At 49.6% G+C, this 57671-nt stretch carries 38 protein-coding genes (2 of these 38 running past the window's edge); 24 read left to right on the top strand and 14 right to left on the bottom strand.

Features of this window, described 5'->3' with window-relative positions; all coding sequences use genetic code 11:
• From aceE to L2725_RS12995, 6 genes are all read left to right on the top strand, one after another.
• A protein-coding gene (gene aceE / locus L2725_RS13020) for a pyruvate dehydrogenase (acetyl-transferring), homodimeric type (protein WP_249249361.1) crosses the window boundary here: on the top strand, window positions 1–1509 show its 3' portion. It extends 1158 nt beyond the left edge of the window; 1509 of the gene's 2667 nt are visible here — the last part of the coding sequence; its start codon lies beyond the left edge, outside the window; it ends in the stop codon at window positions 1507–1509.
• Between the two features lie 12 nt (window positions 1510–1521).
• Complete coding sequence (gene aceF / locus L2725_RS13015) at window positions 1522–3429, top strand: pyruvate dehydrogenase complex dihydrolipoyllysine-residue acetyltransferase (protein ID WP_249249360.1); 1908 nt, start codon at window positions 1522–1524, stop codon at window positions 3427–3429.
• A gap of 440 nt (window positions 3430–3869) precedes the next feature.
• The gene (gene lpdA / locus L2725_RS13010; protein ID WP_249249359.1) at window positions 3870–5300 is read left to right on the top strand and encodes a dihydrolipoyl dehydrogenase; all 1431 of its coding nucleotides are present in this window, start codon (window positions 3870–3872) and stop codon (window positions 5298–5300) included.
• A 256-nt stretch (window positions 5301–5556) separates the two neighbouring features.
• Window positions 5557–9990 (top strand): EAL domain-containing protein, encoded by a 4434-nt coding sequence (locus L2725_RS13005; RefSeq protein ID WP_249249358.1) that lies wholly within the window; start codon window positions 5557–5559, stop codon window positions 9988–9990.
• A gap of 69 nt (window positions 9991–10059) precedes the next feature.
• Window positions 10060–12288: a patatin-like phospholipase family protein gene (locus L2725_RS13000; protein ID WP_249249356.1), complete on the top strand. Its 2229-nt coding sequence runs from the start codon at window positions 10060–10062 to the stop codon at window positions 12286–12288.
• Window positions 12289–12426: 138 nt separating this feature from the next.
• Complete coding sequence (locus L2725_RS12995; protein WP_249249355.1) at window positions 12427–14469, top strand: M13 family metallopeptidase; 2043 nt, start codon at window positions 12427–12429, stop codon at window positions 14467–14469.
• Window positions 14470–14551: 82 nt separating this feature from the next.
• Here L2725_RS12995 and hxpB read toward each other — a convergent pair whose 3' ends face one another.
• A complete protein-coding gene (hxpB, locus tag L2725_RS12990) occupies window positions 14552–15208 on the bottom strand; it encodes a hexitol phosphatase HxpB (protein ID WP_249249379.1) in 657 nt (218 codons plus the stop codon).
• Window positions 15209–15782: 574 nt separating this feature from the next.
• Here hxpB and acnB point away from each other — a divergent pair.
• Window positions 15783–18380, top strand: a complete 2598-nt coding sequence (gene acnB, locus L2725_RS12985; protein WP_249249354.1) for a bifunctional aconitate hydratase 2/2-methylisocitrate dehydratase — start codon at window positions 15783–15785, stop codon at window positions 18378–18380.
• A gap of 134 nt (window positions 18381–18514) precedes the next feature.
• On the opposite strand, the gene rsd is transcribed toward acnB, so the two are convergent.
• Window positions 18515–19003 (bottom strand): sigma D regulator, encoded by a 489-nt coding sequence (gene rsd / locus L2725_RS12980; RefSeq protein ID WP_115138959.1) that lies wholly within the window; start codon window positions 19001–19003, stop codon window positions 18515–18517.
• Between the two features lie 734 nt (window positions 19004–19737).
• On the opposite strand from rsd, the gene hemE reads away from it, so the two are divergent.
• On the top strand, window positions 19738–20802 hold the full coding sequence (gene hemE / locus L2725_RS12975; RefSeq protein WP_249249353.1) for a uroporphyrinogen decarboxylase: 1065 nt from the start codon (window positions 19738–19740) through the stop codon (window positions 20800–20802).
• 37 nt (window positions 20803–20839) lie between these two features.
• On the opposite strand, the gene L2725_RS12970 is transcribed toward hemE, so the two are convergent.
• From L2725_RS12970 to L2725_RS12955, 4 genes are all read right to left on the bottom strand, one after another.
• Window positions 20840–22321, bottom strand: a complete 1482-nt coding sequence (locus tag L2725_RS12970; protein WP_249249352.1) for a sensor histidine kinase — start codon at window positions 22319–22321, stop codon at window positions 20840–20842.
• Window positions 22322–22329: 8 nt separating this feature from the next.
• Window positions 22330–23061, bottom strand: a complete 732-nt coding sequence (locus tag L2725_RS12965; protein ID WP_249249351.1) for a response regulator transcription factor — start codon at window positions 23059–23061, stop codon at window positions 22330–22332.
• Window positions 23062–23132: 71 nt separating this feature from the next.
• Window positions 23133–23867, bottom strand: coding sequence for a spondin domain-containing protein (locus L2725_RS12960; RefSeq protein WP_249249350.1), 735 nt, complete (start codon window positions 23865–23867; stop codon window positions 23133–23135).
• A gap of 11 nt (window positions 23868–23878) precedes the next feature.
• Complete coding sequence (locus L2725_RS12955) at window positions 23879–24580, bottom strand: spondin domain-containing protein (protein WP_249249349.1); 702 nt, start codon at window positions 24578–24580, stop codon at window positions 23879–23881.
• Between the two features lie 157 nt (window positions 24581–24737).
• Here L2725_RS12955 and L2725_RS12950 point away from each other — a divergent pair, with 157 nt between their 5' ends.
• Complete coding sequence (locus L2725_RS12950) at window positions 24738–25541, top strand: SDR family oxidoreductase (RefSeq protein WP_249249348.1); 804 nt, start codon at window positions 24738–24740, stop codon at window positions 25539–25541.
• Window positions 25542–25740: 199 nt separating this feature from the next.
• The gene (grcA, locus tag L2725_RS12945) at window positions 25741–26118 is read left to right on the top strand and encodes an autonomous glycyl radical cofactor GrcA (RefSeq protein WP_115138952.1); all 378 of its coding nucleotides are present in this window, start codon (window positions 25741–25743) and stop codon (window positions 26116–26118) included.
• 59 nt (window positions 26119–26177) lie between these two features.
• Here the strand turns inward: grcA and L2725_RS12940 are convergent, their stop codons facing one another.
• The 4 genes from L2725_RS12940 to purH all read right to left on the bottom strand — a co-directional run bounded on the left by L2725_RS12940 (window position 26178) and on the right by purH (window position 33017).
• The gene (locus tag L2725_RS12940; RefSeq protein ID WP_248936407.1) at window positions 26178–26402 is read right to left on the bottom strand and encodes a hypothetical protein; all 225 of its coding nucleotides are present in this window, start codon (window positions 26400–26402) and stop codon (window positions 26178–26180) included.
• A 133-nt stretch (window positions 26403–26535) separates the two neighbouring features.
• Complete coding sequence (locus L2725_RS12935) at window positions 26536–29751, bottom strand: ImpA family metalloprotease (protein WP_249249347.1); 3216 nt, start codon at window positions 29749–29751, stop codon at window positions 26536–26538.
• Between the two features lie 175 nt (window positions 29752–29926).
• Window positions 29927–31222, bottom strand: coding sequence for a phosphoribosylamine--glycine ligase (gene purD / locus L2725_RS12930; RefSeq protein ID WP_249249346.1), 1296 nt, complete (start codon window positions 31220–31222; stop codon window positions 29927–29929).
• Between the two features lie 190 nt (window positions 31223–31412).
• Entirely contained in the window at window positions 31413–33017 is a 1605-nt protein-coding gene (purH, locus tag L2725_RS12925; protein WP_249249344.1) for a bifunctional phosphoribosylaminoimidazolecarboxamide formyltransferase/IMP cyclohydrolase, read from the bottom strand.
• A 491-nt stretch (window positions 33018–33508) separates the two neighbouring features.
• Here purH and zntR point away from each other — a divergent pair, with 491 nt between their 5' ends.
• Entirely contained in the window at window positions 33509–33958 is a 450-nt protein-coding gene (gene zntR, locus L2725_RS12920) for a Zn(2+)-responsive transcriptional regulator (RefSeq protein ID WP_115138947.1), read from the top strand.
• Between the two features lie 38 nt (window positions 33959–33996).
• Window positions 33997–35319: an SO_0444 family Cu/Zn efflux transporter gene (locus L2725_RS12915; protein ID WP_249249343.1), complete on the top strand. Its 1323-nt coding sequence runs from the start codon at window positions 33997–33999 to the stop codon at window positions 35317–35319.
• A gap of 55 nt (window positions 35320–35374) precedes the next feature.
• Here the strand turns inward: L2725_RS12915 and L2725_RS12910 are convergent, their stop codons facing one another.
• Window positions 35375–35965: a carboxymuconolactone decarboxylase family protein gene (locus tag L2725_RS12910; RefSeq protein ID WP_249249342.1), complete on the bottom strand. Its 591-nt coding sequence runs from the start codon at window positions 35963–35965 to the stop codon at window positions 35375–35377.
• Between the two features lie 173 nt (window positions 35966–36138).
• On the opposite strand from L2725_RS12910, the gene L2725_RS12905 reads away from it, so the two are divergent.
• Window positions 36139–37527 carry an aminotransferase-like domain-containing protein gene (locus L2725_RS12905; RefSeq protein ID WP_249249341.1) on the top strand — a complete coding sequence of 463 codons (1389 nt, stop codon included), beginning with the start codon at window positions 36139–36141 and terminating at the stop codon, window positions 37525–37527.
• Window positions 37528–37604: 77 nt separating this feature from the next.
• Here the strand turns inward: L2725_RS12905 and L2725_RS12900 are convergent, their stop codons facing one another.
• A complete protein-coding gene (locus tag L2725_RS12900) occupies window positions 37605–38438 on the bottom strand; it encodes a cytochrome c3 family protein (protein WP_249249340.1) in 834 nt (277 codons plus the stop codon).
• Window positions 38439–38723: 285 nt separating this feature from the next.
• On the opposite strand from L2725_RS12900, the gene L2725_RS12895 reads away from it, so the two are divergent.
• From L2725_RS12895 to L2725_RS12885, 3 genes are all read left to right on the top strand, one after another.
• The gene (locus L2725_RS12895; protein ID WP_249249339.1) at window positions 38724–40643 is read left to right on the top strand and encodes a S9 family peptidase; all 1920 of its coding nucleotides are present in this window, start codon (window positions 38724–38726) and stop codon (window positions 40641–40643) included.
• Window positions 40644–40713: 70 nt separating this feature from the next.
• Window positions 40714–41277 carry an NnrU family protein gene (locus L2725_RS12890; protein WP_249249338.1) on the top strand — a complete coding sequence of 188 codons (564 nt, stop codon included), beginning with the start codon at window positions 40714–40716 and terminating at the stop codon, window positions 41275–41277.
• A gap of 98 nt (window positions 41278–41375) precedes the next feature.
• A complete protein-coding gene (locus tag L2725_RS12885) occupies window positions 41376–41849 on the top strand; it encodes a GNAT family N-acetyltransferase (RefSeq protein WP_249249337.1) in 474 nt (157 codons plus the stop codon).
• On the opposite strand, the gene L2725_RS12880 is transcribed toward L2725_RS12885, so the two are convergent.
• Entirely contained in the window at window positions 41837–42685 is an 849-nt protein-coding gene (locus L2725_RS12880) for a mechanosensitive ion channel family protein (protein WP_249249336.1), read from the bottom strand. The two genes, L2725_RS12885 and L2725_RS12880, sit on opposite strands and share 13 nt — an antisense overlap.
• Window positions 42686–42933: 248 nt before the next feature.
• Between L2725_RS12880 and L2725_RS12875 the strand changes: the two genes are divergently transcribed.
• Window positions 42934–43392, top strand: a complete 459-nt coding sequence (locus L2725_RS12875; protein WP_115137466.1) for a hypothetical protein — start codon at window positions 42934–42936, stop codon at window positions 43390–43392.
• 72 nt (window positions 43393–43464) lie between these two features.
• Here L2725_RS12875 and L2725_RS12870 read toward each other — a convergent pair whose 3' ends face one another.
• A complete protein-coding gene (locus L2725_RS12870) occupies window positions 43465–43677 on the bottom strand; it encodes an HP1242/YdcH family protein (RefSeq protein WP_249249335.1) in 213 nt (70 codons plus the stop codon).
• A 300-nt stretch (window positions 43678–43977) separates the two neighbouring features.
• Between L2725_RS12870 and udp the strand changes: the two genes are divergently transcribed.
• From udp to L2725_RS12835, 7 genes are all read left to right on the top strand, one after another.
• Complete coding sequence (gene udp, locus L2725_RS12865) at window positions 43978–44736, top strand: uridine phosphorylase (protein WP_249249334.1); 759 nt, start codon at window positions 43978–43980, stop codon at window positions 44734–44736.
• A 163-nt stretch (window positions 44737–44899) separates the two neighbouring features.
• Window positions 44900–45358, top strand: coding sequence for an NfeD family protein (locus L2725_RS12860; protein ID WP_249249333.1), 459 nt, complete (start codon window positions 44900–44902; stop codon window positions 45356–45358).
• A 51-nt stretch (window positions 45359–45409) separates the two neighbouring features.
• Window positions 45410–46348, top strand: coding sequence for an SPFH domain-containing protein (locus L2725_RS12855; protein WP_249249332.1), 939 nt, complete (start codon window positions 45410–45412; stop codon window positions 46346–46348).
• Entirely contained in the window at window positions 46345–47277 is a 933-nt protein-coding gene (locus L2725_RS12850) for an SPFH domain-containing protein (RefSeq protein ID WP_249249331.1), read from the top strand. Before L2725_RS12855 ends, L2725_RS12850 begins: the two co-directional genes overlap by 4 nt.
• A 160-nt stretch (window positions 47278–47437) precedes the next feature.
• Window positions 47438–48064, top strand: coding sequence for a hypothetical protein (locus L2725_RS12845; protein ID WP_249249330.1), 627 nt, complete (start codon window positions 47438–47440; stop codon window positions 48062–48064).
• Between the two features lie 1718 nt (window positions 48065–49782).
• The gene (locus tag L2725_RS12840; protein ID WP_249249329.1) at window positions 49783–51159 is read left to right on the top strand and encodes a hypothetical protein; all 1377 of its coding nucleotides are present in this window, start codon (window positions 49783–49785) and stop codon (window positions 51157–51159) included.
• Window positions 51156–57671 carry the 5' portion of an RHS repeat-associated core domain-containing protein gene (locus L2725_RS12835; protein ID WP_249249328.1) on the top strand. 4269 nt of this gene lie beyond the right edge of the window, so only the first 6516 of its 10785 coding nucleotides appear in the window; the start codon lies at window positions 51156–51158; its stop codon lies beyond the right edge, outside the window. Before L2725_RS12840 ends, L2725_RS12835 begins: the two co-directional genes overlap by 4 nt.

The raw sequence follows: 57671 nt of genomic DNA, 5'->3' as shown, positions 1-57671 counted from the left end.
CTGGCCAAAACCGTTAAAGGTTATGGCATGGGTGAGGCTGCTGAAGGCAAGAACATTGCTCACCAGGTGAAGAAGATGGACATGAGCCATGTTGAACACCTGCGCAATCGTCTTGGCCTGCAGGATCTGGTATCTGATGAAGCTATCAAGTCACTGCCATACCTGAAGCTGGAAGAGGGCAGTGCCGAGTACAACTACCTGCACGCCCGTCGTCAGGCGCTGCACGGCTATACCCCTAAGCGTCTGCCTAAGTTTACTGAAGATTTGGCGATGCCTGAACTGGATGCATTCCAGCCGCTGCTGGAAGAACAGAAGCGCGAGATCTCTACCACCATGGCCTTTGTACGTGCACTGAACGTGTTGCTGAAAGACAAAGGCGTGGGCAAGAACATTGTGCCTATCATTGCGGACGAAGCCCGTACCTTTGGTATGGAAGGTCTGTTCCGTCAGATTGGTATCTACTGTCCACATGGTCAGAACTATACTCCTGAAGATCGCGATATCGTTTCTTACTATAAAGAAGCGACTTCAGGTCAGGTCCTGCAAGAAGGGATCAACGAACTGGGTGCCATGTCTTCATGGGTTGCTGCAGCGACTTCATACAGCACCAACGATCTGCCGATGATCCCCTTCTACATCTACTACTCCATGTTCGGCTTCCAGCGTGTTGGCGATATGGCGTGGATGGCCGGTGACCAGCAAGCCCGCGGCTTCCTGCTGGGGGCGACTGCGGGTCGTACCACTCTGAACGGTGAAGGTCTGCAACACGAAGATGGCCACAGCCACATTCTGGCGGGCACCGTACCTAACTGTATCTCTTACGACCCAACATACGCTTACGAAGTTGCTGTGATTCTGCAGGACGGTATGCGTCGTATGTACGGTGCAGATCAGGAGAACGTGTTCTACTACCTGACGTTGATGAACGAAAACTATGCTCAGCCAGCCATGCCTGCCGGTGCTGAAGAGGGTATCCGTAAGGGTATCTACAAGCTGGAAAGCCTGAGTGGCGACAAGGGCAAGGTTCAGCTGATGGGTTCAGGTACCATTTTGAACGAAGTGCGTAAAGCGGCGCAGATCCTGAGTGACGACTACGGCATCAGCTCTGATGTATACAGCGTGACTTCATTCAACGAACTGGCCCGTGACGGTCAGGCGTGTGACCGTCACAACATGCTGCACCCAATGAGTGAAGAGCAAGTGCCATACATCGCCAAGGTGATGGGCAACGAGCCAGCCATTGTGGCAACCGATTACATTAAGAACTACGCAGAGCAAGTACGTGCGTTCGTTCCTGCGCAGTCTTTCCGCGTGCTGGGTACCGATGGTTTCGGTCGCAGTGACAGCCGTGAGAACCTGCGTCGTCACTTCGAAGTTAACGCCAGCTACGTAGTAGTAGCAGCGCTGACCGAACTGGCCAAGCGTGGTGATATCGACAAGAGTGTAGTGGCCGAAGCCATCGCCAAGTTTGATATCGACACTCAGAAAATGAACCCACTGTACGCGTAAGAGGCATATTTCATGGCTATCGAAATTTTTGTACCGGATATCGGCGGTGATGAGGTTGAAGTCACAGAGATCCTCGTCAGTGTCGGTGACAAGGTTGAAGAAGAGCAGTCCCTGATCACTGTTGAGGGTGACAAAGCCTCTATGGACGTACCTGCCGCTCAGGCTGGTATCGTCAAAGAGCTCAAAATCAATGTGGGCGACAAGGTTGCTACTGGCTCTCTGATCATGGTGTTCGAAACCGAAGGTGCTGCAGCTCCGGCCGAAGCACCAACAGCGTCCGCCGAGACGTCGGACCGTCCTGTGGCTGCCGCCGAACTGAAGGAAGTAAATGTTCCTGATATCGGTGGTGACGAAGTGGAAGTGACTGAAGTGCTGGTTGCCGTTGGTGACAGCATCTCTGAAGAACAGCCTCTGATCACTGTGGAAGGCGATAAGGCTTCCATGGAAGTTCCAGCTCCTTTCTCCGGCGTGTTGAAAGAGATCAAGGTGAACCTGGGTGACAAAGTCTCCACTGGCTCACTGATTATGGTATTTGAAGTGGCAGGCACTGCTGTTGCTGGTTCCGCTCCGGCAGCTGCATCAGTGGCTCCTACTGCAGCACCAGCAGCTTCTCAGATGCAGGAAGTTCACGTACCTGATATTGGCGGTGACGAAGTTGAGGTGACAGATGTGATGGTTGCCGTTGGCGACAGCATCGAAGCTGAACAATCACTGATCACTGTGGAAGGCGATAAGGCCTCCATGGAAGTGCCTGCGCCATTTGCCGGCACTGTTAAAGAGATCAAAGTGGCTGCTGGTGACAAGGTCTCTACCGGTTCGCTGATCATGACTTTCGTTGTGGCAGGAAGTGAAACTGCTTCTGCAGTGCCTGCTGCGGCTCCGGTTGCTGCCAGTGCACCTGCTGCGGCGGCTTCTGCTCCTGCCCCTCAGGCAGCAGCGCCTCAGACCGCAAGCGCTGCCAAGGCTGAAGATGGCTTTGTAGCCAACAATGAGTATGCTCACGCATCACCTGTTATCCGCCGCCTGGCCCGTGAATTCGGTGTTAATCTGGCCAAGGTAAAAGGTTCTGGTCGTAAAGGCCGCGTGGTGAAAGAAGACGTTCAGACCTACATTAAAGAAGCGCTGAACCGTCTTGAGTCAGGTGCTGCATCAGCTTCTGGCAACGACGGTGCTGGTCTGGGTCTGCTGCCATGGCCAAAAGTAGACTTCAGCAAGTTTGGTGAAACTGAAGTTCAGCCGCTGTCACGCATCAAGAAGATCAGTGGTGCCAACCTGCATCGTAACTGGGTGATGATCCCTCATGTCACTCAGTTTGATGAAGCGGATATCACTGAACTGGAAGCATTCCGCAAGTCTGAAAACGCGGCTGAAGCCAAGAAAGACACCGGCATGAAGATCACCCCTCTGGTGTTCATCATGAAAGCTGTTGCCAAAGGTCTGGAAGCCTTCCCTAATTTCAATGCTTCTCTGTCTGAAGATGGTGAAAGCCTGGTACTGAAGAAGTATGTGAACATTGGTATTGCAGTTGATACGCCAAATGGTCTGGTGGTTCCTGTGGTTCGCGATGTGAACAAGAAAGGCATCCACGAGCTGTCACTGGAGCTGATGGAAATCTCCAAAAAAGCCCGTGCCGGTAAGCTGACTGCTGCTGATATGCAGGGTGGTTGTTTCACTATCTCTAGCCTGGGTGGACTGGGTGGTACTTCCTTTACGCCAATTGTGAATGCGCCGGAAGTTGCTATCCTTGGTGTATCCAAGTCAGACATGAAGCCTAAGTGGAATGGCAAAGAGTTTGAACCTCGTCTGATGTTGCCTCTGTCTCTGTCCTATGATCACCGTGTGATCGATGGTGCAGAAGGTGCCAAGTTTGTCACCTACTTGAGTGGCGTACTGTCAGACATTCGCAAGCTCATTCTGTAACCGGGAAGGTGTGAATAGGCCCTGTGCGTGCTCTGCGTTAGCTTACAGACTCATAAACAAGGTGTCACTTGAAGTGAATGGTAGCCCTTCTCAAAAGTGACAACGCAGGATATGAGTCTGTAAGAAACGCCCAGAGGGGCTTTCGGAGCAACAGCATTTCAGCGTTATTCAACTTTGGCAGGCGGAAAGCATGCCTACAATTGAATGCCTTGAACTGCAATCGCTCCATAAGCCAGAGTGCCGCGAGGACCTGTTCATACCTTCCACTGGCTGCCTGAGAGGGCAGCCTTTTGTTTACAGTGATTGGTGCCTAAGTATCTGAACAGCGATTGTGATCGGCATCAAACACGGGTTAAAATGCGGGCACCTTACAAGCAGGCAAATCAGGCAGTTGGTTAAGGTTCCCAGCCCAACGGAATGAACAAAGATTAGAGGAAATCATGAGTAACGAAATCAAAACTCAGGTAGTGGTATTAGGTGCCGGTCCTGCTGGCTATTCTGCAGCATTCCGCGCAGCGGATCTCGGTCTGGAGACTGTGATCGTTGAGCGTTACAACACCCTGGGTGGTGTGTGTTTGAATGTGGGGTGTATCCCATCAAAGGCCATGCTGCACGTTGCCAAAGTGATTGAAGAAGCCCAAGTCATGGCCGAACACGGTGTGACTTTTGGCGAACCTCAGATCGATCTGGACAAGCTGCGTGCCTACAAAGAAAAAGTCGTTGGTCAACTGACTGGTGGTTTGGGCGGCATGGCCAAGATGCGTAAAGTGAAAGTGGTTAACGGTCTGGGTAAATTCTCCAGCGCCAACAGCATTGATGTGACTGCTGAAGATGGCACTGTGACCAAGGTTAACTTCGACAACGCCATCATTGCTGCGGGCTCACGTCCGATTCAACTGCCATTTATTCCCCACGAAGATCCGCGTATCTGGGACTCCACCGATGCGCTGGAGCTGAAAGAAGTGCCTGGCAAACTGCTGGTGATGGGCGGCGGTATTATCGGTCTGGAAATGGGTACCGTATACCATGCGCTGGGTACACAAATTGACGTGGTTGAAATGCTGGACCAGGTTATCCCTGCCGCTGACAAAGATGTGGTTAAAACCTTCACCAAGAAGATCAGCAAGAAGTTCAATCTGATGCTGGAAACCAAGGTGACTGCGGTTGAAGCCAAAGAAGACGGCATTTATGTGTCTATGGAAGGCAAGAAAGCTCCGGCTGAGCCTGTTCGCTATGACGCTGTGCTGGTGGCCATTGGTCGTACACCAAACGGTAAGCTGATCGATGCCGAAAAAGCTGGTGTAAACGTTGATGAGCGTGGCTTTATCAATGTGGACAAGCAGCTGCGTACCAACGTTGCTCACATCCATGCTATCGGTGATATCGTGGGTCAACCAATGCTGGCACACAAAGGTGTGCATGAAGGTCACGTTGCTGCTGAAGTGATTGCCGGTCAGAAGCACTTCTTCGATCCTAAGGTGATCCCATCTATCGCTTACACAGATCCAGAAGTAGCCTGGGTTGGTCTGACCGAGAAAGAAGCTAAAGAGCAGGGCATCGCTTACGAGACAGCTACCTTCCCATGGGCAGCCAGTGGTCGAGCAATTGCGTCTGATGCGGCTGACGGTATGACCAAGCTGATCTTCGATAAAGACAGCCACCGCATCATTGGTGGTGCCATTGTTGGTACCAATGGTGGCGAGCTGCTGGGTGAAATCGGTCTGGCTATCGAAATGGGTTGTGATGCCGAAGATATCGCACTGACTATCCACGCTCACCCAACTCTGCACGAGTCTGTGGGTCTGGCTGCGGAAATCTATGAAGGTTCAATTACTGACCTGCCTAATCCAAAGGCTAAAAAGAAGAAGTAATCTTCTGAATTGATTATTTAAAAGGCGCTCATATGAGCGCCTTTTTTTTCGGAAAAACGCAAGTTTATCATCTATTGTTAAGTCTATTCCCCCTTGAAAACTCTGGGTAAACATACTTGCGAAGGATAAATGCGAACAGTATGTTGAGTGCATCCCGGATATTGGGATTTAGGCTGGCAGGCGCTGTTTTACACATTATTTCGTCTTCGCTCAGGGAAGGATTAATCGGCGAGAACTATCACACGGCATGCATTTTTTGAAACTGTCCCTCCTGCTGTTGATGCTGACATTGCCCGGCATCAATCAGGCATGGGCTCACACTAATATTCATAGAGTTATCAGTGCCAGAGATGGCCTGATGTTCAATGGTGCTGTTCAGCATATCAACTTTGATGATCAGGGATTTGCCTGGATTGCATCTGAATATGGTTTGTACCGGGTCACTCAGTCCCGGGCCAGACGTGTGGACGTCGGCGGTCAATCTGTGTCTCCTCAAACCTTCAGTGGCAGGCCATTCTGGCGGGTTTTTCCTGTCACTTCATCCATGATATTCGCGACGACAGAAGAGGGAACGCTGCTGTTCGACGTCAGGGATAACAGGATGAAAGCGCTGGGCTCAGACCTTTTCCCTTCTTTTGGTACTGCGCTGATCACCGATATGAAGCTGGCAGCTGATGGCAGCTACAGAGTCATGACGGAAGAGGGCGAGTTGTGGCGATTTGATCCAGCGGCAATGACCATGGAGTTTATGTTCAAGGCGCCTGTCGAGGATGAGTTCTGGCTGAATATTCAGGCCTTTCGGGGTGCATGGATACTGGTGGGAAAACACAATCTGCTGCTGGTAAACGACGATGGCGAGTTGGAAAGAAAGCTGTGGGAGTCGGACAGCATCAGGCTTCGGAGTTTGTATCAGGCAGATGATGGCACACTTTGGGCTGCGACTTCTGATGGCCTTGCAAGCCTCAAACTGCCAACGCTGGAGCTGAATTTCGAGCCAGGGGTACCACAAAGCCTGTATTCGCTGACTCAGGATAATGAAGGCACATTCTGGTTTGCGACCAGCGATGGTTTGTTGGCCTGGAAACAGGGCGAAGAGCTCAAGACTTATTACGCTGACCTGATATTCAATCAGGCAGATATCAGTACCGTATATACAGTCACCCGTGATCCTTCTGGCCTGATATGGGCCGGTGGTAACGGTAAGGGAGTGGTGCTGTTGGCTCCTGATCCGGACTATGTGCTCGATAGCATCAGTAGCCATGATACTTATCAGATTCCATTGAATGTCAGCTGGTCAATGATTTCAGATAATAACCACCTCTGGCTGGCTGCTGAGGGGGGACTGCACTACATAAACAGAGAGAACGCCAGCTTTGAGTCAGTGTCGCTTGAAGGATTGTCCCGTGACGATCAGGTTTATGACATTGCCTGGCTGGATCAGAACAACCTGCTGACACTGACTACCAATGGCCTGTATCGGGTCAACGGTAATTCACTCGAATCTCAAACATTAGCCGCCTGGAGCGGTCACATTCCCCCTGAAGAGATCGATTGGGCGACTGTGTTGTATAGCGATCCTGTGAGGCAGGGGCGGGTTTGGCTGGCGGGTTACAAAGGTTTGTATTACTGGCACCCGGGCGAGCGCAGGATATTACCTGTGGAATGGGGTAAGTATGGCCCTCCGGGTGATGCAGGAAATATCAATTTTGTTAAGCGTGACAGCCAGGGGCGCCTGTGGATAGGGGGTAATCAGGTGTTTGGCTACTTTGACCGAAATCTGACAGGCTTTACCTCTCTGGCATCCCTGACCAAGGTTGAAGACAGTCATATAGAGCTGATGAATATGCTGGAGCTGAGCACCGGGAAGTTTTGGTTGGGAAGCGCTGAACACGGCGTATTTGAATTTGATGGTGAGCGGGTGAACTCGCTTAAATCTCAGGTACCCTGCACAACAGTGTTTTTTATGGGACAGACCCAGAATTACAATTTTATCGGCTGTACAAGTTCTTTGATTACCCAACGCAAAGGTTCAGATAGTTTTATGGTTCATAGTCGGCGTTCCGGCTTGCCTGTGTCTGAATTCAATCAGGGAGCCTTTGAGTTATATCAGAACGACAAACTTTATGTTGGCACAACCGATGGTGTGCTGTTGCTGGATGTTGGGGTGATGCAGGCACAACCGCGCAGCGACAGGTTATTCATCGAAGCTATTCAGGTGATGGACACAGATGCTGAGCATCTGGATATCTTACCCGGTGAGTCTGTGAAGCTGGCAGCCGGAACTGAAGTGATCAGTATTCAGTTGTCCGCTGCCAGTTTTTGGCACGTTGAGCCGCCGGATTTGCAGTATCGGCTGCTGGAAAGGCGGGGACGAAATGAGCCCGGTTATCTGCCCTTGAATGGTCAGACTCTGCTGACGCTGAATAACCTGCATCCCGGTGATTATGTCCTTGAAGTGTTGCAACGTCAGGATGGTGTTTGGTCTGAATCGCCTGTGTTGTTTCAATTCGCGATCGACTTTGAATGGTGGCAAACCACCTGGTTTCGGATGCTGGTGTTTGCCTGTGTGCTGGCGCTGCTTGCCTTTGTGTTCTGGATAAGACAGCAGCAGCTTAACCGCGTCAAAGCCATGAATGCCGAACTCCAGGCGGGTGAGGAAAAGCTGTTGCAGGCGCTTAAAGGCAGTGATTCTGAGTTGTGGGAATGGCATGCGGATATGGACAGGCTGTTTCTCAGCAATCGAACAGGATTGCTGGGCGAGTCGCAAATGTTGGTTTTGCGTCCCCAGTCAGTCAGGCTATTTCCTGATGATCAGCAGGAGTATGAGCAACTTTGTAATGGGCTGCGCAGCGGGGAATTACAGAAGTTTGAGACTGAGTTCAGGTATCTGAACCCCAAAGGTGAGGTCGCCTGGATGAGAGTGATGGGTAAGAGCCTGTTCGATCACTCGGGTAAGTTGCAGCAGGTATTGGGTATATTCAGTGATATCACCGCCATCAGAGAGCTGCAGAATAAAGCCAGCTTGCTGGCCCGGGCCTTTGAATATACTGCTGAGGGCGTGCTGATTCTGGATCATGAACAGAATATCTCTGTAGCCAATCGTTCTGCCATCAGTCTGCTGGGTGAGTCGCTTGAAGGACGAGCTTTCAAGAGTCTGCTGACTATTCCAAATCTGGATGAGGAGTTGTTCCGGGAGGTCACCGCTCAGAGCGGTTGGAGTGGTGAGTTGGAGTTTGCCCTGCCGGAAATGTCTTGCCCTGTGTGGTTGAATGCGTCAGCCATGTGTGATGGCAACAATAAAGCGATGCACTATGTCATGGTGTTCTCAGATATCCGGGAGCGTAAACGCAGTGAGGCTGACCTGAGGCGGTTGGCCAATTACGATATGCTGACAGGACTTCCCAATCGAACTTTGTTCGGTGCCAGACTGATGAAGGCCATACTCCAGGCGGGTAAAAACGACGAGAAGCTGGCACTGCTGTTTATGGATCTGGACAGGTTCAAGCATGTTAATGACTCTTACGGTCATGGCATGGGGGATGCTTTGTTGGTGGAAGCCGCTTCAAGACTGCATGCCTGCATGGAAACTGAGCATACTTTGTGTCGGTTTGGCGGCGATGAGTTTGTAGTTCTGGCTCGCGATGCCGACAACCTGGACAATGTAAACAGGTTGGCAGAAACCATTCTCAGACAAATGACCATGCCTTTTGAACTCTATGGTCGGGAGTTCCACTTGTCTGCCAGTATTGGGATCAGCGTCTGGCCCGATGATGCCAATCAGCCGGAAGCGCTGATCAAGAATGCGGATCAGGCGATGTACCATGCCAAGGATGAAGGGCGTTGTAATTTTCAATACTACTCCTCAGAGCGAAACGCCGAAGCCCTTTATCATCTGAAGTTAGAAGGAGAGTTACGTAAAGCGCTGGAAAATGGCGACTTTGAACTCTATTTCCAACCCCAGATTAATATTCGAGAGCGAACTGAACGCTTGGTGGGTATCGAAGCCCTGTTGAGATGGCATCATGCTACTGAAGGCTATATACGGCCGGATATTTTTGTTGCCATTGCCGAGTCCTGTGGCCTGGTTAAACAGCTGGATCTTTGGGTATTAAGGGAGGCCTGTACCCAGGGACGCAAATGGTGCCAGATAGCGCCCGATGATTTCTATGTGGCGGTCAATATCTCCGCAGTACATTTCCGTTCACGGGATTTTGTCTCGGGCGTGCATCGTATTTTGTTGGAAACGGGCATGAAACCGGAAAACCTGGAGCTCGAGATCACCGAAGGTGTGTTGATGAAAGAGGTGAGTGTGGCTCAGGAACACCTGAGAAAGCTGGCAGAGCTCGGGGTTAAGGTGGCTATTGATGATTTTGGTACCGGCTATTCATCATTGGCTTATCTGCGTCATTTCAGCGTAAACAGCCTCAAGATTGACCGGACTTTCTTTATCGACATTGTGGAACATGTTTCCGATCAGGCGATTGTCTCCAGTATTGTGGAACTGGCCCGCAACCTGAAACTGGATGTGGTGGCCGAAGGGGTGGAAACCGAAGAGCAGCTTGAGCAGGCCTTTATCCGTGGCTGTTACACCATTCAAGGCTACTACTACGCCAAACCTATGCCGGTGCCTGAAATGGACGCCTATTTAAGGCAACACAGCTTTCCGCCGGCATCTGATGTCGCTAATTGAGTGACATTTGCGGTTGTTACACAAGCGGTTACAATGCTTAATCATTAATCTCTCCATCAGTACACATCTATGAAGCGAGCTACCTGGTCCCTTGTCCTGCTGTCAGCAATTTCCCTCTGTTTGCCGGGTTATGCAACAGAAGATGACAGACCCAAGATAGGTCTGGTGCTCAGTGGTGGTGGTGCCAAAGGTGCTGCTCATATTGGTGTGCTCAAGGTGCTTGAGGCTTACCATATCCCGGTAGATTATGTGGCTGGTACCAGTATCGGTGCCTTTGTGGGAGGCATGTACGCGCTGGGCTACAGCTCCACAGAAATTGAAACCATCATGATGGGGACAGATTGGGCCAAAGGTTACTCAGACACGATTCCCAGACAGGATCTCAGCTACAGAGATAAGCAGTTCCGCGATCAGTACAACATCCCCATTAATGTGGGTTACAGCGATGACGAAGTCAAAGTGCCGAGTGGTCTGCTTCAGGGACAGACCATGTCCATGTTATTGCGCAATGCCACTAATCTGGTGCCTGAATATACCAACTTTAATGATATGGCGATCCCATACAGAGCGGTTGCCACAGATCTGGTGACCAGCAAAGCTTTTGTCCTGTCCAAAGGCAGCGTAGTGGTGGCAATGCAGGCGTCTGCCACTGTGCCCGGGGCACTGCAGCCGGCCGAGGTGGATGGCACTCTGCTGGTGGATGGGGGTATTGCCAATAATATGCCTGTGGATGTGGTTAAAGCCATGGGGGCAGACATAGTGATTGCCGTGGATATCGGCTCTGCCCTGGTGGGTAAAGATCAGCTCAACAGCACTGTCGCTGTGCTTAACCAGCTGTCTACCATGTTGACCAACGCCAGCACCGAAAGGCAGGTGGCGCTGCTGTCTGACCGGGATATTCTGATCCGTCCGGATGTGGGCGAAATGAGCACAACCGATTTTGCCATCATGCCCAAAGTGCTGCCTTTGGGCATTACAGCCGCGCTGGAATTCCACCATCAGCTGGAGACCTTAACCGTATCGGATGAAGCCTATCAGGCCTACGAGAATCACAAATCCAGATTACGTGCGCAGTGGCAAAGCGAACTTAAGTTACCTTTGGCCCGGGTAGTATTGGAAAACCATTCCAAGGTCAGTGATACCTTGATTCTGGACACTCTGGGGCTGAAACAAGGCTTGGTGGTGAACAGAGCCGATCTGGACGCTGCTATTGAAAGAGTTTACGCCCTGAATCAATTTGAGCGGGTTAATGCAGAGTTCCGTGATACCCCGACTGGCCGCGAACTGTTAATGATCACTAGGGCCAAGTCCTGGGGGCCGGACTATTTTCAGCTGGGTCTGAACTGGGAAGACGACTTTACCCTGGACTCCACCATCACCCTGGATATGGCCTATACCCTGACCGATGTGACCGAAAATGGCGGCGAGTGGCACAACGAGCTGAGACTGGGCTCCGAGAAGTTGGTCAGTAGCCAGTTTTATCAACCTCTGGATTCCGACCAGTTGTTCTACGTTCAGGGCACAGGCAAATATGAGATAAATGACTGGGATATCTACGATGGAAACAACCGGGTGGCAGAGTTGGATAAGTCCAGTTTCCAGCTGTTTGCGGGTATTGGCTATAACTACACCAATGCTGGCCGGGTAGAGTTGGGTTTAATTGGTGAGTGGGGGGAGATCAGCAATAAGAGTTTGCTGACCGACGACTTCTCTTATGAGTCCTGGGGCGGATACTTCAAGCTGGGATATGACACCCTGGATTCCATCAGCTTTCCCACCAGCGGTAACCGTCTTAATCTGAATCTATACTGGCGTAACGATGACTATCCGCCTTTTATCGATCAGGACTCAGGTGAGGGCTCATTGCAGATAGAGGCAGACTGGAAAGGCGCCGTCAGTGTCGGTAGTCATGGGTTGGTGGGTAAAGCCGCCTTTGCCACAGTCAACAAAGATGGTCTGTTCTCTGTACACCTTTCTGAATTGGGTGGCTTTTTGAACCTGTCGGGCTTCCACCGCAATGCGTTGGTGGGTTCCCATAAGTTGTTCGGTGCCATTATGTATCAATATGATTTGGGACGTGATGCATTGGGAATGACAGAATTTCCCCTATACCTTGGAGCCAGTCTGGAAGCGGGTAACATCTGGGAATTGTCGGATCAAATCGCGGTTAACGATCTTATCTACGCATCCAGCCTGTATCTGGGCACTGACACAGATCTGGGCCCTGCTGCACTTGGTATAGGTCTTACCGATACAGGTGACAAAGCCTTTTATCTGTTCCTTGGAAAGAACTTCTAATTAATTCAGTTGGTTTGAATGTACAGCTCTGGACGTGATCCGCTTCACGTCCAGGCTTGTTGCATCTGTCGGCAGCCGGGAATCCCGATTAAAACTAGAGCCTGCTAAAACCAATAAAAGCCCTATTTGGAGAGTTTCATGAAGAAAGTCAGTAGCCTGGCGTTGGCTATCGCCCTGGGATTGGGAGTTGCCGGTTGCACCAGCCAATCCTATCAGCCGGAAAACCCTGTATCCGGTATTGAACATCAGCACTTTGATCAGCAAGTTCGTCATCAGGATGACCTCTATTACAGTGTTAATGGCAAGTGGCTGGCCAGTACGCCTATCCCGGCTGAACGCTCCAACTATGGCACCTTTACTGAGTTGTATGAGAAAAGTCAGCAGTCGCTGAAACAGATTATCGAAACTGCGGCGGCTAAAGAGAATAAGAAGGCTGGCAGTACAGAGCAGAAGATTGGCGATTTTTATGACAGCTATATGGATACCCAGCTGGTAGAGCAGTTGGGTATCAGCCCACTGAAACCTTTACTGGAAGAGATTGCTGCTGCCAAAACCCATGAGCAGATCTCTGCGGTTATCGGCAAACTCCTGATTAATGGCAGCAGCGGTCCTTTGGGCTTCTATGTAAACAATGATGCCAAGAACTCGACTCAGTACGCAGTGTATTTCAGCCAGTCAGGGCTGACTCTGCCGGACAGAGACTACTACCTGAAGTCAGATGAGAAGTTTAAAAATGCCAGGTTGGCATTGGGAAAGTATGTTACTGACGTCTTGGCCGCGGCTGACTATGAAGGCGCGCGCCGAGCTGCCCGCAGCGTTGAAGTGATTGAGACTCATATTGCTCAGGCGCAGTGGAGCCGCACTGAAAACCGCGATGCCAACAAGAGTTACAACAAGGTCAGTGTGGCAAAGTTCAGCGAAATGCTGGGTGCCTTCAATTACCCAGCCTTCGCTAAAGCCACAGGGCTGGACGGCAAGGTGACAGAAGTGATTGTGCGTCAGCCATCTTACATGGAAACCATTGGCAAGAAGTTCGGTAACTTCCCGGTGCGTATGTGGCAGGACTACCTGACCTTCCACCTGATTGATGGATACGCCGAGCTGCTGAGCCAGAACTTTGTGGATCTGCACTTTGGCTTCCACAGCAAGACCCTGATGGGCGTAGAAGCTCAGAAGCCTCGATGGAAGAAAGCAGTTGATGCAGCTGATCAGGTGATTGGTGAGCTGGTGGGCGAAGCCTATGTGGAGCAAAACTTTAAACCTGAAGCCAAGGCTCGCATGGAGGAGATGATCCAGAATCTGATCAAAGCCTTTGAGGTGAGCATCAATGAGCTGGAGTGGATGACACCTGAGACCAAGCTGGCGGCGCAGGAGAAACTGTCCAAGTTCACTTATAAGATTGGTTACCCCGATGAGTGGCGTGACTACAGTGATCTGGAGATCAAGGCCGATGACCTGGTGGGCAACTATGAGCGTTACGCCCGTTTTGAATACAAGGATATGATCGCCAAGCTGGGTAAGTCTATCGACAAGAATGAGTGGCATATGACGCCACAGACGGTGAATGCCTACTTTAATCCGGTCAACAATGAGATTGTATTCCCAGCCGCTATTCTGCAGCCGCCATTCTTCAATATGGAAGCCGATGATGCGGTGAACTATGGTGGTATCGGTGCCGTGATTGGCCACGAAATCAGTCATGGCTTCGATGATCAGGGCTCCAAGTATGATGGTGACGGCAACCTGAGAAACTGGTGGTCGGCGCAGGACAAGCGAGAGTTCCAAAAGCGTGCTCAGCAACTGAGCCGTCAATATGGTCAGTATGAAGCGCTGCCGGGACGTTTTGTTAATGGTGATATGACTCTGGGAGAGAACATTGGTGACCTGGGCGGCCTGACGGTGGCTCTGCGTGCCTATGAGATGAGTCTTGATGGCAAGCCAAGCCCTGTGATGGATGGGCTGTCCGGCGAGCAGCGGCTGTTTATAGGCTGGTCACAGATCTGGCGTCGTGCCTACCGTGACGAAGAGCTGGGTCGTCGCCTGTTGACCGACGTGCACTCGCCAAGCCACTTCCGCGCTATGGGGACGCCACGTAACATCCCTGAGTTTTATGAAGTGTTTGAAGTGAAAGAGGGCGACGATATGTATCTGCCGCCTGAGCAGCGGGTGAAGATCTGGTAAATCCGGGTTTCATTCATTAGCGCTGAAACAAAAAGCCGGGCAATGCCCGGCTTTTTGTCTCTGACTCAGCAGTCCCAATTGGTTAAACCAAAAGTGACTTAAGCTCAGCCAAAGAGCTGAATTGATGATGCGCTGCGGCCCATCTGGCCTGCTCTGCCTGATCTGCAGCCGGAATGACCACGGTTTGCATATTGGCGGCGCGGGCCGCAATCAGGCCGTTAAAGGAGTCTTCCACTGCCACACAGTTGGCTGGTGGAACTCCCAGACTGTCGGCGCAGTTGAGATACACCTCGGGATGAGGCTTGCCATACTTGAGCAGTTCAGCGCTTTCTATCCCATCGAAGCAGTCTCTTATCTTCAGGCTATCCAGCACTGCATTGACTATGTTCATTGGGGAAGAGGTTGCCAGGCCGACTTTCACACCGGCAGCCCTGCAGGCCTGTAAGGCTTCCAATACATGGGGCATTGGCTGACCTTCAGCCAGAATGCGGCCAACCACGCTATCGGCGATGGCATTGGCGGTGGCTTGCTTGTCATAGTTATGCCAGGGTCTTCTGGCATACCAGTACTCGACCAACTGGTCGACCCGCAAACCTGTGGTGAGATGGGTTTCTTCCAGCGTCAGTGGCATACCAAGGGCATGGAAAACATCCAGCTCTGCCAGTTGCCACAGGGGTTCAGAATCTATCAATACACCGTCCATATCGAAGATGACGGCTTTAAGCTGAATGGTCACTATGGGTACCTGTAAGACTTGTTTATCATCATGATGGCATGAAAGCCAACGATCAAAAACAGATTGAGGACATACAAGTTATTGTGTTGTATGATTTTTGTTCCCTCATTCCCACTATGGTCTAATTTTCACCGGTTGGAATAAGGGATATTTTTGCCGCCGCAGTGGGAATTTACCGGCGCAAGGGTGTGATCTGATTCATACTTTTACCGGATTATTGTATACTGCGCCCGCAAGAATGGTCGAACCACTGTCCTGAAGGATGGATCTCGGGGTGGTGAAAGAGCAATCAAAGTGTGAGTTGTGTGACCTGACGGAGCCGGTACTGGCTTGCCTCGACATAGCGTGACGATGTGCAAGGCCAACCATGCTCAGGTAGGACGGGTCTTAAACGCTTTTTACTTAACGAACTTAAGTACCCAGGAGCATTCAATTCTGAGTGCCACGGATGGTGGCAGCTGTTCCCTACAAGCTGCAAGCCGAAAGTGTTTTGGGTTCACAGAAACCCGATCCCCCTGCTGATGGTCCCGGTAAAAACGGATTGGCGCAGCGCGCCAAAACAGAGAGGAATGTTGCCGTGCTAGAAGCATATCGTAAACACGTCGAAGAACGTGCTGCCGAGGGCGTTGTCCCTAAACCACTGGATGCACACCAGGTTGCTGAACTGGTTGAGTTGGTAAAGAACCCACCTGCCGGTGAAGAAGCATTTATTATCGACCTGCTGGAAAACCGTATTCCCCCCGGTGTTGACGAAGCAGCCTATGTAAAAGCCGGCTTCCTGGATGCCGTTGCCAAAGGCGAAGTCAGCTCACCAATCCTGAGCGCTGAGCGCGCAGTCGAACTGCTGGGCACCATGCAGGGTGGCTATAACATTGAGCCGCTGATCGCCCAACTGGATGATGCTACCAAAGCCCCTCTGGCTGTTAAGGCGTTGTCCCATACCCTGTTGATGTTCGATGCTTTCCACGATGTTGTTGAGAAGATGAACGCTGGCAATGCTTTTGCCAAACAGGTTGTTGAGTCCTGGGCCAATGCTGATTGGTTCCTGCACAAGCCTAAACTGGATGACAAGATCACCCTGACCGTATTTAAAGTCACCGGTGAAACCAACACCGATGACCTGTCTCCTGCGCCTGATGCCTGGTCTCGTCCAGATATCCCACTGCATGCTCTGGCCATGTTGAAAAATGCCCGTGATGGTATTGAGCCGGACGAAGCGGGTGTTGTTGGCCCAATTAAGAAGATTGAAGAGCTGAAGACCCAAGGCCATCCACTGGTATATGTGGGTGATGTAGTAGGTACAGGTTCTTCCCGTAAGTCTGCCACCAACTCAGTACTTTGGTTTATGGGTGATGATATCCCACACGTACCAAACAAGCGTGCAGGTGGCTTCTGTCTGGGTGGAAAGATCGCGCCTATCTTCTTCAACACCATGGAAGATGCCGGTGCGCTGCCAATCGAGCTGGACGTCAGCGCGATGGAAATGGGTGATGTGATTGATATCTTCCCATATCAGGGCGTTGTTAAGCGTCACGGCAGCGAGGATGTGATTTCCGAGTTTGAACTCAAGACCAAGGTACTGCTGGATGAGGTGCGTGCTGGTGGTCGTATCCCATTGATTATTGGCCGTGGTCTGACTGACCGTGCCCGTGAAACTCTGGGCCTGGAAGCCTCTGATGTGTTTGTACGTCCCGGCGACGTAGCGGATACCGGCAAGGGTTATACCCTGGCGCAGAAGATGGTTGGTAAAGCCTGTGGCGTGAAAGGTGTTCGTCCTGGCCAGTACTGTGAGCCCAAGATGACCTCTGTAGGCTCTCAGGACACCACAGGTCCTATGACCCGTGACGAGCTGAAAGATCTGGCCTGTTTGGGCTTCAGTGCCGACCTGACCATGCAGTCTTTCTGTCACACTGCTGCTTATCCAAAGCCAGTTGATGTGAATACTCACCACACCCTGCCTGACTTCATTATGAACCGTGGCGGTGTATCTTTGCGTCCGGGAGATGGTGTTATCCACTCTTGGCTGAACCGTATGTTGCTGCCTGATACTGTGGGCACAGGTGGTGACTCTCACACCCGTTTCCCAATCGGTATCTCTTTCCCTGCCGGTTCCGGTCTGGTGGCTTTTGCTGCTGCAACCGGTGTCATGCCACTGGATATGCCAGAGTCTGTTCTGGTTCGCTTCAAGGGCGAAATGCAGCCAGGCATCACACTGCGTGATCTGGTGCATGCGATTCCTCACAAGGCGATCGAAATGGGTCTGCTGACTGTGGAGAAGAAGGGCAAGAAGAACATCTTCTCCGGTCGCGTACTGGAAATTGAAGGTCTGGAGCACCTGAAGGTTGAACAGGCGTTCGAACTGTCTGACGCTTCTGCCGAGCGCTCTGCAGCCGGTTGTACCATCAAGCTGGATAAAGACCCAATCATCGAGTACCTGAACTCCAACATTGTCATGTTGAAGTGGATGATTGCTGAAGGTTATGGCGACCGTCGTACCATTGAGCGTCGTATTGCCGGTATGCAAGAGTGGTTGGCCAACCCAGAGCTGATGGAGGCTGATGCTGACGCCGAATACGCCGCTGTGATTGAGATTGATCTGAATGAAGTGAAAGAGCCAATCCTGTGTGCGCCAAATGATCCGGATGATGCCGTATTACTGTCTCAGGTGGCCCAGACCAATATCGATGAGGTATTCGTGGGTTCCTGTATGACCAATATCGGTCACTTCCGTGCCCTGGGTAAGGTATTGGATAAGTTCTCCAAGCCACTGCCGACACGTCTGTGGGTTGCGCCTCCAACCAAGATGGACAAAGACCAACTGACTGAAGAAGGTTACTACGGTATCTTCGGTCGCGCCGGTGCACGCATTGAGATCCCGGGTTGTTCTCTGTGTATGGGTAACCAGGCCCGTGTCGCTGATGGTGCGACCGTTGTGTCTACCTCTACCCGTAACTTCCCGAACCGTCTGGGTACAGGTGCCAATGTTTATCTGGCGTCGGCTGAGTTGGCCGCGGTTGCCGCTATGCTGGGTCGTCTGCCATCACCAGAGGAGTATCAGGAGTACGCTAAAGAGATCGATGCCACTGCAGCCGATACTTACCGTTATCTGAACTTTGATGAGATTGAGTCTTACACCAAGAAAGCCGGGGAAGTGATCTTCCAAAGCGCGGTGTAATCTCCGATTCCACATCATCTTCAAAGGTGATGTGGCATTCAGCCTTCGGGCAGAATCAAAAAAGGCCAGCGAATCGCTGGCCTTTTCTATTGGGATGGGTAACTGGTTACTGCACTATTGCTGCTTGTCAGTATCTATTGCACCACGGCAGCAGGTTCTGCCACATTGGTATAGACAATCTCGAGCAAGGTATCCTCTTGCTCAAAGCGACTTTCCATCGCTTCCATCAGGGCGCCGAGGTCTTTGTCCAGATCGTACAAAAGCTCTTCGTCTTTCGCTTCGGAATATTTGTCATTGAAATCGAGCGCGGCATCAGTGGTCTTACTGATCCTGGGGATAACCAGGTGTGCCCTGGCTTTGCATTCATCAGAGATGTTTTCACAGGTGCTGACCACCTGATCGTAGATCTCGAAGTGACCTTCGGATACATAATCTACCAGTAGATCGCAGAAGGTTTTCACTTCCTCTAACTCTGGCAGTGTTCTACCCGGGGATTCATAGGGTGCCAATCCCGCAATCTTACAATATTGCACCAGGAGTACCCGGCGGTTGTTCAGCCACTGGTCAATCAGCTTGTTGGAGCCACCCCATTTTTGTTGCGTTTGTTCCAATGTGGTCAGCATGGTTAGCCTCTTCAGATTTCCGCATCCCTTAGACCTAATGTAGGCCACGCATGTGCAGTTGATCAACTGTTTTCGCCGCAGTTCAGCGCTTTGTATGATTTCGCGTAATTTGGCTGTTTTCAATGGAAAAGTTGGCAAGATCCGTCTACCGGAATCCAGAAGAGATTTGATCGAAAGAAGTGCTTTATGTATTAAAAAAGTATTTGAAAAATAGTGGCTTGCTTGGGTTGTCATACAGAAGTTTGAGTTAATACAAAGAATGACGGTGAATCAATACTTATATTCAGTGAATAAAAACTCAAATTTATAGCAGGCAATAAAAAACCCGGTGGCAGTAACTGCAACCGGGCAAATAAAGATTTTCAGGGCTCGATGTGACGAGCTTCTTGATTGTTCTTGCTAGCGCAGAGTTTTTATACCATTGGGGCGGAACCCGTGCAACATTTTTTTGTCACACTCTTTTGGTGCTGTGTAGCTGTTCGCAAAATCCCCATATTTTTTGCAACTTGTGACAACTTTTATAAACCTTGTCAAGATGATAGGGATAAGTTCACAGAAATTGCCTCAGGATCGTTATTTTAGTCGCGCAAATGCTAAACTAGGCGCTCTCCGAAGGACCGAGAATAAGCTCGATTCAGGGGAGGGCGTACCCTGCATTAGCAGGCTTCAGCATTCGCACAGGACTGATGCGCCTTTCCCAGGTGCCAGATATCAACAAGTGTAGGAATAGCCAAATGGCAGAATTGAAGAATGATCGTTATTTACGCGCGTTATTAAAGCAACCTGTAGACGTGACTCCTGTATGGATGATGCGTCAGGCCGGTCGTTATTTGCCTGAGTACCGTGCCACCCGCGCCGAGGCCGGTGACTTTATGTCTCTGTGCCGCAATGCCGATCTGGCTTGTGAAGTGACCCTGCAGCCGCTGCGTCGTTTTGAGCTGGACGCCGCTATCCTGTTTTCCGACATTCTGACTGTTCCCGATGCAATGGGTCTGGGCCTGTATTTCGAAGCTGGCGAAGGCCCACGTTTCGAACGTCCTACCGATACTATCGACGCCATTAAAAAGCTGGCTATCCCGGATCCTGAAGATGAGCTGGGTTATGTAATGAATGCTGTTCGCACCATTCGCCGTGAACTGAAAGGTGAAGTGCCGCTGATCGGCTTCTCCGGTTCTCCATGGACTCTGGCCACTTATATGGTGGAAGGTGGTTCCAGCAAAGCATTCGAAAAGATCAAGCGTATGATGTACGCAGAGCCTGCAGCGCTGCACATGCTGCTGGACAAGCTGGCTGACTCAGTCACTCTGTACCTGAACGCTCAAATCGCCGCAGGTGCCCAGTCTGTAATGATCTTTGACTCCTGGGGCGGCGCCCTGTCTCACGCGGCATATCGCGAGTTCTCCCTGCGCTATATGCAGAAGATCGTAGACGGCCTGACCCGTCACAACGAAGGCCGTCAGGTGCCAGTGACTCTGTTCACCAAAGGTGGTGGTCTGTGGCTGGAAGCTATGGCTGAAACCGGTTGTGACGCACTGGGTCTGGACTGGACTGTGGATATTGGTGATGCCCGTCGTCGCGTGGGTGATAAGGTTGCTCTGCAGGGTAATATGGATCCATCTGTACTGTACGCTTCTCCTGAGCGTATCCGTGATGAAGTGGCTTCAATCCTGGCCAGCTATGGTGAAGGTACTGGCCATGTATTTAACCTGGGCCACGGCATCCATCAGTTTGCGGATCCTGAGCACGCAGGTGCGTTCGTTAAATCCATTCACGAACTATCCGCTCAGTACCACAAGTAATCTCAGCCGATTAGGCCGAAGACAATCCAAAGCACCGCTATGCGGTGCTTTGCTGTTTTTGGGCGCTGCTCAATTCTACCATTTCCAGTGCCAGATACACACTGCACCCTTTACCCGGCTCGCTCTCAATATGAATAGAGCAATTCAGCATAGTCGCCAGCTTTCGCACTATGGCCAGACCTACCCCAAGTTGCGGCAGTGGGCTGGCTTCCTCAAAACATGGGGCTTTGGGTTGACCTTGGGTCAGAGCTTCCAATTCATGCTGATGCATACCAGAGCCTGTGTCCCTTATCATGAGTTGCCAGCTGTCCTTTATCCATAGGGGTTTAATAACAATTTGCCCACCCGAAGGCGTATATCTCAGGGCGTTATCCAGCAGATTGTTGAGGATGCGAGTCAGTAGCTGTGGGTCTGTATTGAGCTGCAATTCCCCGCCCTCCATCTGCAGATTTACCCCTCTGGAGAGAGCTTTTGATTCAAAGCTCTGGTGGATGTCCAGCAGGAACTCACTGAGCTCAAATCTCGATATCTTGGGTTCAATAGTCTGATTTTCCAATGCGCACAGCTCCAGCAGCTGAGCTAATAGCTGTTGAAGTTTATGGCCTGAGCTGGCAGCCAGCTCGATTAGCTTGTCGCGGTCACTGTCATCACCGCTCAGGCGCCAGGTCTCAATAAAACCCAGCAGAGAAGTTAATGGCGTTTTCAGGTCGTGAGATAGATGAAGCAAAAAGTCCTGCTTTGCCTTTTGTTGGTGTTTCATTTGTTGGTGCTGGCGGGTGACCTGAGCAAGCAGGCTATTGATCTCATTTGCCAGTTCAGTGACCTCGCGGGCCCCTTCATATTGGCCGGGCAAAGTTGGGGAGTTGCCTTTGTGCTGTTGCTGACGGATCCCGGTAAGATCTTTTGACAAACGCGTCAGCGGTGCAGTCATAAACCTCAGCATCAAGGCGAACAGCAGCAGTGCGAACAGCATACTGATCAGTAAGTTCACCAACCAGGTTCGTTGCTGATGTCGCGCCAATACCGCAGATTGCCAGTGGTCAAACTCTTCACCGCCGATAATGACGTAAAGATAGCCGGTCAGTGCACCGGCGGGATCTCTCAGCTCACTGACGGAGAAAATCTTTTCAACCTCCTGACCTCTTGGGTCAGTACCAAATACAGGTAAGGCTTGCTGGTTGAGAAAGGCCTGTATGCGGGTCAGATCGACCTGGGGAGAGAGAATTTTTTCCTGCGGGGCATCGTAGGCGACAACCCTGCCGCCGGGGTCCAGGGTATAAATCTCAAAGCTGGGGCCAAGCAACATAAAATCATGGAAGGCTTCTTTCAGCGCTGCATCAGAGGTAATCCCCTGAGAGAGCATGGGGTTTATATGCGCCATATGTTCTGCCAATTCCTTGTGCAGCGACTGCTGCACCAGCTCTACACTGGCTTCATGGCTGAAATCCAGCCATTGCCATAACAGGGTTAGCAGCAGGAACACCAGCAGACAGGATGACAGCATGAGTCGGCTGAACATACTGCCCATCAGGCATGAACCTCTGTCGCTGATGGCGGTGCAAATTTGTAGCCGACTCCCCACACAGTTTTGACGGTTTCGGCCAGTCTGGGACGTCCTGAAAGCTTACTGCGCAGTCGGTTGATATGGCTGTTGACCGTATGCTCGTAGCCTTCGTAGTTCAGTCCCCACACGGCTTCCAGCAGTTGCATACGGCTGAATACCTGTTGGGGATGGCTGGCAAGAAAAGTGAGCAGGTCAAACTCTCTGGCGGTCAGTTGCAGTTGAGTGTCATCGGCGATAACTTCCCGTGTTTCACAATTGATGGTGATGCCGTTGAACTGCAGGGATTTATCTTCCTCTTTATGCTGAAACCTTAGCCTGGCTTTTACTCTGGCTCTTAACTCCAACACACTGAATGGCTTGGTAATATAGTCGTCTGCACCACTTTCAAGGCCCAACACAACATCGGCTTCACTGTCCTTGGCTGTCAGCAAGACTATGGGGACGGCGAGGCCCTGCTGACGAATTTGCTGGCATAGCATCAAACCATCGCCATCCGGCAACATACGGTCCATCAGTAGTAGGTCTATGTGCTCTGTTGCCAGTAACTGGCTGGCATATTGAAGGGTTGAAGCGTGTAACACCCTGTATCCCATGGCATTAAGGTTCAATTGAACTAATTGGGAAAGGTCTTGTTCATCTTCAACCAGCAGAATGGTGCTTAACTTGCTTTGAAAGTCACGATTAGGCGTATCCATAAATCCCTCCCTCCTGCAGGTCTCAAACATGACCCGCAGGGGGAGAAATATATTTCACCAAAGGTTCTAATTTATTTGGTTCGGGTGATGGTAATCATGGCTACCGGGTTATCAAACCTGTGTGAGGCTGACAGCACTGAGTCCATCAAGCCGTCATCCATGCTGATTACGCCGGGGTGGATATGTACTCTGTCTACATCACCTTCACGGGATGCATTAAAGCCCTCTCCACCGTCAGCGGGTCCCGGCATAGTGCCTTTGGCCTCTGAATTAGCTTCGGTGCCTGCGTCGTAGGCCATAGTGCGGTAGCTCATGCTTTCATCGATTGCCAAATCGGTCAGGTCGATTCCCTGCACACCGGTAAAGGCATCATTGGTATTAACCAGCATGGTGATTACGGCTAAGTTGGCCACTCTGGCTTCCGGAATTTCCATACTAATAGTATCCGTCGCGCCCGGGCCAACCGCGCCACTGCCGCTGACTGTTCCTGTAACTCCCTGCAGCTCGGATAGATCTGAGGTATCGCCTCCTTCAGCCAGTTTTTCCAGGGCGACACTTGCCATTTCACCTGCCATCCAAAGTTGCACATCATCATTGTGCTGCAATGTTGCTACAGGCGACAAAGGCTGATTGGCGGTCAGATTGGTAATGGTTACTTCAAAGTTCTTTGTCACCACAGCAGGAGGCTCAGGCATTTCCGGCGGTGGGGTATTGTCGTTGTCAGAGCAAGCGGCCAGCATCAGAGTCGCTGATGCCAACAGGGTCAGCTTGATGCGGGTTGAGTTAAATCTGGTTGTTATAGTCATGGGCTACCCCCTTACTTCACTGTAACAGTGAGCTTGGCGACAGGGTTGAGCCAACGGTGAACCTGGCTGTTGAGATCACTGGCACCACCGGCACTGTCCATATCACCCACTACGCCGGGGTGGATATGTACCTTATCGTTACCTGAGGTGTCATTCAGCCCAGTACCGTTTTCACCACCTGCACCCCCCGGTGCTGCTGGAATACCAGGCGTCCCCGGAGCGCCACCGCCATTAACTATCTCGTCGTTAGCCTCTGTACCGGCGTCATAGCCGTTCAAGTATATGGTGTAGGTCCCGGCTTCTGTTGGGATCTTCCAGGAATCCAGACCGACAAAACCATCATTGGTCGGCAGGATCATTGCTGTGACCGACAGATACCCATTATCACCTGTGTCCAACATCATGGACTCTGTGGTCATGCCCGGTGCCATCAGACCGCCAGCCGGGTTTTCCAGAACTACACCGGATGCGCCTGTTACCGCCGCAGAGAGATCATCAATAGCGCCTCCTTCTGCCATTTTTTGCAGCGCAGCACTGGCAGCTTCTCCCGCGTGAAACAGAGCGATATCGTTATCGTGAGCAGCCACCAGCACAGGGGTAAAGTAGTTACCATGGGTCAGGTTGCTGATTTGAATATCCAGTTGTGCGGCCTGGGTTGGCAGGCCCAAAATGGCGCTCATCAGGGCACCGATGGACAGAGCTTTAGTGTTCATAAATAGTCTCCTGGACTGAGTTTTTGGTCTTTGTCGATCGTTACTCTGCCAAAGGGATCTCACCCGCTTATCGCCAAAATCTCACAAATTTGTCACATTTGATTGATTTGAACATTCCCCTGTGCGAGGTTGAGGTCTCACTTAAAGGGGACCTTAAATGCATGAGTTACAAGATAAAGTTGTAGTAATAACAGGGGCTTCCGAGGGAATTGGCCGGGCCCTGGCAAAGGCGATGGCGCCGCTTGGATGTCATCTTGTACTCTGTGCCCGCAACAGTGAGCGACTGGATTCACTGATGAATGAGATCAAGCACTCCGGAGGTCAGGCCACCGCCTTTGTGATGGATGTGACTGACAGGCTTGGTTGCGCAGATTTGGTCACCTTGTGTGAAGTGGAGTTGGGGAGCCTTGATATTCTCATTCACAACGCCGGTATGACGATGTGGTCCAGATTTGATCAACTGTCAGATCTGGGAGTGATGGAGAAATTGGTACGGGTCAATTACCTCGCCCCTATGCAATTGACCAAATTGGCGCTTCCTGCATTGAAAAGAGTCAAGGGGCAGATTGTTGTCGTGTCGTCATTGGCCGGGCTGACCGGAGTGCCGGAGCGGAGCGGTTACTGTGCTTCCAAGCATGCGGTGAGTGGTTTTTTCGATTCGCTCCGCATTGAATTGGCACAGGATGGTGTCGCCGTGACTCAAATCTATCCGGATTTCGTCAAATCTGAGATCCACAAACGGGCACTGGATGCCAAAGGTGAGCCACTTGGTACGTCCCCTATGCAGGTGGATAAGTTGATGACAGCTGAACAGTGTGCAGCCCTTATGGTCCCGGCTATAGTCAGTCGTCGGCGTGAGCTTTTGACTTCAGGCAGAGGAAAGTTGGGTAAGTGGTTAAGAATCTTCTGGCCAGGCATGTTGGATAAGATTGCACTAAAGGCTATTCAACAGCGTAAATAGAGTGATCGCGAATTTCACAAGTTAGTGATCACTGGCGCTGGCAGATGAGTCTGTGGTTGGAAAGTGAAATTAACAATTTCAGCTTAAACACAAGATATAGTGTGTGTGTCGCAAAATTAACACAAAAAATGCTATCGGGTTTGAAAAAAAGCATCTACAATCCCGCTCATTATCTGTGGTTAATTTAGGTGAACTCATAATGATTTCTGCATTCCAAATTACTCAATCACCATCCGAAGAACTGATCAACTCCATCTGGTTGCACGACCAGGAAGAAGGTACTGTGCGCTGCGTAGCGGCCAAGAACCAGGAGATGACCGACAATGTTGCAGCTTACGCTGAGTTGGGCGAGTTTGAATCCCGTCCGGTAAATATTGAGGCTCCTGCTCTGCGTGAAGGTGGTCAGCACCTGAACGTAAACGTACTGAAGCGCGAAACTCTGGAAGACGCTATTGCTCACCCAGAGAAATACCCTCAGCTGACCATCCGTGTATCCGGTTACGCAGTGCGTTTCAACTCTCTGACTCCAGATCAGCAGAGAGACGTGGTTACCCGTACTTTCACCAAGAGCCTGTAATTGCTCAGGACCTCTGTTATGAGGCTGGTGTTTGAATAGAAATAGGCTGCAATTGCAGCCTATTTTTTTGGATTCTCATTAAGGTGTTTTGATAACGCCTGGGCGGCGTCATGATGGCTGGCATCTTCGACATCCATCACCACAGCGGCTTTGTGGCCCGTCATATCTTCTGCGATATGCAGCCAGTCCGGATGCCAGTAAAAGTGCATACCGGAAATACTTTCCCAATTGTGCACGCCGTCTTTCTCACCGTTGTAGATCAGATTATCTATTTCTCTGGACATGGTGCTTACCTCTCCAATAGTTCCAGTTGACTCCCCCGATAGTGAGCTTGCAGACGAGTGTCGGCAAGTGAAGAAAAGTTAAAAAAACGCCCAGGGGAAACCGGGCGAAATCACATCAAAACTTTTTATTGAGTCAGGCCTGGGGAATCGGACAATTGGACGGACTGCTGCCGTCGCGCCACACAGTGGTGCCGTCAATCACAGATAAAGGCAGGAAGGTGAGTCCCTCGCTCATATTGGCTGGTGGCAGATCGGTTTCCAGAATATACATGCCCATGGGCAATACCCCTTTGCTGCTGTTGGCCTGGGTCTGGGTGGCGGCCAGGCTGGAGTATCTCAGACCCAGCAGGTCAAAGTGATTACGCCAATCCATACCAGTCAGCCTGCTCAGCGATACCAACATAAAGTCATTGCCCGGAATATCCCGAACGCTTCGTCCGCCGTAGACAGTGTGTCCCTGATAGGGGAAGAGTCCAAAGCCAAGCTGGTCTTTATTGGCATCCCACTGCTCAGGGTTTTTGGCGTGGTGACCAAAGATCCTCTGGTGCTGATAAAGCAGAGTGAAGATATTGAAGCCGTTCGCCAATCTGGTGCCATCTGTCATCTCCATACCGTGGGCACGCAGCGCCATCTGAATATAGAAAGCCATTCTGTAGCCGTTATGAATTGCGTAGTTGTTGCTGTACCAGGGCGCTTCATAACGGCTGCTTCCTTGGTCCAACACATTACAATTGGCACCCAGAACTACTCGCTCTCCGGTACTGTTTTTCGTTCCGGTGGCATCGGACATAAACACGTAAAAGAGGTCTTTGTGGTTCATGTGACCATCGGTAATCACGTCGGTATTGCCGTCACGCAAGTAATGAGCCTGCCACTTCACGACATAGGGGAAGATGTTGTTTGAGTTCTCACCTGCACGGCTGCCATATCCAGCCCAGTAGTCGGCATTGGCTTCAGAGGCGTACTGCACGTTCAGTCTGTTGGTTTGCAGGTTGTGCCCCAATTCGTGGTTATCGCCCCATCCGGTCGGGCTGATGTTCCACCCTGCATCCCAGGGGTTACCGCTGCAGCCCCAACCACAATGTGCATTCTGGTCATAGTTGGCATGCTGAATAATGCTGCGGGTATGCAGGGCTTCATCCAGGCACTCCTGTCCCAGCAGATTGACACAGACCTGGCTGACATCCGCAGGCAGTGATTGCGCCAGAGTCTTGCCCTGGATCTTGTATCCGGCAAGAGTGTAAACCGCGTTGATATGGTCTTCAGAGATGCTCTTCAGCAGGGCATTTACATTAGGGATGCTGCCGCCTACAGCATTTTCAAACTTATCCCGGCGCATATGCTGCTCAGCGCCAAACGAGCGCAGGTCTATATGGGGCAGTTCAGTCTGGGCAAGACGGTCATTGAAAGCCTGGATCTGAGCCTGATCGCTGAAGTCCATAATAGACGGGTGCAGGGCGATACCCGAGGCTGAAATGTCTGCGGATTGCTCGCCTTCGCCACCGCGGAAGTAGAGATACAGAGGGCCACCATAGGGGCTGGAAAAGCTGACGGATTCACCTGCGGTTAGCGGCAGGCGCTGGGTGGCCAGCTCCAGTGGTCCACGATAAACCTTCTGCTCAAAGGCACGGTTCGTATTGGGCCTGTGGTAGTTGAGTTTTATCTCCACTGATGAGCTGAGCCTGTCATGGCGGGTCAGGGTAACGGTTTGCCCCGGCAGTACATACCAGCCTGTGGTGGTCCACTGGTTGGGGTAAGGCACTGAGATGGTCTTGCGTCCTGAGGTGGTTTCAGGGTGCTGATAGTGGGCGTTACTGCCTTTGCTCAGGTTGCCCCGCTCAGTGATATATTCACCCAAATCCGGCTGGGCACTGTTATCCGGGCGGGCATAGTTCACCAGCCAGTCGGAAAACATCGCTTGCTGCCATGCCTGGTGTTCTTCCCAGGCGATTGGGTAGTCGATGGTTTCACGGTATTTGTCTGCCAGCAGTAAGCTGGCTTTAAGTGTGTTTGCTGAGTCCAGGGTGAAGGCATTGGTGGCTGCTCTGTCCACAGTTGCCGCAGCGTTTCTCAGCCAGTCAGCGCCGCCTTTAAAATCCCGGGTAAACTCTGCTTCACCACAATTGATAAAGTTACCCCGGCAGTTATCCAGCAGGCTGGTGGTGAAATTACCGCTTTGCATATTGGCCAGCAGAGTATCCACGGCCCTGAGATTAACATCATCCTGTTTGATGGTGGCGACACTCAGATCGTCTACCTGAAGCTTCTGCCAATAGTTGCCGTGGGTGGCCAGCCCCATTTGCTGATACAGGGGAGAGAGCATGTTACTGGCATGGCGTCGATAGTTTGAGAGCAGTAGTGGAATACCTTCAGATTGTGCTTTTTCCACTGCATCCTTAATGCCCTGATGGCCAAGACTTTCTCTGTCGATATCTGACAACACAATCAGATCTGGCTTGAGAGTGTCGATACAGGTTCCAAGCTCTGCATAATCACAGCTGTTGGCATCATTGATGGCATGTGCGTCAGGATAGTGTTCTGCCAGCCAACTGCGTATACCTTCGTTATGGGGGAAGTACCAGCTGTCAGCCCGACTGGGCACTTGAGCTGTAACTATGCTCAGACCATCCTTTGCATCATTGGCCTGTGTTAGCCAGCCGATAAGACCTTTTAGCAGGGTATCTGTTTCAGGTGATCTGTTTACTGAAAACAGATTGGAACCCATGGCGGCAGAGCGGTTGCCATCCAGCTCGGATACGATGACCAGACCTCTGACCGCCGAATCGCCATTGCCACTAATGTTGGATGGCAGCAGGGTGAATGTGGTCTCAGGTAAAAAGCCGGTAAAGGTGATGGAGTCGTGGGTGGGGTGCCAGGTGAGCTTACTGACACCCTGAAAGATCTGGTCTACCAGATCTTTGCGTTTCTGTTCACTGGTATTGATAGCGCCACGGGCATATGCAATCAGCTCTTCGGCGCTGGCCAGTTTGTGGCTTTGCTGGCGTACCGCATTTTCTGCATTGGTGATAAAGCTGGCGCTGATGTCACAGTCAGCCGTCATATTGGACGTGGTGTAAGTGTTACCCTCGAAATTACCGCCACAGCCTGATATCTGCTCAAGTACATAGCCAGAGTCAGGTGCTATGGTGAAACTTCCCTGCTTTCCTGACTCAACCTCCAGACTGGTCGGTTGCAACTGGCCACCGGTTCCGGTCTGTGTACTGGCCTGATAAAGAGTCGGAGTTGGTGGGGGAGTAACTCCTCCTGAGTTGTTTCCCTCATCGGAAGAGCCGCCTCCACAGCCAGTAAGCGCCAATGTAAGGGCACCGAAAACCAATGTGTATCTCATGCACAATCCTTGTTGAACATATGTTGCAAGTGGCAATTATTATAGCGGCGAACGCTCAGGGTTAAAGATAATAATCCTTTAAAAACATAAATTTATGCGTCATTCAAATGGCGGGCGTCAAAAAAACAAAAAGCCCCGGGACTGTGCCGGGGCTTTGACTGCATCAGGATAAAAATCAGTTGTTTTCGCGGGCGATAGCGCGGTAACCGATATCGGTGCGGAAGAAGACATCATCCCAGTGCACTTTGTCCACCAGAGCATAAGCAGCTTGTTGGGCTTCAGTTACTGTATTACCCAGGGCAGTTGCACACAGTACGCGGCCGCCATTGGTTGTGACATGGCCATCCTGCATTTTTGTACCTGCGTGGAATACTTTGGCATCAGTGTTGCCCAGATCCAGGCCCTCAATCACATCGCCCTTACGATAACTGTCAGGGTAACCACCGGCCGCCATGACCACACCCAGGGCGGCGCGCTCGTCATATTCGGCGGTGACTTGATCCAGCTCGCCACGGCAGGCTGCCAGACACAGCTCAACCAGATCTGACTTAAGACGCATCATGATCGGTTGGGTTTCCGGGTCACCAAAGCGGCAGTTATATTCCAGCACCTTGGATTGGCCCTGGGTATCCACCATCAGGCCTGCATACAGGAAGCCTGTGTAGGTGTTACCTTCCGCAGCCATACCGTCCACAGTTGGGCGGATCACATTGGTCATTACCCAGTCGTGTACATCGGCAGTCACAACCGGCGCTGGCGAGTAAGCACCCATACCGCCGGTATTGGGGCCGTTATCGGCGTTGTCGCGGGCCTTGTGATCCTGGCTGGTGGCCATTGGCAGAATATTGCTGCCATCCACCATGACGATAAAGCTGGCTTCTTCACCTACCAGAAACTCTTCAACCACTACGCGGCTGCCTGCTTCACCAAACTTGTTGCCCGCCAGCATGTCTTCGATAGCGGCATCTGCTTCAGCTTGATTCTGGGCGATGATCACGCCTTTGCCTGCAGCCAGGCCATCGGCTTTAATCACCACAGGGAAGCCAGTTTTGTCCGTCAGTTCAGTAACAAACGCCTTGGCCGGGGCAATTTCGGTAAAGTTCTGATAGGCCGCCGTAGGGATATTGTGGCGGGCCAGAAAATCCTTGGTGAATGCCTTGGAACCCTCCAGCTGGGCAGCTGCCTGCGTCGGACCAAAGATGGCCAAATCCGCTGCGCGGAAGGCATCGACCACACCGATAACCAGAGGAGCTTCAGGGCCGACTATGGTCAGGGCGACATCATTGCTTTTGGCAAACTCAACCAAAGCGGCGATATCCGTCACCTCAATGGCGACATTTTCCAGCTTGGGTTCAAGCTCAGTACCTGCGTTACCCGGGGCAACAAATATGGTTTCTACTTCAGGATTCTGAGCGGCTTTCCAAGCCAGGGCATGCTCTCTGCCACCGCCACCAATTACGAGAATCTTCATCGTTTTGTCCTTGTTATCATTTAATGCGCTTTGTCACAGGCTGCATTTCGGTGGCAGGCTTGCTCATTTATGCTTATAAACTCCGCGAGCCTTCCTTGAACTTCAGCCCGTGACCGCAGCTTGACTATCAATTCCATATCATGTGTCTCAATGACATAGGCCGAAGAGCTGCGGCGCAACAGGCTTTAGATTAATGACGGAAATGGCGCATGCCGGTAAATACCATGGCCATGCCATGTTCATCGGCCGCTGCGATAATCTCTTCATCACGGATTGAACCGCCCGGCTGGATAATACAGCTGATACCAGCAGCTGCGGCGGCATCGATACCATCACGGAATGGGAAGAAGGCGTCTGATGCCATCACACTGCCCTCAACCTGCAGTCCTTCATCGGCGGCCTTGATACCGGCGATCTTGGCACTGTAAACACGGCTCATCTGACCGGCGCCAACACCTATGGTCATGCCTTCTTTGGCATAGACAATGGCATTGGATTTAACGAACTTGGCCACTTTCCAGCAGAACAGCAGGTCTTTCAGCTCCTGCGCAGTAGGCGCACGCTTAGTCACGACCTTGAGGTCATCCAGGCCAACCATGCCCTGATCTCTGTCCTGGATCAGCAGACCACCATTCACTCGCTTGTAGTCCAGTGTCTTGGTCTGGCTATTCCACTGACCACACTCCAGCAGACGTACATTGGCTTTCTTTGCGACCACATCACGAGCAGCCTGGCTGACACTTGGTGCAATAATCACTTCAACAAACTGACGCTCAACAATGGCTGCTGCTGTGTCTGCATCCAGCTCGCCGTTAAAGGCGATGATGCCACCGAAGGCTGAGGTTGGGTCTGTTTTGAATGCGCGGTCATAGGCTTCAAGCAGGTTATTGCCCAGGGCAACACCGCATGGATTGGCGTGCTTCACAATAACGCAGGCCGGCGCATCGAACTCTTTGACACACTCCAATGCGGCATCGGTGTCGGCGATATTATTGTAAGACAGTGCCTTGCCCTGCAGTTGCACTGCAGTGGCCACAGAGGCTTCATCGATTTGAGTGTCCACGTAAAAAGCGGCGCTTTGGTGGCTGTTTTCGCCATAACGCAGATCCTGCTTCTTCACCAGTTGGGTGTTGTAGGTGCGTGGGAATTTGGAATCAGCTTTACACTCATCTTCTGAGTTGGCCGGAACCCCATGCACAGGAACAAGGGTACCGAAGTAATTGGCAATCATGCCGTCATAAGCGGCAGTGTGCTCAAAGGCAGCAATCGCCAGGTCAAAGCGGGTAGCATGAGTCGTTGAACCTTCATTGGCGACCATCTCAGCCAGTACTTTGTCATAGTCTTTGGCGTTGACCACGATAGTCACATCTTTGTGGTTCTTGGCCGCGGCGCGAACCATGGTAGGGCCACCGATATCAATGTTCTCGATAGCGTCTTCCAGGGTGCAACCTTCTTTGGCGACCGTTTGTGCGAAGGGATACAGGTTAACTGCAACCAGATCAATGGCGTTGATATTATTGTCGGCCATCACGGCTTCGTCGGTACCGCGACGAGCCAGAATGCCGCCGTGAACTTTGGGATGCAGGGTTTTAACGCGACCATCCATGATCTCAGGGTGACCTGTGTAGTCAGACACTTCAGTAACCGGCACACCATTGTCAGCCAGCAATTTGGCAGTGCCGCCGGTGGATAGCAGTTCTACGCCAGCTTGATGCAGTGCCTGGGCAAATTCGAGGATACCGGTTTTATCGGAAACGCTGAGCAGCGCGCGACGGATAGGTCTTGGAGTTGTCATTTGTTCACAGGGTCCAGTTTGTTGTTGGTTGGCGCAGACGCGCACCCGCCCGTAGGCAGACTGACAGCATCAGCACTTCACCTTAAGTTCAAGGATCTTTCGGAAAACAGCGTATGCACATTTTTACGCAGTCGCTGCTTTCCAAAAGTCCCTTAGACACACTCTTCAGATAATCATCTGAGAGACAAACTGGCTGCAGACAAATGTCTGAATCCTTTGCCTGACCCTTAATGGCTCGATCACGATGAATATGGGGGTATAACCTCCGGTTCAGGCGGGCGTAGTTTACATTAGAAGCCCTTTGCTCAGGGTTTTTATGTGCAATTTCACAATATTGATATGCGAACACTAGGGCTTGCCGATGTTGACGGTCAAAAAAGGGTTGTTGATAAAAATGTGATTTGAGATCGATTCTTATTTCCCTAAACCCTTGACCTTGGATTAAACTCCAAGGTTTATAATCCAACATAAATCAGTACAGGAGTCGCAGCATGTATCGCATTGGTGAGTTGGCCGGTATGTGTGAGGTGAAAGCCGACACACTCAGGTTTTATGAAAAACATGGGCTATTGGCGCCATCTATGCGCACTGACTCAGGTTACCGTATGTATACCGAGCAGGACGCGAATCGCCTGCGCTTTATATTGAGGGCCAAAGAGGTGGGTTTCACCCTGAGTGAGATCACTGAACTTCTGTCCATAGAGTTAAACAAGTCAGAGTGGGCCTGTGCCGATGTGAAAGGTATGGTGGATGACAAGCTGGCTCAGGTTGAAGAGCGTATTGCTCAACTGAATGTTTTTAAAACCACATTACAAGCTCTGTCCCGCGCCTGCTGCGGAGGGCCTGAAAGTGCCGAGCACTGCTCGATTCTCGAAGCACTGGAGTCTTCACTGACTGAAGTTCGCTGCGAGGAACCTGGCTGTGAGCACGGCAAACAGTGAAATAAACGGACGAAAACCGTCAGAGTCATATAAGCATTATGTTGATAGAGAACTTTTTAAAACTCTTTTTGGAGTCTGCCCCTTGGTTGCTGCTGGGCTTGGTATTGGCTGGCCTGTTGAAGGTGTTTGTTCCCATGAGTTGGATGAACAAGCAACTGGGTGGTCACGGTTTGAAAACCACAGTTAAAGCGGCCTTGTTCGGTGCGCCTCTACCTTTGTGTTCCTGCGGAGTGATCCCTGCAGCTGTGGGCCTGCGCCGTAGCGGTGCGTCCAAAGCGGCGACCACCTCCTTTATGGTATCGACGCCGGAAACCGGTATCGATTCTGTCAGCGTATCTTATGTTCTGCTAGGCCCCTTTATGGCCATCGTGCGGCCTATCGCTGCTGTGGTCAGTGCTGTGGTGGCAGGTTTGCTGGTGGGGCGTGATGATGACGATGGCAAGCCTATTAGCGAGTCATCCTCTGCGAAAGTCAGCACTGAATCGGACTCCTGCTGCTCAACTAAAACCAAAGATACCGAAAAAGTTGAATCCAGTTGCTGCAGCCCCAAGACTGAGCCAGCTCCAGTGGTAATGAAGCCGGTATCATCCTGTTGTGGCTCCACGCCCTCGGTAATGACGGCACCTGCTGATACAGATACGAAACCGGCGCAGTCCTGCTGCTCCACCAAAGCGGAACCTGAAGTGCTGGCCAGCTCTTGTTGCAGTACAGATAAGAATCATAGTGCCGAAGGTACAGACTCATGCTGTAGCAGCACCGAAGATACCGCAGCTCAGCTGAAAGGCACTTCCATCTCTTTCCGTATCTTTAAAGGCCTGCACTATGCGGCTACAGATCTGGTCCGTGACACAGCTATCTGGCTGTTGATTGGTCTGTTCTTCGCAGCGCTGGTACAAACCTATGTGCCAGGTGACTTCCTGGCCAAGTGGGGCGATGGCATTCTGGCGATGCTGGTGATGGTGGTTATCTCTGTGCCCATGTATATTTGTGCCACGGCGTCCACGCCGATTGCCGCAGGTTTGTTGCTGGCCGGCGTCTCCCCCGGTGCTGTACTGGTATTTATGATGGCGGGTCCGGCCACCAATATCGCGACCCTGGGCGTAGTTTCCAAAGAGCTGGGTAAGCGTGCGCTGTATGGTTATCTGGGTGGGGTATTGGGTGTCGCACTGTTATCCGGTGTACTGGTGAACTATCTGGTCGAGACCTTTGGTTTTGAGGTGATGCCTCAGATTGGCGAACACCATGAGCTCTTGCCTGAGTGGATAGTCGCCGCTTCCGGTTTGCTGTTGGCTTTCCTGATGGGACGGGTACTATGGCAAATGCTGCCCATTAAATCAGAGAAAAAGGGATGCTGTAGTTAACAGCCCTGATTAATCGGAAAGCCCCGCATCGCGGGGCTTTTTTGTATGTCCCGGACTATGTATGTTTTCCGGTATCCCAGCCACGTCTGGAGAGGAGTTGTTCGCCTGAATCAATGGCGCCAGCTTCCAGTGTTGTCCCCATGGAGTCATTCCAGCGATTGAGGTAACCAAACAGGGAGATAACCCCAAGCATTTCCACTATCTCATCTTCCTTCCAGTATCGGTGTAAACGCTCGCTCAACTCATCATCCACATCATTGGGAATGACCGACGCCGCGGCAGCAAAATCCAGGGCTGCACGCTCAGCCTCGCTGAACGCCGGGTGAGTTCTGTACTCCCACACATTTTCCAGCTGGGCGGCTTCTGCGCCATAGCGTTCAGCGGCTCTGATGGTATGCGCCTGACAATAACGACAACCGGTGATATTGCTGGAGATGTAGGCGATCAGCCGCTTAAGGGTACTGGTGAGTCTGCCCTGGTTTTCCATCACAGCCATATTCAGCTCGATAAACGCTTTGGCGATGCGGGGACGGCGCATCATGGTCAATACGCTGTTGGGGCAGAAGCCCAGTGTCTCATTGAAAAATTCGGCCATTTTGGCCACTTCTGCGTTGGTGTCTGCGGGCAGCGGGGTTACCAGAGGCATAGTCTCTCCTTTGTTATTTAGCTGGACCCTTGGTGGGTATTGGCAGCAGGTGTTTTTAAGCTAAAAGAAACTTGTACTTGGCAACAGCGGTGGCTTGAGACTAATTTATCAGTACAGTTGTTGAGCTGAATGTGCTGTATCTATTAATCCTGAAGGAACTGTACTGTTTTTTTATGAAGAAATATCAAAAGGTCGCGTTCAGTCTGGAGCGGCAAATCAAACAGGGTGGATATCGCTTCAATGAGCGACTTCCCTCTGTTCGGGAGTGCTGCGAGCAATATGGCGTCAGCATGTCCACGGCCCAGGCCGCGCTGAGATTGTTGGAAGATAAAGCTTTGGTCGAGGCAAGGCCCGGAGCTGGATACTATGTCTGCTATCAAGATACAGAGGAGTACAAGCTGAGTCATCCGGGGGAGTCTCATATCCATAACCGTATGTTGCAGGTGCTTTCAATGTGTGCCGGCAGCGGAGTGACAGATTTGGGAACTGCGGTGCTGTCGCCGGGTTTATTACCCAAGGCGGCCCTTTCAAAGCAACTGGCGCGTCTGGCTCGTTATGAGATGGCGTCACTTTTACAACCTGAGTTCAGCAGCGGACATTTACCGCTGCGACAGGAGATAAGTAAGAGGCTGAGACTGCAGGGAATAGAGGCCGGAGAAGAGCAAGTACTGGTTACCGGAGGGTGTCAGGATGCTATCTCTATGGCGCTGGCCACCATTGCCAGCGCCGGAGACACAATTGCCGTAGAGAGTCCCTGTTTCCCCGGGCTTTTGCAGGTTATCGAATCACTGGGAATGAAGGTAATTGAAATCCCGGGGTCGGCAGAATGTGGCTTGAGTCTGGAGGCGTTACAATTGGCTGTGGAGCGATGGCAGGTCTCCGCCCTGGTGATCTGTCCGGACTTCTCCAACCCCACAGGCAGTCAGATGCCAGTGGATAACAGGCGTGCTCTGCTGGAGTTGGCTGAACGAAAAGACTTTATGGTGATTGAAGACGATCTGTTCTCTGAGTTGCAGACCGCAGGAGAGAGTTTGCCATCGTTGAAAGCCCTGGATCAGTATGGGCGCGTTATCTACTGCTCATCAGTGGCCAAGTCTCTGGGCTCAGGTTTAAGGATTGGCTGGCTCTGTGGCGGAAAGTACCACCAGGAAATTATGAGACTGAAAGCATTTCGCAATGTATCCGAGCCTTTGATTGTTCAGGCTCTGGTCGCAGAGTTTATGGCGAGTGGGGGATACAGTCGTCATATCCGAACTATGGGAAAGCGTCTGCAACTAAATCTAAAAAGAATGCGGGAGTGGGTACTGAGTAGTTTTCCGGCTAAAACCCGAGTGAGCAAGCCCCAGGGGGGCTTTGTCCTGTGGGTTGAGCTTCCCGGTATAGATTCTGCCGATCTTTTGTCCGTGGCCGTTGCCAATGGTATTGCGTTTTTCCCCGGCGATGTTTTCTCCAGCTCGGGTCAATACTCAAGTTGTTTGAGGTTATGTGGGGCGTTTGATGATGAGGATAAGGTGAAGGCCGCGGTGACCCGGCTCGGAGAGTTGGCGCGGGAGAGAATTTAGCGTGCTGTTTCCGGTGAACTAAGCTTCCGGAAATGAGAAGTCAAAGGCCACATCATGTGGCCTTTGTTGTTGGTGTCTCAGTTATGGCCGTGAACCTGCTCTGAGCTGGCATGTTCAATCACTGGCTGTTCACCATGACATTCGGCACAGACTTTTTCGACATTGGGCCGAAGCAAGTGTGCATCTTCAGTGCCGTGTGGATCATGGCATTTGGTGCAGTCGCCCTTAAAGCCGGTGTGCTCCTGTTTAAATGGTCCTTGCTTGTCGATATGGCACTCGAAGCATGGCGCATTTAATGCCGGTGTCTGATAAGCGGGTGCCCATTTACTGCCGTGAGCGGCATGGCAATAGCTGGAACATCCCTGCTGGATATTGCTGCCTTTCTCATCCACCAGACCATGGGTGTACTTCATCCGTACCTGCTTTTGCAGTTGCGGATGGCACTCGAGACAGGCCAGAGACTGTTTCTGGGTATCGGGAATGGCGTTATCGGTATGAATACCTGTGTGACAGGCGGCGCATGGTGTGGTTTCCAGCGGGAACTGATCACCGTGGCAACGCAGGCACATCTGGTTTTGCAGTTTGGCACTGGCATTGGCCAGTTCCATGGCGCCCAACCGCAACATGGGGTTGGCCTGGGGATCTTCAGCATGCTGTCCTAATGGGCCGTGGCAGGCTTCGCACGCTATTCCTGACGCAGGTGTGCCTTCCATGGTTTTATTACCGTGAATAGAGCTTAAAAAGCCCTGCATGGCATCTTCATGACACTGACTGCAGGTTTGAGCGCCGGCGGGTGCATAGTCTGCTTTGGCAAACTTCTGCTGGAAAAACTCATCATTAAGATCGGCTGAGATTACCGCGTTGCCAAACAGGCAACCGGCAATCAACAGGCTCAGCTGTTTTATCGTCATTCGTTATTGTTCTTGTGAATTACAGAGGGGACTCAAACAGAATGTATGAGTCGGTGGCGGATTCTGGCATGTAATTGCTTACTGGCAACTTGATTCCCATCAAGACCTTTAATCCTGTCAGAATGAAATTAATTCATTGACCCAGCTAATAATTTTGATATTGATGGCAAATTTCAATCAAATGGGACCAGCTTCAAACACACTTGTACACAACTCAGGGTTGATGCTGATAAATTGACCTGTTATCAAAGGACATTGACCAATAGATCATTTAGGGGAAGCTGGATGAAACAGGTAATAACAACAGGGATTTCTGCATTGGCGTTTGCAGCTCTGCTCGGCGGATGCGCGGGTAGTTCGGGGGGCAGTGATACTCAAAACCAGGCAAATAACGTTAAAACTCAGCATCAAAACTACGATGCCAAAGCGTTTTATGAAACCACCTCATATTTTGGCTCCGGATTCTCCCATGATGGTGAATCCATTCTGATGGGTTCCGATGAATCCGGTGTGTTCAATGTCTACAGCATGGATGTCAAAACCGGTAACAAGACTCAACTTACAGACTCCCCGGACACCAGTTATCCCGTGTCCTGGTTCCCAAAGGATAAACGTGTGCTGTTTACCAAAGACAGTGGCGGTAATGAGAGGTATCACGTTTACGTACTGGAGCAGGATGGCACTGTTAAAGATCTGACTCCTGGTGATGAGACCAGAGCCAGTTTTCGCGGTTTCACCAAAGATGGCAGCGCCTTCTTTGTGACAAGTAATGAAAGAGACCCCAAGTTCAACGACCTTTATCGTTACGACAGTAAAGACTATTCCCGCAAATTGGTGTTCACCAACAATGCCGGATACGAAGTCGGCGATGTTGGGCCAAAAGGGCATTTTGTTGCGCTGGGGAAAACCCACAGCAATCGTGACAGTGATGTTTATATTCTCGATCTGCGCAAGCGTGGCGAACCTGAGTTAATCAGCGAACACACTGAGCCTGCCAACTATATGGTGGAAGGTTTTTCCGTTGATGGTCGCAGCCTGTATTATGGCACCGATTCCAAAGGCGAGTTCAGCCAGATTTGGCAATACGATATGCCCACAGGTAAACACTCACAGGTATTGGCCGATGACTGGGATGTTACCTTTATTCGATTCTCCGACTCAGGTCGCTATCAGGTGTCGGGCGTGAATGCTGATGCTTCCAGCAAGGTCTCTATTCTGGATACCAAAACCGGTAAGCCGTTGGCACTGCCGCCTTTACCCGCTGGGGATATTCGCGCGGTACGTTTCTCTGATGACGAAACCCAGATGGCGTTTTATCTGAACTCAGATACGTCTCCATCCAATCTTTATGTTTGGAGTCTGGGAGCTCCTGAGGCCAGAAAGCTGACCGAGGCATTGAATCCGGCGATGGATACCGCTCATCTGGTACCCAGTGAGGTGGTCCGTTTCGAGAGCTTTGACGGACTGGATATCCCGGGGCTGTTGTATAAACCCAAACAAGCGTCTGCTGACAATCCTGCCCCTGTGATGATATGGGTACATGGTGGTCCGGGTGGTCAGAGCCGCAGCGGCTACAACCCAACTATTCAGCATCTGGTTAATCAGGGCTACGGTATTTTTGCCATCAATAATCGTGGCAGCTCCGGCTATGGTAAAACCTTCTTCCATTTGGATGACAAGCAACACGGCGAAGGCGATCTGCAGGATATGGTGTGGGGTAAAGCCTATCTGCAAGGCCTGGACTGGGTCGATGATGAGCGTATCGGTATCATGGGTGGCAGCTATGGTGGCTATATGACGGCGGCTGCATTGGCATTTGAGCCGGAAACCTTCAAAGTGGGAATCGATATCTTTGGGGTGACCAACTGGGTTCGCACCCTGAACTCAATTCCACCCTGGTGGGAATCCTTCAGAAAGGCTCTGTACGATGAGATGGGTGACCCGGCTACCGATGGTGAACGACACCGCGCAATTTCACCACTGTTCCACGCAACCAATATCACTAAACCTCTGATGGTGGTTCAGGGCGCCAACGACCCCAGAGTATTGCAGGTTGAAAGTGATGAGTTGGTAGAGAAAGTTCGTGAAAACGGCGTACCGGTAGAGTATGTGCTGTTTGAGGATGAAGGCCACGGCTTCACCAAAAAAGTGAACCGTATTACTGCTTCAGAGGCTTATTTGAAGTTCCTGCAAACTCATCTCTAGTCAGTATCGTATTGATGGTTTGATAATAATCTGCAGCCTCATTTGAGGCTGCTTTTACAAGGAGAGTTCAATGCTTTATTTAATACTGGGTGTGCTGCTTTGGTCATTGACCCATCTGTTGCCATCTCTGGCCCCCAATTGGCGTGCAGCGCAGTTGGCCAGCAGTGTTGGGCACTACAAAGGCTTGTTCAGCCTGTCGATTTTAATTTCGCTGGGACTGATTGTTTATGGCTGGCGACACACCCCGGTGGAATATCTCTATGTGGCAGGCATGGGAATGCGCCACGCCACCATGAGCCTGATGCTGGTGGCCTTTATTCTGTTTGGCGCGTCTATGTATCCCACCCGGATCAAGCGTCTTATCCGTCATCCTATGTTGATGTCTGTTTTGGTGTGGGCGGTGGCGCACCTGTTGTCCAATGGCGAAAGTCGCTCACTGGTGTTGTTTGGTGGCCTTGGTGCCTGGGCGCTGGTGCAAATGCTGTTAATCAACCGCCGCGATGGCGACTGGGTTAAACCTGAGGTTGGTTCCTGGTTTCGTGAAATACGCGGTTTGATAATCAGCTTGGTGATTATGGCGGTGGCTGTTTGGCTCCATCCTTACTTTGCGGGCGTGGCACTGCTTCCTCAGTAAGCGCCTTAGCATGCCTGGTGAGGATAGGCTTTTGCTGATCCCCTAAATAAAGGTAATCTCTGGCATTAATCATTAGATAGCGGATGTGGCGCAAGGATATGAATTGGCAGCTTAAATCATTTAACGAACTCAGCCTGGATGAACTCTATGACATCCTGAAGGTTAGGGTGGATGTGTTTGTGACTGAGCAGGCCTGTGCCTACAGCGAGTTGGACAACAAAGACAGACACCCTGAGGTGAAGCACTTCTGGTGTCATGATCAAACCGGCAAGCTGATGGCCTATGTGCGTATTTTGCCTCCCGGATTAAGCTATCCTCAGGCGAGTATCGGGCGGGTGCTGGTGGTGGAAGATGCCAGAGGCAAAGGGCTGGCGCAGGAGCTGATGCAAAAGGCGGTTGAGCATGCTCAAACCCTGTGGCCAGAAGCCGGTATTCAGATTGGTGCTCAGCTTTATCTTAATAAGTTCTACTCAGGGCTGGGGTTTGAGAACGCTTCAGAAGAATACCTGGAAGATGGTATTCCTCACGTCGATATGATTCTCGGTCAACACCGGGTTAATTACAGTGGGTGACCGCCCGGTGGCACATGAATTTCCCGCAGCGGACAGGCCATTTCAATATTGGCCTGTTTGAGCTGTCGATGAAGCATCATATTGGTCTCATACTTGTCTCTGTGATAAGTGGCAGTCGGGACCAGATAACGCACGCCTATCTCCATTCCCATAGGGTTGAAATCATTAATGCCTACCTGAATTCCCCTGTCGGTGGCGACCTGAGGAGCGTCGCTGAGCAGGCCATGGATAAGTGATGTCAGTTGGTCGGCATCGGTTTGATAACTGACGGTAAAGCGGGTTTCAACCAGTTTGCACTCGGCGGAGTTATGCAGAATCTCTCCAACGATATGCTTGTTCGGGATAGTAATTTTCTCACCATCTTCATTTGAGAGCTCAGTAAAGCCCAGGTGGATATCTTCCACGACACCTGTAACGCCTTTAACCTCAATGGTATCGCCGATAACAAAGGGGCGGGTGACGATTATGGTGACTCCAGCGGCATAATTGGAAAGCATGCCCTGAATTGCCAGGCCGGCCCCCAGAGAGGCGGCACCTATGGCGGCGACCATGGGCGTAATACTGATCCCCAGCTTACCCAGGGCGATAATACCCGCCATGATGATGATAAGAACACGTACCAGATTGGACACAAAGTTTCCCAGAGTCTGGTCGATCTGGTGGGTTTCAAATTTCCGTTTAATCAGGTTACTTATCTTGGCTGCCACCCAAAGGCCCAGCAGAAAAATAAATGCCGCTCCGATTAACTGGAAACTGTAGTTCACCAGAAACTCAGTCACCATTTGGTAAACCTGCTGAAGTTGCTCCAGCTCTTTGTCCAGACCGGCCTGATCCATTTTGTCATCCTTCTCTTCATTGGGCGCCTGCCGAGACACTCTAACCATTTATTGAGCAGAGTGCATCCATTGTGAGTGGGCCGCAGCTGCTGACATGAAACTCAGTTGGTTTCATTAAATGTGAGCAAGATCAGCTTACTGTATCAGCCTGATGAGTCGCTCAGAGGTTTTGGATAAGCTTGGCTTCAGCCAACCGCAATACAGTGGTCTGGGACAGAAAAAATAACCTACGCCCGGGAGGCGAAACCATGAAAAAACTAATTCTGGCAATGGGCATGATGTGCGCCATGGCGGCCAATGCTGCGACTCTGACCCAGGGACAGAGCATTCCTACTTTTGAACTGCAGGATCAAAATGAGCAGCTGCAGCAGGTGACTGCAGAAACCCGGACTCTGTTGTTCAGCCGTGACATGAAAGGTGGTGAAATCATCCAGGAGAGTCTGGAGTCCATGGGCGATAAGATCCCGGCTGATCTTGTGTATGTGGCAGATATCAGCGGCATGCCAGGCCTGATCGCCAAGTTTGTGGCTATTCCACAGTTGCAAAAGCTGCCGTTTGCCATTGCACTGGACCGCGAAGGTCAGGCAACTGCTGCACTGCCTTCACAGGAAGACAAAGCGGCCGTTATCAAGCTGGATGGTCTGAAAATGGTTGATATCCAATACTATGAGTCAGCAGATTCACTGACCAAGGCACTGCAGCCTTAACTGAGAACTGATATTCAGACAGTAGAAGGGCACCGAATGGTGCCCTTTGCATATGTCGATTTGATATTTTTATTACTTATCGTGCTTCTGCAGGATTTTGAACAGCTCATCTTTCAATGCCAGCTTTTCCTGCTTCATAGTGTGCAGCTCCTGCGAGAACTCTGCAGGGTGTTGTTCCAGTCGATTGATTTTTTCATCCAGGTCATTGTGCTTGTCGAACAACTTTTGGAAGTGGTGATCACTGGTTTTAAGCTCTGAGATCAATCCGCGATATTCTGGAAACATTGGTCTTCCCCTTAACAATTGTTACAAACCTTCCTTAACTCTTACCCTACGCTCCTGCGATGAGTGTTTAAGTGATCCTGATCAAACAAATGATTGGAAGTGCGTTTCGCATCCCCATTTATTGCCGGCCGATTGACGCTATTTTATCCGCAAAAGCCTGTGAGCTCTGGCTTGAGTCTGCTAGTCTCCATGATGATTCCACGAAGAATATCTGATTGAAGTGTGATCCACTTAACAATTTACCTGCGGCGAGTCCGATAGAGTCATTTTCGTTGTTACATTTTCCAAGAGGACAGAATCATGTCTGACGTATTTCATCTCGGGTTGACCAAAGCCATGCTGGATGGCGCCACTCTGGCAATTGTTCCCGGTGATCCAAAGCGGGTTGAGCGCATTGCCGGATTGATGGATAACCCGGTTTTCCTTGCCAGCCACAGAGAGTACACCAGCTATCTGGGATACCTGGATGGTAAGCCTGTGGTAGTGTGCTCGACAGGTATTGGTGGTCCTTCTACCTCTATTGCCGTTGAAGAGTTGGCGCAACTGGGCGTAACCACTTTCCTGCGCGTTGGTACAACGGGAGCGATTCAACCTGATGTGAATGTTGGAGATGTGATTGTCACTCAGGCTTCTGTTCGCCTGGATGGCGCGAGTCTGCACTTTGCTCCTATGGAGTTCCCGGCTGTTGCCAACTTTGAGTGCACAACTGCCATGGTTGCAGCCTGTCGCGACGCCGAAGTTGAGCCCCATGTAGGTGTTACCGCGTCCTCCGATACTTTCTATCCGGGTCAGGAAAGATATGACACCGTCAGTGGTCGGGTGACCCGCCGCTTTGTTGGCTCTATGAAGGAGTGGCAGGAGATGGGCGTACTCAACTATGAAATGGAGTCTGCGACCCTGTTTACCATGTGTGCCACCAACGGCTGGCGCGCTGCCTGTGTTGCCGGTGTGATTGTAAACCGCACCCAGCAGGAGATCCCGGACGAAGTCACCATGAAACAGACCGAGACGACGGCCGTATCCATTGTAGTGGATGCAGCACGTAAACTAGTGGCTTAGTTTTAAAGTATATAAATCATTTTCTTAGAAGCGCTTTGCTGATAAAGGCAAAGCGCTTTTTTTATATTACTGTCACTATGTTGAGCGAAACTTAAGCAGAAATTAATAGGCGTGGATAATTTATTGTGACATATTATGTCCAATGTCATGTAAGGGAGCGACTATGACACTATCCAATCCTATCCTCATCTGGGCTGCAGTAGGCATTGTATTGATGTTTGCCGAACTGATTATTCCCGGCGGTATAGTGATTCTGCTGGGGGTTGCCTGCTTGATCGTCGCGGCGGCGACTGGTCTGGGGCTGGTCGCAGGCCTGGCACAGAGTTTCACCCTGTGGTTTATCTCATCCATCATCCTGCTGTTGGCGTTTCGCAGTCTGACTCAAAAGCTGATTGGTGGCGATGCCCATGTGGACAATACCGACGAAGAACTGGATCTGTTTCAGCAACCTGCGCTGGTTAAGCAGGCGATAGGCCCGGGTCAGCAGCAGGGCAGAGTAGAGTTTCAGGGCACTGAATGGCCAGCCTTGGGTGATGGCACTGAAATCCCTGTTGGCAGCAAGGTAAAAGTTATCTGTCGTGAGAATATCGCCTTGGTGGTTGAACCGCTGAAGGAAGATTAATCGTCATTCCAAGCCGGGAATTTTTGACGAGCATTAACAAGGAAGGAAACTATGTTTGAACTGACACTCGCACTCCTGTTTGTGCTGTTTATTCTGTACAAGTTATTGTTAATTGTACCTATGCGCGAAGTCGCCGTGATTGAGCGACTGGGCAAATTCAGGGCGGTACTTCAGCCCGGATTCCACTTTCTTATTCCCTTTGTCGACCGTGTCGCTTATCGCCATGATACCCGTGAAGAGGTGCTGGATGTGCCACCTCAAAGCTGTATCTCCAAGGATAATACTCAGCTGGCGGTAGATGGTCTGGTGTATATCAAGGTGATGGATGGTCAGCTGGCCAGTTATGGCATCGAAGATTACCGTATGGCTGCGGTCAATCTGGCACAAACCACCATGCGAAGTGAAATCGGTAAGCTGACATTGAGTGATACCTTCTCCCAGCGTGAGAAATTGAATGAGTCTATTGTACGGGAGATCGACAAAGCCTCAGATCCCTGGGGGATCAAAGTCCTCAGATACGAGATTAAGAACATCACCCCGTCCCATCATGTTATCCACACTCTGGAAAAACAGATGGAAGCTGAACGCAGTAAGCGCGCTGAAATCACCCTGGCCAACGCAGAGAAGGCGGCCATGATTAACCTGTCTGAAGGTGAACGCCAGCAGGCGATCAACATCTCCGAAGGTCAGAAGCAAAAGCGTATTAACGAAGCCAAGGGTACTGCGCAGGAGATTGCCATTGTGGCCCGGGCTCAGGCGCAGGGCATGGCTATGGTGGCCGAGGCACTGGCGACCAAGGGCGGTACAGATGCCATGAACATGCAGCTTAAAGAGCAATTTATTGAGCAACTGGGCAAGGTGCTGAACACAGCCGATGTCTCTGTGGTACCGACCGAACTGGCCAGGCTGGAGGGATTTTTTGAGGGTATGAACCAGGTTGCAAGCAGCGTCAATTCAAATAAAGCATCGGGCAAAGGAGGCCAGTCATGATAGGTGGAGTAGACAAAGATCTGATCGTAATGGCGATCTGGGGACTGATCTTCGCAGTATTTGTTATCAAGCTGCTGCAGTCCATCCGTTTGGTACCCACCAAGTCTGCCTACGTGGTGGAACGGCTTGGCAAATACCACAGCACCCTGGATGCGGGTTTCCATGCGCTGGTGCCCTTTATCGACAAGGTTGCCTATATCCATGACCTGAAAGAGGAAACCATCGACGTACCACCACAGGAGTGTTTCTCCAGTGACGAAGTCAACGTGGAGGTGGATGGGGTTATCTACATCTCGGTTATCGACCCCATTAAAGCCAGTTACGGCATTACTGATTACCGCTATGCCGCAATTCAGCTGGCGCAGACCACCACCCGTTCGGTTATAGGTACCCTGGAGCTGGACCGCACCTTCGAGGAGCGTGACATTATCAGTGCCAAGGTGGTGGAAGTGCTGGACCAAGCCGGTGCAACCTGGGGCATTCGGGTACACAGATACGAGATTAAAAACATCACGCCACCTGAAACCGTGAAGAATGCCATGGAGATGCAGGTAAACGCAGAGCGTGAACGCCGTGCCCTGCTGGCCAAGAGTGAAGGTGACAAGCAGAGTAAGATCAACCGCTCTGAAGGTATGAAGGCTGAGATGATCAACCTCTCCGAAGGTGAGATGCAAAAGCGCATCAACGAAGCCGAAGGTCGCGCCGAAGAGATTATGGAACTGGCCAAAGCCACATCAGAATCAATCCAGGCGTTGGCAGAGGTGATCTCCGCCCCCGGCGGCCAGAGCGCCCTGCGAATGCAGCTGGCTGAGCAGTACCTCAAGCAGCTGGATGGCCTGTCCAAAGAATCCAGCCGGGTTATCCTGCCCGCCAATATGGTCGACTTCGACTCCTGGATGGACAATATAGGGCTTAAAGAGAAGAGCTGATTTAACAACTCAAATTTAGTCAACCACTTACATCTCCAGGTTATAGCCGGTCATCACGACCGGCTTTTTATTGAGTTAGTCAAGTTGCAGACCAATGGGCAATTTACACTTTGCTGTGCAGTCTTTAGCTTAAACTCAGAGAAAATGAGGAGGTGGAAAAGTGAATCAGATCAAAATCCTGGCTTGTGTTTCACTTACGTGGCTATTGATGGCCTGTGCTGGTAGTCCTAAAACGGAAATGACACTGGCCATTCCTGACGACAACTACATTTCCTTTACCGGTAAAGGAGCTGGTGCGGGCATGGCACTAATGTCCACAATGGGGCCTGTCGGTGTAGCTATAGGGGTTGCCATTGATGAAGGGATAGCAAAAGAAATTCGTTCAAATTTGGGTGTTGACCAGGGAACTACGGATGAACTTGCTCAGGAAGCATTGTCCTCTGTTTGCAATTGTATTGTGAAGCTGGTTAAACCTGCCGTTGACAGCGAGCGTGATGAAAATACGCCTCAAAATTTACCTATCAACGAAATGCTTGCTCGGATACGAATTAACTCTATTGCTTTCTCTCTCGTTAATGGCTCAGACGAAGAAGTTGCGGTGAAGATATCGGCGACGCTGAGCGGTACCGTCGAAACTCAGGAGTTTTCTCAAGTTGTCACCTCTGATATAGCAGGTAATCCTGTCACGTTGGAAGCGATTCGAACCAACAAGCCTATTGCAATGGAACTGCTTAACAAAACATATTCAGAACTGTTTATGAATATATTTAAGGAAAAAAGCATCTAATACTAATTGGTATCTATAATCTTTGAATAATACATATGGGTTAATTCAAATTTATCTATTTACCATTGCTGGAGTTAGGTCAAAATCAAATTCGAGGGGTTTTCTGTAATATAATTTCAGACAATTCAATATGTTGTGTTTTTGTGGTTAATATTTGAGTTTATCTATTACGATTAAGTATAAGCCTACCTATTCACATCATTCATAGATGCTGATAAAGATATTAATTGTAACTAAATAATAATTTCATTACCCAAAGAGTTTTATCAAGGATGACTTATAGGCTGTACGCAATTGTGCTGCGTTACAATTAATATGTGGAAGGAACCTTTAACTATGCGGACTCATAACCTTTTCAGATTACTAATCGTTTCTTTTAGTTTTCTGATCCCCGTTTCTGCTTCCGCTGCCTATAACTCAAATATTCGTGGAGTCCTTCAGGGAGTGTATGTTTACTCCGACGGGGACTACATCTACTTCAGGTTTGAGCAACAACCAACATCCCACCCTGGTTGTAACCCTTATTACTTTGTTATTCATGGAAGTGTTCCCGAGAACAGACGCAATGCAATGCTATCAAGGTTACTAACGGCCTACGCAATGAAAGAGAATGTCAACATTGGTTACGATGCACAGGGTGACTGTTCTAATGGTTACATCCGAGTCCATAGGGTGGGGTAGATATGACTTACGTAATACGATTAGTACACTGCTTCCTTTTTGTTCTCAGTTTTAATATATGGGCCGGACCAACATGGGAAAGCGGAAAAATAGTGTCGCTTTTGGCGTCTGCAAATGATCCCGCGATCCGGTTGAGTGGTTTAAATGTGCCTGAAAATTGTGATGGTGGAACCTATGGTTGGATTTATTTTCGGGGAACGCCAGAAGAGCGAAACAGAATTTACGCCAGTGCCTTGGCATTCGCCTTATCCAATAAGTCAGTAACTGTATATACCAATGGTGATGGAACACGATGCCGAATAAACAATATTCAAGTGACTTCGGGACTTTAATCGGATTATGAAGAACAGAGCGTTGATTTTATTTTCGTTGATGTTTTTGAACATCTTATGTGTCAAGTTTTGCTTCGCAGCTTACTCCCAGGACAGCGGTAAGATAGCGCGAGTATTCGCCAATTCCTATGGAGCCTTCGCAATCAAACTGGATAGTGGCTTTCCCAATGCAAGTAGTAGTAATCAGTGCGCCGGAAATAACGGTTGGGCAGGGCTGAGCAGCTCTGACAATTTTCTGAAAAGTATACTTCTTGCTGCCAAAGTGTCCGGTTCAAAGGTAGTTATCACGATTGAGGGATGCCAAGGGACTTGGTTTAAGATTAAAGACATTTATATGGATTGAACCAGTATGTTTAAAACTATTACGCTTTTTATCATATGTGTGCTTCTTTCAGTTTCCGCTTTTGCTGGTGGTGGTTCAGCGAATGGGAAAATAACCAGATTACACTTTTGGCAGGGACATAATGGGCTATTGTTTAGTCATGAAAGTAAAGTGAATCCAGATAGTTGCTCCAGAACAGACCAATATATTCTACGTAAGTCTCACCCCTATTTTGATGAGATCTACTCTCTTATGTTAGCTGCTCATTTCTCAAAAGAGCCGATAACGCTGTATTTCAGTGAATGCTATGAGGGATTTCCCTCGTTAGTACATATTTATAGTGTTAAATAGTTAAAAATTTAAGTCATACTTTGGATAAAGCGATGATGAAAAAACAAAGCTCCCCTTCGGTCAATCTGTCTATTTATAGTTTTATTGCTTTTGTCATGACTGCCATTCCATGTTCAGACAATGTATTTGCTGAAGAGTTCCAGCAGGCCTACGCCCCGATTTCCGTTGGCGATATTGGCTTTATGATACCAATCGAAAGACAGCCAAGCGAGTCAGGGTATTTTGCGACAACGGATGGCGGAGATTCATGGATACTTGAGTGGGAAGCTGTATCTGGAGCTACAAGGTATAAGATTGAATATTTTAAAGATGGTGTGTGGCAAGCTATAAGCAGCGATGAGCAAAGTAACAGGATAAACGTTGCTAAAGATAAAGGTACTGAGTTTCGCGTCAGTGCATGTGATGTTTATGGATGCTCAGACTGGGTTGGAGTCACTACTAGAATAAGTGGCCCCGTCTTGGTTAATCGATTCAGTAAGTCTTCAGATATTACTGAATTAAACCAATCCGTAGTGATTTCTTGGGATGTGTCTTCAGCAACAAAAATTACTGTATCAAGTAGCAATGGTAACGAGGTTATAAGCTACTCAGGGTTAGGCTCCCATAGTTTTCCAGTTACTGGCTTAACCCAATTTCGCATGATTGCTGAAGGGTTTAACGGTAGTATCGAACAGTCAATTTTTGTGTCACCAACTAAGTCATCAATTTCTCAGGAGCAACCTACTCAGGACAGGTATTTACAACCGATTTTAAGGACAGTTATAGAAGCCGGTATGCAGCCAATTGAAAAAGCACTTGTTACTTTAATAGATGGAGTAGAGCAGATAAATGTTTTCCCGCAATACTCAGAGGTAATAACTAGAGTGAGTAATTCAGGTGACATAATTTGGGAAGCACCTACTGATGGGCTTGTTGTAAATAAACCAATATATTTGGTAGACAATAAGACGCTTATTTATAGCGTTTCCAGTGACATTAATCGCGGCAAAGTATGTAGAATTAATATAGATGGAACACAAAGATTCTGTTTGGATAGAATTGAAGGTTCCAGCTTTTTACCAATCGTGTCTTCACCTCTATATATCAATGGCTCCATATTGTTTGTCGATTCCTTTGGTAGTATTTATGAAGTGTCTAAGAATCTCGAATCTTCTACGTTGAAGTTACTTGGTCGAGTATCTTTGGAACAGGGGGATACAGTTGTCTCAACTCCTGTGTTTGACCCTCAAAGTGATGAGCTCGTTGTAAGAACCAAGTATGGTTTATTGATAGGAATACCTTTGTCGATAGGGACTCCGAGTCTTATGACAAAATCAAAGAGCTTATTTCGTACGTTTGATTACTCTTCCTCAGGGAGTTTATCTCCGAGATGGCAACGGAGTCTCAACTTGGCAGGAGATAATCAATGAATATTGTATTTAAATTGTTTGCGTTCCTGCTTGTATTAATTAGTTATAACGCTAATGCTATTACTCAATATAGGAATGGAGAGCAGGTTGAGATTCTTAATGAATCTGGACAAAGTAAAACTCTTAAGTTCTGGACATATGATCCCAAAAATGATGAGTACACTAATAGTGGTGGTAGGTGTGATAGTGAAAGCTATCATTTGAGAACAATATATATATCAATACTTAACACCAGTGGTAGTGAGGTTAGGCGTATTACGTTAAGCGCCTCTGCGAATAATCAACATCTATTCAATTTGTCACCATCATCCTTGAATCTTACTAATGGTACCTACAAATTCAGGCAGGCTGTAAATTATCAACTGTATGAAACAGAAGACGATCCTTGGGGTGGCAATGGTTGTTATAGCAACACGTATGATAGCCCTTTTTTCTCAGAAAAGACGATAAAGCTAGTCTCAAGAACTAAGCCCGTCATAAGTAGCGTTTCACCTCAGGAGAATCAGAGTTATAGTATAAACTCCAATGTAACCTTTACAGCCAGAGCTTCTGATGTAGGTGGGGATGTAAATAAGATAGAATTTACAAAAAATAACTCTGTCGTCAAAAGATGTTCTATATCCACACCGTCTTCTAGTATGGAGTGTTCATTTTCGACGCAGTTGAATAGTTTAGGTAATTATTCAGTAACAGTTAAAGCATATGATAAATACGCGACGATAAGCGACCCAGCAACGAGAACAGTTAAGGTCGTTGAGGTAAATAGTCCACCACAAATCACCAGTTTTAGTATTGGGAATAGCACTCTTACTCCCACTTCTATTACAGATTTAATTCCTATTCAGGTAGGAGACATTACTACATTCATTCCACGTACTATAAGTGGTGTAGAAGGTGTTGATGACAGCACGATATATATCGGGACTGGTACACCGTTAGCTATCAATGTCTCTGCCAGCGATCCAAATGTTGCCTCTACAAATCAATTGTCCTCTATACGTTGGTGCACCAACACTTCAGATGACACCTCCTCGTGCGTAGCAGTACATTCATGCAGTGTCTCAGGCCAAACTGGCTCATGTAATTCGTCTCATAGCTTTTCCCAAGCTGATGAATATTGGATTTGGGCCGAAGTGAAGGACAGAGCAGGTAGTACGGTAAAATCAGCGGCTAAAAAAGTTGTTTCTATTGCCCCTCCTTCGGCCAATATACAAATCAGTGGTCTGTTGATGCTCGGACAAACCGTTAATTTGTCTTCCGGTGCGTCTGGTGAAGGTGTTTTGCAGGTAGAGTTTTGCTACGGGCCCGAGAATTATACCGGGATCGATTGTCTGACCAGTCTTGGCCAATGTCGCGGTTCCAATTGTGGCACTTCAGTATTTATTGCGAACAATTTTAACTCTGGCCCCGGGCACTTGTATACGGTGGTGACTGATGGTTTCGGCCAACGTAGTAGGGATGGTGAAAATGTTAACATTGTAGGTAGTTATACCCTTTTGGCGCCTAGCGTTACCCTGGCGGAGGGGGGGGAAGCGTATCCTGGCAGTATAGTGAATATTGCAGGGCAGTATAGACCTCAAGGAGAGGCTGGTAATCAGCCATCTATTAGTCGCATTGAGGTCTATGGCAATAGCCAGTTGCTCTCCCGTTTGAACCCTGATGGAAGTTCAACGACTTTCAACTTTGGTGAAATACCCCTGCCAACTGCCGCTGATGTTGACTATCAATTCAGGCTGATCACCGATAATGGGGTGACGATTTACTCCCCTGTGACACGTTTTGATGTTCACGAAACGGCTCCGACTTCTTCACCCAATGTGACTGCGGATACAAGTGTTTCAAACGGCGCGTTTAATATTCATTTAAAGGCCAGCTTGGTGGCGTTCAGCCAGCATTACACTTGGTACGAATCTAATGGACAATGTCCTGGATCAGATAGAGTCTCACTTGGAGATTCTGAGTTTGTTCCAATTGACGGTAGCGTTAGAAAGTCAATTCAAAAGAGTGACTATGCCCTTCATGATAATCGCACTTATTGCTATTGCGCATCAGCCAGTAATGTAAATGGAGCTGGGCCTATTGGATCCGGCAGTGAATGTACTTCAGTGACCGTAGACCTGCCTGATTCAGAACCTGGTTTGACAACTTTTTCAAACATGTCGCTAACTCAAAACAGTGCTTATCAAATGAGTTGGCAAAATGATTATCCTGGGGCCAGGCGGCTTACTTTATCCCGTAAGTTTGGACAGCCTGGAAGTAGCTACAGTTGGGAGGTTATCGGGCAGGGAGATAACCAGTTCAAGCAATTCTACATATCGCAATTGCCACCAGGTGACGTTAGTTACAAAGTAGCAGCCTGTAATGATGACGATATATGTAATGAAGGACAGGTCATTACTGTTAATCATCAGGTGCCATATTTGCACAGTGCTACTTTGACTCCTGCGGCCAATAGTTCTCCTGCAGAAATCATATTTGATGGCTTAGGTCTGCAGGGGCTGACCAATGCTAATGTCCAGCTTAGAAATACTGCCGAAGTATTCCAATTCCCTGTTTATCAATCTAGCGGTGATGGGCAAATCCGTTTCCGGATGCAGCCTAATGAGCGAGTCATAGAGGGTTATCAACATGGTGGATTGAGGCTCAGAGTCGTTACCGATGTAGGGGAATCCGTCATTGAATTTACCGCTCTTGGCAATACAGACAGACCGGACATCGATCTTATTGATGCAAGCCCTACAGTAAGCGAAAACGGCGTTGTTTACGTCAGCGCTGGCCAACAAGTTTACGCGTTAAGGGATGGGTACGACGTTGCTGGCTGGCCTTTCTCACTTCCTGCTGGTACCGCTTCGGAAGCAAGAATTGTGGCTGCGCCTACGTTAGATAAAGATGCTAATGGTAATGACCAGATCTATTTCGGCGCTACCGATAGACACGTCTACAAGTTGAGTGAACAGTCGAATCTCTTATGGCGCACGCGGATACGTGGTGAAGTCCATGCGCAATCACAACTGCTTTCGACAGTCCTGGATACAGATACAGGCATATATAGAAAACAGTTGTTCGTCGGTGTCGCAGCCAATGGCGGTAATGACGTCAGCGGTCTGTACGTTCTAAATACCCAGTACGGCAGTGAGAGGTACATGTATCCGCTGGTACAGGGGGTTAAACAACAGCCTAAGGTCTTTGCAAACGGCGAGCTGCATGTTGTTACTGAAGATGATCAATTACATATCATACGGAGAGCCGATTGGGGGCCGTTTGCATTAAGCTGGGAAGATGTCGATCCCTCACTGGTGCCAGCTGACTTTGAAATTGACTGGGATATACCCGAGCATGCCAATATTCCGTTAAAACCCATTGCAAGTCTGTTTTTTGGCTTGCTTGGAAGATCCCCTTCCGAAGCAGAGTTGAATTATTTTGCCTATGTGTATTGGCTCGGTCGTGGAGAGCATGAAATCACTGCCGCCTTCCTCGGCTCTTCAAGAGGCTTGGAGTTATATCCCGCAGACCTGTCTAACGCAGAGTTTGTTAATCAACTGTTCGTCCGGCTGTTCCCAAGTGAGCCCAATAAAGAAAGTGCAGGTGGCCTGGATAAGGCTGGTTGGGTCAACCTGCTTAATACCGGTCATCCTCGAAGTGAGGTGGCATGGCGTCTCACTATTTCTGATGAATACTACGCGTATAGCGCTAACGCCGTAGATTTGGTCACCCGAGTATTCTACGACCACTGTAACTGTAACGAAGGCCAGGACTCCGATGGTGATGGAGTTGCTGACAGTGTTGAGATAGAGCTGGGGTATGACGCTTTGGATCCGCTGGATCTTATTATTGCAAAACCTGATTTAACAGCTTCGCAACCCTTACTCGGGGACTTCTCATTGAGTTGGCAAGGCGTGGGTTCACCAGATCCTTCAAAATCTATCTTTTACCGAATAGTGGAGGGTATAAACAGTCAGCCGAACTCAACACTTGAAAGCCAATATGGTTCAACGAGTTATGGGGTTTTGAAAGCTGTTGGTAATTACACCTATCAGGTTCAGGCTTGTATCCATAACCAAATTTGTGGCCCTACATCTAATATTGTTGACGTGCAGGTATCTGATAGCGTAGTTGAATTGGAGATCCAGCCAGAAGCTCCTGCGACATCAGTTGCTGAATATAATCCACCTCAATTGAATGAGATTAGTACATCTGCGTCGTTGGGTTTAACGACGGGTGAATTCAGGGTAAATGAATCAGGTGCTGCAACGTATTCGGTACCTTTTAGCTTACCATCTGGTATTGCAGGAGTTACACCAGAACTGGGCTTAGCCTATTCAAGTCAGGCGCCAGAAGGGATTGTGGGAGTTGGGTGGAGCTTGCAAGGGTTATCTTCTATCAGCCGTTGTGGAAGTACTAAACTTCTCGATGGTTCGGCAAGACCTGTGATGCTTGATGAACAAGACAATTTCTGTATGGATGGTCAAAGGCTATTGCTTAAGTCGGGGCAACAGGGTCAACCTGGCTCAGTGTATACCACACAATTGGATAGCCAACTTACTATTACATACACTGCAGATGACAGTTTTGAAATTGAGCGTAAAGATAAGAGCCTAAGCGTTTATGGGGGAACTGCAGAAAGTAAAGTAACAGCTTTGTTCTTAATGACTGTTCCAGGGGGAGTTGGCGACTCAGGAAGTGTAATCGAAGTCACTGAAACCATGAATTGGTTAATTAGTACTACGTGGGATAATTTACGTAGTGATGTTAATAAGGTTTCATATGTTTATCGTGATGGTATTGGCGAAAACGAAAAAGTAATTTCTGAGGTAAATTATAGTGGTAACTCAGTTATTATTAATTACTCCAATGATGCAAACCCAAGAGTAAAATCTTCGGGTTACATGTATCTGTCCCATTTTGAAACTAAGTCCAACATAAGTGGAATAACAATATCAAATCATGATGGCGTCAATGTTCGAGAGTATAAATTAGGGTTTGATACTAATGAAATAGGACAAAGAGAGCTTCTTACAATTCAAGAGTGTGGGCTGAATAATATATGTAAGAGACCTGTTGAATTTAATTATCGAGACGTATTCTCAAGCTCCCGAGATGATTCATCTTGGCTCGAAAATATCTCCACACCAGAGGGGGAATACCTGCGTCATGCCATAGTTTTGGACGTTAACAATGACGGTGTAAACGACTTGGTTACTCTGACTCAAGTGAGTAGCACTCGATCTAAACTATGTGTAGGAGACTCAAATAATACAGAGTCTGACTGTCAAACATTCACCACTTGGGATGATTTACAACATAACGCTAGATTAGTTCCTGTAGATCCCGATGGAGACGGGTTGTTAAGTTTCTTAACGAACAAAGACAACAATGAAGATAATGCTGATTGGATTTTATTCGACGTGGCAGCAAGTAATGGTTTTCCTGTTACTCTAACACTGTCGGAACCACAGTCTCCGGAAGTTCTTGGTATTGAGGGGAATATCGCTCTAAACCTCAAAGCTATGGATTTTGATGGTGATGGGTATAATGATCTTGTTGAAACTATTGAAGAAAATATATATGTCAGAAGTTGGAATATTACTTCTAATCGGTTTGAGTCAAGAACTCCGGTCTTGTTACCGACTAGATTTCCACAAGGGTTTAAAATCTCAAATGGGTGGCAGAGTGTAGATGTAAATCGTGATAGTGTCGCTGATATTTTAGCATGGCGAGACTGTGGGACTGATTGCCCTGGATATGCCAGAGGCGATGCATTGGTACTTTTAACCACCAATTATCAGGCAAATACGTCAGATTGCAGGGATACTCATTGTCCTCCTAATACGACCGATTCGTATAAGGCAACTGTCTACCAGAAAATTGATGTTACTGGAAAACATGCTCTCCCCGTTGACTTCAATAGTGACGGATTATCAGACGTTGTTGTGTACAACACGATCGCAGAAAGATGGGAATATTATCTTAATACTGGTTATCACTATGTGCCCGGTACTGATTTACCATACTCATCGAGACTTAATTCGTCGTTACCTCCGATGATTGTTGATTATGATGGAGATGGAAGAATTGAGTTGGTTTTCCATGATAAATTTGATCGTACATGGTACCGCTACGAGTGGACTAATTCCGAAGTTACCAGTCTCTACGGAGTTTCCGGGGGCTTTGAGCGTATTACCCCAGCCTTATCAGACTGGACCTTTAATCCCCCAACAGATGATCCCGAAGAGCCCAGCTTTGATAGTCACGTCATAGCGTATGGGACGTTCGGTGATGTCAACAATAACGGACTTCTGGACTTCTTGTACAAAGCTGGCACAAGGACCGCTGCATCCACCAGTCTGAAACTGTACAACGGAGGAAATCGAGTTCGTCATCCAGGCTTACTGAATTCAATCACAACAGGAAGTGGTATAGAAACTCGTATTACTTATCAGTCAATGGCGGAACCCTTTGTACACATCAAGGGTGAAGGGTTACCAAGCGGAATGCAGCAAGATCCTTTGTTT

Source organism: Shewanella corallii, assembly GCF_023349125.1.
GTDB lineage: Bacteria > Pseudomonadota > Gammaproteobacteria > Enterobacterales > Shewanellaceae > Shewanella > Shewanella corallii.
The sequence above is the reverse complement of the archived record's forward strand: the minus strand, read 5'-3'. Positions and strand labels throughout refer to the sequence as shown.

What these genes read in the sequence shown, in the direction of transcription:
- aceF (WP_249249360.1), top strand. Translation starts at nt 1,522, where the DNA reads ATGGCTATCGAAATTTTTGTACCGGATATCGGCGGTGATGAGGTTGAA.
- lpdA (WP_249249359.1), top strand. Translation starts at nt 3,870, where the DNA reads ATGAGTAACGAAATCAAAACTCAGGTAGTGGTATTAGGTGCCGGTCCT.
- L2725_RS13000 (WP_249249356.1), top strand. Translation starts at nt 10,060, where the DNA reads ATGAAGCGAGCTACCTGGTCCCTTGTCCTGCTGTCAGCAATTTCCCTC.
- L2725_RS12995 (WP_249249355.1), top strand. Translation starts at nt 12,427, where the DNA reads ATGAAGAAAGTCAGTAGCCTGGCGTTGGCTATCGCCCTGGGATTGGGA.
- rsd (WP_115138959.1), bottom strand. Translation starts at nt 19,003, where the DNA reads ATGCTGACCACATTGGAACAAACGCAACAAAAATGGGGTGGCTCCAAC.
- hemE (WP_249249353.1), top strand. Translation starts at nt 19,738, where the DNA reads ATGGCAGAATTGAAGAATGATCGTTATTTACGCGCGTTATTAAAGCAA.
- L2725_RS12970 (WP_249249352.1), bottom strand. Translation starts at nt 22,321, where the DNA reads ATGTTCAGCCGACTCATGCTGTCATCCTGTCTGCTGGTGTTCCTGCTG.
- L2725_RS12965 (WP_249249351.1), bottom strand. Translation starts at nt 23,061, where the DNA reads ATGGATACGCCTAATCGTGACTTTCAAAGCAAGTTAAGCACCATTCTG.
- L2725_RS12960 (WP_249249350.1), bottom strand. Translation starts at nt 23,867, where the DNA reads ATGACTATAACAACCAGATTTAACTCAACCCGCATCAAGCTGACCCTG.
- L2725_RS12955 (WP_249249349.1), bottom strand. Translation starts at nt 24,580, where the DNA reads ATGAACACTAAAGCTCTGTCCATCGGTGCCCTGATGAGCGCCATTTTG.
- L2725_RS12950 (WP_249249348.1), top strand. Translation starts at nt 24,738, where the DNA reads ATGCATGAGTTACAAGATAAAGTTGTAGTAATAACAGGGGCTTCCGAG.
- grcA (WP_115138952.1), top strand. Translation starts at nt 25,741, where the DNA reads ATGATTTCTGCATTCCAAATTACTCAATCACCATCCGAAGAACTGATC.
- L2725_RS12940 (WP_248936407.1), bottom strand. Translation starts at nt 26,402, where the DNA reads ATGTCCAGAGAAATAGATAATCTGATCTACAACGGTGAGAAAGACGGC.
- L2725_RS12935 (WP_249249347.1), bottom strand. Translation starts at nt 29,751, where the DNA reads ATGAGATACACATTGGTTTTCGGTGCCCTTACATTGGCGCTTACTGGC.
- purD (WP_249249346.1), bottom strand. Translation starts at nt 31,222, where the DNA reads ATGAAGATTCTCGTAATTGGTGGCGGTGGCAGAGAGCATGCCCTGGCT.
- purH (WP_249249344.1), bottom strand. Translation starts at nt 33,017, where the DNA reads ATGACAACTCCAAGACCTATCCGTCGCGCGCTGCTCAGCGTTTCCGAT.
- zntR (WP_115138947.1), top strand. Translation starts at nt 33,509, where the DNA reads ATGTATCGCATTGGTGAGTTGGCCGGTATGTGTGAGGTGAAAGCCGAC.
- L2725_RS12915 (WP_249249343.1), top strand. Translation starts at nt 33,997, where the DNA reads ATGTTGATAGAGAACTTTTTAAAACTCTTTTTGGAGTCTGCCCCTTGG.
- L2725_RS12910 (WP_249249342.1), bottom strand. Translation starts at nt 35,965, where the DNA reads ATGCCTCTGGTAACCCCGCTGCCCGCAGACACCAACGCAGAAGTGGCC.
- L2725_RS12905 (WP_249249341.1), top strand. Translation starts at nt 36,139, where the DNA reads ATGAAGAAATATCAAAAGGTCGCGTTCAGTCTGGAGCGGCAAATCAAA.
- L2725_RS12900 (WP_249249340.1), bottom strand. Translation starts at nt 38,438, where the DNA reads ATGACGATAAAACAGCTGAGCCTGTTGATTGCCGGTTGCCTGTTTGGC.
- L2725_RS12895 (WP_249249339.1), top strand. Translation starts at nt 38,724, where the DNA reads ATGAAACAGGTAATAACAACAGGGATTTCTGCATTGGCGTTTGCAGCT.
- L2725_RS12890 (WP_249249338.1), top strand. Translation starts at nt 40,714, where the DNA reads ATGCTTTATTTAATACTGGGTGTGCTGCTTTGGTCATTGACCCATCTG.
- L2725_RS12885 (WP_249249337.1), top strand. Translation starts at nt 41,376, where the DNA reads ATGAATTGGCAGCTTAAATCATTTAACGAACTCAGCCTGGATGAACTC.
- L2725_RS12880 (WP_249249336.1), bottom strand. Translation starts at nt 42,685, where the DNA reads ATGGATCAGGCCGGTCTGGACAAAGAGCTGGAGCAACTTCAGCAGGTT.
- L2725_RS12875 (WP_115137466.1), top strand. Translation starts at nt 42,934, where the DNA reads ATGAAAAAACTAATTCTGGCAATGGGCATGATGTGCGCCATGGCGGCC.
- L2725_RS12870 (WP_249249335.1), bottom strand. Translation starts at nt 43,677, where the DNA reads ATGTTTCCAGAATATCGCGGATTGATCTCAGAGCTTAAAACCAGTGAT.
- udp (WP_249249334.1), top strand. Translation starts at nt 43,978, where the DNA reads ATGTCTGACGTATTTCATCTCGGGTTGACCAAAGCCATGCTGGATGGC.
- L2725_RS12860 (WP_249249333.1), top strand. Translation starts at nt 44,900, where the DNA reads ATGACACTATCCAATCCTATCCTCATCTGGGCTGCAGTAGGCATTGTA.
- L2725_RS12855 (WP_249249332.1), top strand. Translation starts at nt 45,410, where the DNA reads ATGTTTGAACTGACACTCGCACTCCTGTTTGTGCTGTTTATTCTGTAC.
- L2725_RS12850 (WP_249249331.1), top strand. Translation starts at nt 46,345, where the DNA reads ATGATAGGTGGAGTAGACAAAGATCTGATCGTAATGGCGATCTGGGGA.
- L2725_RS12840 (WP_249249329.1), top strand. Translation starts at nt 49,783, where the DNA reads ATGATGAAAAAACAAAGCTCCCCTTCGGTCAATCTGTCTATTTATAGT.